The sequence below is a fragment of the Aeromonas sp. QDB34 genome (assembly GCF_027705405.1).
In the GTDB taxonomy this organism is placed as follows: Bacteria; Pseudomonadota; Gammaproteobacteria; order Enterobacterales; family Aeromonadaceae; genus Aeromonas; species Aeromonas hydrophila.
Genome location: NZ_JAPDBT010000006.1, coordinates 112,353 through 168,999 on the forward strand (window position 1 = coordinate 112,353; position 56,647 = coordinate 168,999).

49 protein-coding genes and 1 riboswitch (2 of these 50 only partly in view) are annotated in these 56,647 nt (G+C 61.2%); of the genes, 20 read left to right on the plus strand and 29 right to left on the minus strand.

The annotated features are described in order from the left end of the window. Nucleotides 1–74, plus strand: the 3' portion of a protein-coding gene (locus OKC29_RS10690) for a 3-phenylpropionate MFS transporter (protein WP_073349044.1). The gene continues 1,066 nt to the left of window position 1, outside the view; only the last 74 of its 1,140 coding nucleotides appear in the window; its start codon lies beyond the left edge, outside the window; its stop codon occupies nucleotides 72–74. Between the two features lie 84 nt (nucleotides 75–158). Here OKC29_RS10690 and OKC29_RS10695 read toward each other — a convergent pair whose 3' ends face one another. Both OKC29_RS10695 and OKC29_RS10700 read right to left on the minus strand, forming a co-directional pair. Next, the gene (locus OKC29_RS10695) at nucleotides 159–368 is read right to left on the minus strand and encodes a helix-turn-helix domain-containing protein (RefSeq protein WP_011704909.1); all 210 of its coding nucleotides are present in this window, start codon (nucleotides 366–368) and stop codon (nucleotides 159–161) included. Nucleotides 369–375: 7 nt separating this feature from the next. Beyond that, nucleotides 376–987, minus strand: a complete 612-nt coding sequence (locus OKC29_RS10700; RefSeq protein WP_073349046.1) for a DUF2975 domain-containing protein — start codon at nucleotides 985–987, stop codon at nucleotides 376–378. A gap of 219 nt (nucleotides 988–1,206) precedes the next feature. On the opposite strand from OKC29_RS10700, the gene OKC29_RS10705 reads away from it, so the two are divergent. The 4 genes from OKC29_RS10705 (at nucleotide 1,207) to OKC29_RS10720 (ending at nucleotide 12,146) form a co-directional block, all read left to right on the plus strand. Continuing rightward, entirely contained in the window at nucleotides 1,207–4,707 is a 3,501-nt protein-coding gene (locus tag OKC29_RS10705) for a hybrid sensor histidine kinase/response regulator (RefSeq protein ID WP_073349047.1), read from the plus strand. A gap of 174 nt (nucleotides 4,708–4,881) precedes the next feature. Next, nucleotides 4,882–4,969, plus strand: a riboswitch (cyclic di-GMP riboswitch). A gap of 110 nt (nucleotides 4,970–5,079) precedes the next feature. Then, a complete protein-coding gene (locus OKC29_RS10710; protein WP_029303808.1) occupies nucleotides 5,080–7,689 on the plus strand; it encodes a glycosyl hydrolase family 18 protein in 2,610 nt (869 codons plus the stop codon). 72 nt (nucleotides 7,690–7,761) lie between these two features. Then, nucleotides 7,762–10,140: a M66 family metalloprotease gene (locus OKC29_RS10715; protein ID WP_073349049.1), complete on the plus strand. Its 2,379-nt coding sequence runs from the start codon at nucleotides 7,762–7,764 to the stop codon at nucleotides 10,138–10,140. Between the two features lie 83 nt (nucleotides 10,141–10,223). After that, nucleotides 10,224–12,146, plus strand: a complete 1,923-nt coding sequence (locus OKC29_RS10720; RefSeq protein WP_278254829.1) for a glycoside hydrolase family 19 protein — start codon at nucleotides 10,224–10,226, stop codon at nucleotides 12,144–12,146. A gap of 59 nt (nucleotides 12,147–12,205) precedes the next feature. Here the strand turns inward: OKC29_RS10720 and OKC29_RS10725 are convergent, their stop codons facing one another. After that, nucleotides 12,206–13,006: a putative RNA methyltransferase gene (locus OKC29_RS10725; protein WP_073349053.1), complete on the minus strand. Its 801-nt coding sequence runs from the start codon at nucleotides 13,004–13,006 to the stop codon at nucleotides 12,206–12,208. Nucleotides 13,007–13,131: 125 nt separating this feature from the next. After that, the gene (gene crp / locus OKC29_RS10730) at nucleotides 13,132–13,770 is read right to left on the minus strand and encodes a cAMP-activated global transcriptional regulator CRP (protein WP_011704916.1); all 639 of its coding nucleotides are present in this window, start codon (nucleotides 13,768–13,770) and stop codon (nucleotides 13,132–13,134) included. A 311-nt stretch (nucleotides 13,771–14,081) separates the two neighbouring features. On the opposite strand from crp, the gene OKC29_RS10735 reads away from it, so the two are divergent. After that, on the plus strand, nucleotides 14,082–14,486 hold the full coding sequence (locus OKC29_RS10735; protein WP_162275621.1) for an OsmC family protein: 405 nt from the start codon (nucleotides 14,082–14,084) through the stop codon (nucleotides 14,484–14,486). Between the two features lie 49 nt (nucleotides 14,487–14,535). Then, on the plus strand, nucleotides 14,536–14,832 hold the full coding sequence (locus OKC29_RS10740) for an MliC family protein (protein ID WP_011704918.1): 297 nt from the start codon (nucleotides 14,536–14,538) through the stop codon (nucleotides 14,830–14,832). Nucleotides 14,833–14,889: 57 nt separating this feature from the next. On the opposite strand, the gene OKC29_RS10745 is transcribed toward OKC29_RS10740, so the two are convergent. From OKC29_RS10745 to arnB, 9 genes are all read right to left on the minus strand, one after another. Next, a complete protein-coding gene (locus OKC29_RS10745; RefSeq protein WP_011704919.1) occupies nucleotides 14,890–15,420 on the minus strand; it encodes a DUF4136 domain-containing protein in 531 nt (176 codons plus the stop codon). A gap of 15 nt (nucleotides 15,421–15,435) precedes the next feature. Further along, nucleotides 15,436–16,305: a phosphoribulokinase gene (locus OKC29_RS10750; protein ID WP_073349057.1), complete on the minus strand. Its 870-nt coding sequence runs from the start codon at nucleotides 16,303–16,305 to the stop codon at nucleotides 15,436–15,438. A gap of 175 nt (nucleotides 16,306–16,480) precedes the next feature. Next, nucleotides 16,481–16,927, minus strand: a complete 447-nt coding sequence (arnF, locus tag OKC29_RS10755) for a 4-amino-4-deoxy-L-arabinose-phosphoundecaprenol flippase subunit ArnF (protein ID WP_073349059.1) — start codon at nucleotides 16,925–16,927, stop codon at nucleotides 16,481–16,483. After that, nucleotides 16,924–17,268: an EamA family transporter gene (locus OKC29_RS10760; protein WP_041218461.1), complete on the minus strand. Its 345-nt coding sequence runs from the start codon at nucleotides 17,266–17,268 to the stop codon at nucleotides 16,924–16,926. Before OKC29_RS10760 ends, arnF begins: the two co-directional genes overlap by 4 nt. After that, nucleotides 17,268–18,911 carry a lipid IV(A) 4-amino-4-deoxy-L-arabinosyltransferase gene (arnT, locus tag OKC29_RS10765; RefSeq protein ID WP_073349061.1) on the minus strand — a complete coding sequence of 548 codons (1,644 nt, stop codon included), beginning with the start codon at nucleotides 18,909–18,911 and terminating at the stop codon, nucleotides 17,268–17,270. The genes OKC29_RS10760 and arnT overlap by 1 nt, the downstream gene beginning before the upstream one ends. 69 nt (nucleotides 18,912–18,980) lie before the next feature. After that, nucleotides 18,981–19,880 (minus strand): 4-deoxy-4-formamido-L-arabinose-phosphoundecaprenol deformylase, encoded by a 900-nt coding sequence (arnD, locus tag OKC29_RS10770; RefSeq protein ID WP_073349063.1) that lies wholly within the window; start codon nucleotides 19,878–19,880, stop codon nucleotides 18,981–18,983. Next, nucleotides 19,873–21,864, minus strand: coding sequence for a bifunctional UDP-4-amino-4-deoxy-L-arabinose formyltransferase/UDP-glucuronic acid oxidase ArnA (arnA, locus tag OKC29_RS10775; RefSeq protein ID WP_073349065.1), 1,992 nt, complete (start codon nucleotides 21,862–21,864; stop codon nucleotides 19,873–19,875). Before arnA ends, arnD begins: the two co-directional genes overlap by 8 nt. After that, nucleotides 21,861–22,841 carry an undecaprenyl-phosphate 4-deoxy-4-formamido-L-arabinose transferase gene (arnC, locus tag OKC29_RS10780; RefSeq protein WP_065476009.1) on the minus strand — a complete coding sequence of 327 codons (981 nt, stop codon included), beginning with the start codon at nucleotides 22,839–22,841 and terminating at the stop codon, nucleotides 21,861–21,863. Before arnC ends, arnA begins: the two co-directional genes overlap by 4 nt. A 6-nt stretch (nucleotides 22,842–22,847) precedes the next feature. Next, the gene (gene arnB, locus OKC29_RS10785) at nucleotides 22,848–23,984 is read right to left on the minus strand and encodes a UDP-4-amino-4-deoxy-L-arabinose aminotransferase (protein ID WP_073349067.1); all 1,137 of its coding nucleotides are present in this window, start codon (nucleotides 23,982–23,984) and stop codon (nucleotides 22,848–22,850) included. Between the two features lie 220 nt (nucleotides 23,985–24,204). Between arnB and OKC29_RS10790 the strand changes: the two genes are divergently transcribed. Beyond that, nucleotides 24,205–25,551, plus strand: a complete 1,347-nt coding sequence (locus tag OKC29_RS10790; RefSeq protein WP_073349069.1) for a UDP-glucose dehydrogenase family protein — start codon at nucleotides 24,205–24,207, stop codon at nucleotides 25,549–25,551. Nucleotides 25,552–25,983: 432 nt separating this feature from the next. Here OKC29_RS10790 and OKC29_RS10795 read toward each other — a convergent pair whose 3' ends face one another. Then, nucleotides 25,984–26,223, minus strand: a complete 240-nt coding sequence (locus tag OKC29_RS10795) for a YheU family protein (protein ID WP_043165088.1) — start codon at nucleotides 26,221–26,223, stop codon at nucleotides 25,984–25,986. 83 nt (nucleotides 26,224–26,306) lie between these two features. Here OKC29_RS10795 and OKC29_RS10800 point away from each other — a divergent pair, with 83 nt between their 5' ends. After that, entirely contained in the window at nucleotides 26,307–27,467 is a 1,161-nt protein-coding gene (locus tag OKC29_RS10800) for a sensor domain-containing diguanylate cyclase (protein WP_162275622.1), read from the plus strand. Here the strand turns inward: OKC29_RS10800 and OKC29_RS10805 are convergent. From OKC29_RS10805 to OKC29_RS10815, 3 genes are all read right to left on the minus strand, one after another. Continuing rightward, nucleotides 27,449–28,432, minus strand: coding sequence for a hydrolase (locus tag OKC29_RS10805; RefSeq protein ID WP_162275623.1), 984 nt, complete (start codon nucleotides 28,430–28,432; stop codon nucleotides 27,449–27,451). The genes OKC29_RS10800 and OKC29_RS10805 overlap by 19 nt on opposite strands. Before the next feature lie 67 nt (nucleotides 28,433–28,499). Next, the gene (locus OKC29_RS10810) at nucleotides 28,500–29,399 is read right to left on the minus strand and encodes a chemotaxis protein (RefSeq protein ID WP_011704932.1); all 900 of its coding nucleotides are present in this window, start codon (nucleotides 29,397–29,399) and stop codon (nucleotides 28,500–28,502) included. A gap of 181 nt (nucleotides 29,400–29,580) precedes the next feature. Further along, complete coding sequence (locus OKC29_RS10815; protein WP_123785004.1) at nucleotides 29,581–30,267, minus strand: hypothetical protein; 687 nt, start codon at nucleotides 30,265–30,267, stop codon at nucleotides 29,581–29,583. A gap of 39 nt (nucleotides 30,268–30,306) precedes the next feature. On the opposite strand from OKC29_RS10815, the gene OKC29_RS10820 reads away from it, so the two are divergent. Next, the gene (locus OKC29_RS10820) at nucleotides 30,307–30,513 is read left to right on the plus strand and encodes a YheV family putative zinc ribbon protein (protein ID WP_011704934.1); all 207 of its coding nucleotides are present in this window, start codon (nucleotides 30,307–30,309) and stop codon (nucleotides 30,511–30,513) included. A gap of 146 nt (nucleotides 30,514–30,659) precedes the next feature. Beyond that, complete coding sequence (locus OKC29_RS10825; RefSeq protein ID WP_011704935.1) at nucleotides 30,660–31,298, plus strand: FKBP-type peptidyl-prolyl cis-trans isomerase; 639 nt, start codon at nucleotides 30,660–30,662, stop codon at nucleotides 31,296–31,298. Nucleotides 31,299–31,362: 64 nt separating this feature from the next. Here the strand turns inward: OKC29_RS10825 and OKC29_RS10830 are convergent, their stop codons facing one another. After that, on the minus strand, nucleotides 31,363–31,578 hold the full coding sequence (locus tag OKC29_RS10830; RefSeq protein WP_011704936.1) for a SlyX family protein: 216 nt from the start codon (nucleotides 31,576–31,578) through the stop codon (nucleotides 31,363–31,365). Between the two features lie 14 nt (nucleotides 31,579–31,592). Further along, on the minus strand, nucleotides 31,593–32,561 hold the full coding sequence (locus OKC29_RS10835; RefSeq protein WP_073349073.1) for a WD40 repeat domain-containing protein: 969 nt from the start codon (nucleotides 32,559–32,561) through the stop codon (nucleotides 31,593–31,595). 119 nt (nucleotides 32,562–32,680) lie between these two features. Between OKC29_RS10835 and fkpA the strand changes: the two genes are divergently transcribed. Together fkpA and OKC29_RS10845 are read left to right on the plus strand one after the other, a co-directional pair. Beyond that, on the plus strand, nucleotides 32,681–33,490 hold the full coding sequence (gene fkpA, locus OKC29_RS10840) for an FKBP-type peptidyl-prolyl cis-trans isomerase (protein WP_073349075.1): 810 nt from the start codon (nucleotides 32,681–32,683) through the stop codon (nucleotides 33,488–33,490). Nucleotides 33,491–33,641: 151 nt separating this feature from the next. Beyond that, a complete protein-coding gene (locus tag OKC29_RS10845) occupies nucleotides 33,642–35,048 on the plus strand; it encodes a sigma-54-dependent transcriptional regulator (protein WP_073349077.1) in 1,407 nt (468 codons plus the stop codon). Nucleotides 35,049–35,136: 88 nt separating this feature from the next. Here the strand turns inward: OKC29_RS10845 and OKC29_RS10850 are convergent, their stop codons facing one another. From OKC29_RS10850 to OKC29_RS10875, 6 genes are all read right to left on the minus strand, one after another. Then, nucleotides 35,137–36,006 carry a tetratricopeptide repeat protein gene (locus OKC29_RS10850; protein ID WP_073349079.1) on the minus strand — a complete coding sequence of 290 codons (870 nt, stop codon included), beginning with the start codon at nucleotides 36,004–36,006 and terminating at the stop codon, nucleotides 35,137–35,139. Between the two features lie 113 nt (nucleotides 36,007–36,119). Beyond that, on the minus strand, nucleotides 36,120–36,455 hold the full coding sequence (locus tag OKC29_RS10855; protein WP_005303968.1) for a hypothetical protein: 336 nt from the start codon (nucleotides 36,453–36,455) through the stop codon (nucleotides 36,120–36,122). A gap of 126 nt (nucleotides 36,456–36,581) precedes the next feature. Beyond that, nucleotides 36,582–36,923: a DUF2956 domain-containing protein gene (locus OKC29_RS10860; protein WP_073349081.1), complete on the minus strand. Its 342-nt coding sequence runs from the start codon at nucleotides 36,921–36,923 to the stop codon at nucleotides 36,582–36,584. Nucleotides 36,924–37,009: 86 nt separating this feature from the next. After that, entirely contained in the window at nucleotides 37,010–38,848 is a 1,839-nt protein-coding gene (locus OKC29_RS10865; RefSeq protein WP_042065251.1) for a bifunctional metallophosphatase/5'-nucleotidase, read from the minus strand. A gap of 232 nt (nucleotides 38,849–39,080) precedes the next feature. After that, nucleotides 39,081–40,622: an EAL domain-containing protein gene (locus OKC29_RS10870; protein WP_073349083.1), complete on the minus strand. Its 1,542-nt coding sequence runs from the start codon at nucleotides 40,620–40,622 to the stop codon at nucleotides 39,081–39,083. 178 nt (nucleotides 40,623–40,800) lie between these two features. Next, nucleotides 40,801–41,655, minus strand: coding sequence for a Tim44 domain-containing protein (locus OKC29_RS10875; RefSeq protein ID WP_073349085.1), 855 nt, complete (start codon nucleotides 41,653–41,655; stop codon nucleotides 40,801–40,803). Between the two features lie 432 nt (nucleotides 41,656–42,087). Here OKC29_RS10875 and dnaB point away from each other — a divergent pair, with 432 nt between their 5' ends. Next, nucleotides 42,088–43,482 (plus strand): replicative DNA helicase, encoded by a 1,395-nt coding sequence (gene dnaB, locus OKC29_RS10880; RefSeq protein ID WP_073349089.1) that lies wholly within the window; start codon nucleotides 42,088–42,090, stop codon nucleotides 43,480–43,482. Between the two features lie 150 nt (nucleotides 43,483–43,632). Then, on the plus strand, nucleotides 43,633–44,706 hold the full coding sequence (gene alr / locus OKC29_RS10885; protein WP_270669273.1) for an alanine racemase: 1,074 nt from the start codon (nucleotides 43,633–43,635) through the stop codon (nucleotides 44,704–44,706). Nucleotides 44,707–44,895: 189 nt separating this feature from the next. Here the strand turns inward: alr and OKC29_RS10895 are convergent, their stop codons facing one another. The 3 genes from OKC29_RS10895 to OKC29_RS10905 all read right to left on the minus strand — a co-directional run bounded on the left by OKC29_RS10895 (nucleotide 44,896) and on the right by OKC29_RS10905 (nucleotide 47,478). Next, the gene (locus OKC29_RS10895) at nucleotides 44,896–45,144 is read right to left on the minus strand and encodes a YfhL family 4Fe-4S dicluster ferredoxin (protein WP_005334896.1); all 249 of its coding nucleotides are present in this window, start codon (nucleotides 45,142–45,144) and stop codon (nucleotides 44,896–44,898) included. A gap of 1 nt (nucleotide 45,145) precedes the next feature. Beyond that, nucleotides 45,146–46,507: a prephenate-dependent tRNA uridine(34) hydroxylase TrhP gene (trhP, locus tag OKC29_RS10900; protein ID WP_017408769.1), complete on the minus strand. Its 1,362-nt coding sequence runs from the start codon at nucleotides 46,505–46,507 to the stop codon at nucleotides 45,146–45,148. 233 nt (nucleotides 46,508–46,740) lie between these two features. Beyond that, nucleotides 46,741–47,478, minus strand: coding sequence for an EAL domain-containing protein (locus OKC29_RS10905; RefSeq protein ID WP_044799335.1), 738 nt, complete (start codon nucleotides 47,476–47,478; stop codon nucleotides 46,741–46,743). A gap of 254 nt (nucleotides 47,479–47,732) precedes the next feature. Between OKC29_RS10905 and OKC29_RS10910 the strand changes: the two genes are divergently transcribed. The 4 genes from OKC29_RS10910 to OKC29_RS10925 all read left to right on the plus strand — a co-directional run bounded on the left by OKC29_RS10910 (nucleotide 47,733) and on the right by OKC29_RS10925 (nucleotide 52,663). Then, the gene (locus tag OKC29_RS10910; RefSeq protein WP_073349093.1) at nucleotides 47,733–48,455 is read left to right on the plus strand and encodes a hypothetical protein; all 723 of its coding nucleotides are present in this window, start codon (nucleotides 47,733–47,735) and stop codon (nucleotides 48,453–48,455) included. A 29-nt stretch (nucleotides 48,456–48,484) separates the two neighbouring features. Beyond that, nucleotides 48,485–48,973 carry a CS1 type fimbrial major subunit gene (locus OKC29_RS10915; protein WP_049047762.1) on the plus strand — a complete coding sequence of 163 codons (489 nt, stop codon included), beginning with the start codon at nucleotides 48,485–48,487 and terminating at the stop codon, nucleotides 48,971–48,973. A 68-nt stretch (nucleotides 48,974–49,041) separates the two neighbouring features. Continuing rightward, nucleotides 49,042–51,480 carry a fimbrial biogenesis outer membrane usher protein gene (locus OKC29_RS10920; protein WP_073349095.1) on the plus strand — a complete coding sequence of 813 codons (2,439 nt, stop codon included), beginning with the start codon at nucleotides 49,042–49,044 and terminating at the stop codon, nucleotides 51,478–51,480. A gap of 19 nt (nucleotides 51,481–51,499) precedes the next feature. Next, on the plus strand, nucleotides 51,500–52,663 hold the full coding sequence (locus tag OKC29_RS10925) for a hypothetical protein (RefSeq protein WP_073349097.1): 1,164 nt from the start codon (nucleotides 51,500–51,502) through the stop codon (nucleotides 52,661–52,663). Nucleotides 52,664–52,687: 24 nt separating this feature from the next. Here OKC29_RS10925 and OKC29_RS10930 read toward each other — a convergent pair whose 3' ends face one another. Then, a complete protein-coding gene (locus OKC29_RS10930; RefSeq protein ID WP_045790493.1) occupies nucleotides 52,688–53,326 on the minus strand; it encodes a response regulator in 639 nt (212 codons plus the stop codon). A 135-nt stretch (nucleotides 53,327–53,461) separates the two neighbouring features. Between OKC29_RS10930 and OKC29_RS10935 the strand changes: the two genes are divergently transcribed. Next, nucleotides 53,462–56,647, plus strand: the 5' portion of a protein-coding gene (locus OKC29_RS10935) for a transporter substrate-binding domain-containing protein (protein WP_226031133.1). It continues 228 nt past the right edge of the window; the window shows 3,186 of its 3,414 coding nt (coding positions 1–3,186); its start codon is at nucleotides 53,462–53,464; its stop codon lies beyond the right edge, outside the window.

Below are 56,647 nucleotides of genomic sequence, written 5' to 3' on the forward strand. Positions count from 1 at the left end.
TCTTCCTGATGGTGCTGGTGGTGCTGCCGGTGTTCGTGCTGCGCCTGCGGGAGGGCGAGCTGAAGGCCGTCTGAGTGGCCCTATCCGGTTCGCAACCACATTGATCAGCAACGAAAAAGGGGAGCCTCGGCTCCCCTTGTTGCATGGTGATGGCTGGCTCAGGACTCCTGCTCAAAGGCCAGCAGATCCCCGGGCTGGCAGCCCAGTTCGCGGCAGATCGCCTCCAGGGTGGAGAAGCGAACCGCCTTGGCATGGCCGTTTTTCAGGATGGAGAGGTTGGCCTCGGTGATGTTGACCCGCAGGGCCAGCTCGCGGGCAGTCATTTTGCGTTCGGCCAGCAGGGCATCGAGTCGGATGATGATGGGCATGGGTTCCTCACACCGTCAGTTGTTGTTCATCGGCCAGCCGCTTGGCCTCGCGCATCACCAGCGCCAGCGCCGATACGATCAGCCCGGCCAGCAGCAACTGGAAGTCCGATGAACCTATGTTGATCTGGCCGTGCAGCTCGGGGCCCGGCAGGGTGAGCACTAGGTCCAGCAGCGGGGTGGTGATGATTTTGGTGACGAAACTGACACAGAGCAGCAGGCCGATCAACTGGTAGCGGCGGATCTGGCTGAAGGTGAACAGCATGGCCTGCCGATAGCCGCGAAACAGCTGGAGCAGCTGCCACAGCATCAGCATGAACACCAGATCCGGCAGCAGCATCACCAGGGTGCCCAGCAGACGGGTGCCCAGGCTGAGGGGGTAGTCGGCAATCGAGGGAGCCGTGCTGGCCAGCGCCGGCTGTGCCATGGTCAGGGGGACATGGTTGAGCACCGAACTGTCTTGCACCGCCAGTGCGTCGATCAGCTCCTGCTGCAGGTAGTCTCTGCCGCCGAGCAGCTGGGACCAGACTCCCATGACCGTCATGAGCGGGGTGGCCAGCAGGGCGAACAGCAGGATCCATTCGATCAGATTGCTCATGCGTTCGAGCTTGTTGTGTTTCATCGCTTACCTCTTGGAGTGAAAGGGTGGGCCACGCGCAGCACCGAATTATTGTTTATCAATAAACACAGCTAGATGTTTATCGTTTTTCGATATTTATTCAACCGTTTTTTATTGAAAAACGATAAATTCTTGCTGCAATAAGAGGATGACATTTTTCGGGCGGCTCTCTAGACTGGCTGCTGCTGCGCTTGAATCTTCAACACGGACAAGAGGTTACAGATGCACCAGGGATGGTTGCTGATCGGATTGTCGCTCTCCTATCTGGGGCTGCTGTTTTTGATCGCCTACGTGGCGGACAAGAACAAACGTCGCCGTTTAAAGGGGCAGCCCCTGCTCTACAGCCTGTCGCTGGCGGTCTATTGCACCTCCTGGACCTTCTTCGGTACGGTGGGCCAGGCCAGCGAGTCGCCCTGGTCACCGGTGCCCATCTATCTGGGGCCCATGCTGGTGTTCCTGTTCGGGTGGCGCTTGCTGGCCCGCCTCATCCTGGTGGCCAAGCGCGAGCACATCACCTCCATCGCCGACTTCATCGCCGCCCGTTACGGCAAGTCCCAGCGCCTGGCCATGGTGATCGCGCTGATCGCCATCATGGGCATACTGCCGTACCTGGTGTTGCAGCTGAAAGCCATCGTCACAGGGCTGGATCTGCTGATGGCCAACTCTGTGCCTGCCGGCCCCACCGGCAATACCGCCGGGCTGGCCCTCGGCGTGGCCCTGCTGCTGGCCCTGTTCAGCATCCTGTTCGGCACCCGCCATCTGGACGCCACCGAGCACCACCGCGGCATGGTGGTGGCCATCGCCTTCGAATCCGTGGTCAAGCTGCTCGCCTTCATGGCGGTGGGGGGCTTTGCGCTCTGGCTTATCCTCAGCAAGCCGAGCCAGGCTCGCACCCTGGTGGCCAGCGACTTTCTCGATGCGGTGGTGGCGGTGACGCCGGGCAGCCTGCTGGAGCTCGCCATCTACACCCTGGTCGCCATGTGCGCCGTCATCTGCCTGCCGCGCCAGTTTCACGTGACCGTGGTGGAGAACAACCAGGGCCAGGATCTGCACTGGGCGCGCTGGCTGTTTCCGCTCTACCTGTTCGTGATGGGGCTGTTCATCTGGCCGCTGGCGCTGGCGGGCAAGCAGTGGGTAGGGGCCGGCATGGCTTCGGATACCTATGTGATCAGCCTGCCCATGTCGCTCGGTTTCGACGGCATGGCGCTGCTGGCGTTTCTTGGCGGCACCTCGGCGGCCACCGGCATGGTGATCGTCTGCACGATAGCGCTGGCCATCATGGTCAGCAACGATCTGGTGCTGCCGGTGCTGCTGCGCCGCTTCTGGCAGCAGGGGCGGGACGAGCGGCTGGTGCGCCTGCTGCTGCAGGTGCGCCGCGGCGCTATCCTGCTGATCCTGCTGGCAGCCTGGGGGCTCTACCTCTGGCTCGGAGATCTCACCAGCCTGTCGCGCATCGGCTACCTGTCGTTCGGTGCCGTGGCCCAGTTCGCCCCGGCGCTGCTGCTCGGCCTCTATTGGCGGCACGGCAATCGCAAGGGGGTCTACCTCGGTCTCGCCCTCGGGGTCAGCCTCTGGTTCGCCACCCTGCTGGCGGAGAGCGGCCTGCTGGCCGGCTCGCCGCTGGCGGCCCTGCTGGCGCCGCCCGACTGGCCCGCGTTTCGCGATCTCAGTCTGGGGGCCTGGTGTATCTTCCTGAGCCTGCTGCTCAACCTCATCGGCTATGTGGCGGGCTCCCTGCTGTCGCAGGCGGCGGTGAGCGAGCGGCTGCAGGCGGCCAACTTCGTCGGCAAGCCGAGCCGCGACACCACGGCGCTCTATCAGGCGCGGGTCTCGGTCAAGGAGCTGGAGATGCTGGCGGCCCGCTTCGTCGGCTCGAGCCGGGTCAAGCGGGCCTTCGGTCGCTTCGCCGGCGAGCGGGGCGGCACCCTGGCGCCCCAGATGCAGGCCTCCGCCGAGCTGATTGCCCACACCGAGCGGCTGCTGGCCGGGGTGTTCGGCACCTCGTCCGCCCGCCTGGTGCTGGCCTCGGCCCTGCAGGGGCGCAACATGCAGCTCGAAGAGATCGCCACCATAGTGGACGAGGCCTCCGACGTGTTTCGCTTCAACCGTGGCCTGCTGCAGGGGGCCATCGAACACATGGGGCAGGGGATCTCGGTGGTGGACCGGGAGCTCAAGCTGGTGGCCTGGAACCGGCGCTACATCGAGCTGTTCCACTATCCGCCCGGCCTCATCCAGGTGGGGCGCCCCATCGAGGAGATCATCCGCTACAACGCCGAGCAGGGGCTGTGCGGCCCGGGCGATGTCGAGGCTCACGTGGCGCGGCGGGTCGCCTTCATGCAGCGCGGCAGCCAGCATATCTCGGCCCGTGAGCGCCCCGATGGCCGGGTGATCGAGATGCAGGGCAACCCCATGCCGGCGGGCGGTTTCGTGATGACCTTTACCGACATCACCCCGTTTCGCGATGCCGAGCGGGTGCTGCGCGAGGCCAACGAACACCTGGAGGCGCGGGTGGCCGAGCGCACCCACGAGCTCTCCGAGCTCAACCGCCAGCTGCTGCTGGTGAACCAGCAGGTGGAGCGGGCCAACCACTCCAAGAGCCGCTTCCTGGCGGCGGTGAGCCACGACCTGACCCAGCCCCTCAACGCCGCCAAGCTGTTTACCTCCTCCCTGCTGGAGATGCTGCCGCCGGCGGACGAGCCGGCCCGCATCGCCCGCCACATCGATGACGCGCTGGGGGCGACCGAGGATCTCATCACCGATCTGCTCGACATCTCGCGGCTCGAAGCGGGCAAGTTCAAGGCCAAGAAGCTGGATTTCGCCCTGCGCGACGTGTTCGACAACCTCAAGGCGGAGTTCGGCGTGCTGGCGCAGGCGGGGGGGATCCAGTTCTCGGTGGTGGAGAGCGGTGTGGCGGTCTACAGCGACGTGCGCCTGCTGCGGCGGGTGCTGCAAAACTTCCTCACCAACGCCTTTCGCTACAACCCGGGCGGGCGGGTGCTGCTCGGCTGCCGCCGGCTTGGCGACAAGGTGCGCATCGAGGTGTGGGACAACGGCCCCGGCATTCCGGCCGACAAGCAGGAGGCGATCTTCGACGAGTTCTCCCGCCTCGATCACTCCCGCACCGCGCGGGAGCAGGGGTTGGGGCTCGGCCTTGCCATCGCCCGCGGCATTGCCCTGGTGCTCGGCCACAACCTGACCCTGCGCAGCTGGCCGGGGGCGGGCTCGGTGTTTGCCATCACCCTCAATCTGGCGACCCGTCCTGTCGCAACGACGCAGGTGGCGGCCCCCACCCAGCGCGACAGCCAGCTGGAGGGGAGCCGGGTGCTCTGCATCGACAACGAGAGCGACATCCTGATCGCCATGCACTCCCTGCTGGGACGCTGGGGCTGCGAGGTGGTCTGTGCCCAGAGCCTGGCCCAGGCGGAGGATCTCATCGCCGGCGGCTTCCTGCCGCAGCTGGTGCTGTCCGATTACCATCTGGACGACGGCAAGACCGGGCTGCAGGCGCTGCACATGCTGCGCCTGGCCCACGGCAACGACATCGGCGGCATCATCATCAGTGCGGATCGCAAGAGCGAGCTGCAGGCGCAGATCCGCGAACACGGCTACGGCTACATCAGCAAACCGGTCAAGCCGCTCAAGCTGCGGGCGCTGATGAACAGCATCTTGCGGCCGGCCAAACTTGATGATGATCACGAAACCGGGAATTCGTCCGAATTTTAATCGACGACCCCCAGCCAGCAAGATCGGCACTTTCTGACACAAAAAAGCGCCTTTTCTTCTCGTTTGAGGCTCATTTTCGATAAAAAGTGGTTTATTAATAACCGTTCGGGGGTTTGCCCTCCCTCCTTTGACTCCCTTATAGTCAGGTCGCGATTATTTTTGTCGCAAATCAAGTTGTGCAAAAGGCAAACCGGATGAAAGTCCGGGACGCAAAGCTTCCGGTCTAAGGGTCAGCAGTACCTAAGATAGCGGGGCCACCACAGGTTGTTTCGTCCATGGGCCAAGCCATGGTGCGATGTTGTCTGCGTTACCTGTCAGGTTGCGTTGCCTTTTTCGTTATCTATTCCAAGAACGAAATAAGGATATTCAACTATGTTAAGTCCAAAACCCTCCGTACTGGCGTTGTTGGTCGGGGGTCTGTGTGCCTCCTCCGCCTTCGCTGCCGCCCCCGGCAAACCCACCATCGGCTGGGGGGAAACCAAGTTCGCCATCGTCGAAGTGGATCAAGCTGCCACCTCCTACAACAAGCTGGTCAAGGTGCACGCCGATGGCGCGCCGGTCAGCGTGAGCTGGAACCTCTGGTCCGGTGATGTCGGCCAGACCGCCAAGGTACTGCTCGACGGCAAGGAGGTGTGGTCCGGCGCCGCGTCCGCCTCCGGCACCGCCAACTTCAAGGTCACCAAGGGGGGCCGCTACCAGATGCAGGTGGCGCTGTGCAACGCCGACGGCTGCACCCTCTCCGACAAGAAAGAGATCCTGGTGGCCGACACCGACGGCAGCCATCTGCTGCCGCTCAAGGCGCCGCTCAAGGAGAACAACAAGCCCTATGTCAACAAGACCGGCAAGGTGATGGGGGCCTACTACGTGGAGTGGGGGGTCTATGGTCGCAAGTTCACCGTGGACAAGATCCCGGCCCAGAACCTGACCCACATCCTCTACGGCTTCACCCCGATCTGCGGTGGCAACGGCATCAACGACAGCCTGAAAGAGATCTCCGGCAGCTTCGAGGCGCTGCAGCGCTCCTGTGCCGGCCGCGAGGACTTCAAGGTATCCATCCATGATCCCTGGGCCGCCATCCAGATGGGGCAGGGCAATCTCACCGCCTATGACGAACCCTACAAGGGCAACTTCGGCAACCTGATGGCGCTCAAGAAGGCCTATCCGGACCTGAAGATCCTCCCCTCCATCGGTGGCTGGACCCTCTCCGACCCCTTCTTCTTCTTCGGTGACAAGACCAAGCGCGACACTTTCGTCGCCTCGGTGAAGGAGTATCTGCAGACCTGGAAATTCTTCGACGGGGTGGATATCGACTGGGAATTCCCGGGCGGCCTCGGGGCCAACCCCAACCTCGGCAGCCCCTCCGACGGCGAGACCTATGTGCTGCTGATGAAGGAGCTGCGCGCCATGCTCGACGAGCTGAGCGCAGAGACGGGCCGCACCTATGAGCTCACCTCCGCCATCAGCGCCGGCGGTGACAAGATTGCCAAGGTGGACTATCGCGCCGCCCAGCAATACATGAATCACATCTTCCTGATGAGCTACGACTTCAACGGCGCCTGGACCAACACCGGGCTGGGTCACCAGACCGCGCTCTACGAGTCGAGCTGGGATCCCAACACCAAGTACACCACCGACAAGGGGGTCAAGGCGCTGCTGGGGCAGGGCGTAGAGCCGGGCAAGGTGGTGGTGGGTGCCGCCATGTATGGTCGCGGCTGGACCGGCGTCAGCGGGTATCAGGGCAACAACCCCTTCACCGGCACCGCCACCGGCCCGATTGCGGGAACCGAAGCGGAAGGGATCTGGGAGAAGGGGGTCATCGACTACCGCGGCATCGCCAAGGGCAAGATGGCCGGCGACTGGCAGTACAGCTATGACGAAGTGGCCGAGGCACCGTCCGTGTTCAAGGCTTCCACCGGCGAGCTCATCACCTTCGATGACGAGCGCTCGGTCAAGGCCAAGGGGCAGTACGTGCTGGCCAACCAGCTCGGCGGCATGTTCGCCTGGGAAATCGACGCCGACAACGGCGACATTCTCAACGCCATGCACGAGGGGCTGGGCCACGGCGATAGCACACCGCCGGTCAACAAGCCGCCGGTGGCCAACGCCGGCACCGATCTCGCGGTGACCGGGCCGGCCCAGCTGGTGCTGGACGGTTCCTCCTCCCGCGATCCGGAAGGGGCGGTGCTGAGCTACAGCTGGGCCCAGATATCCGGTCCCAAGGCGACCCTGAGCGATGCCACCCAGGCCAAGGCCAAGGTGAGCGTCGATGCGGTGAGCCAGGACGTCAATCTGGTGTTCGAGCTGACCGTGACCGATGACCACAATCTCAGCGCCAAGGATCAGGTGGTGGTGACCAACAAGGCACCGCAACCCAACCTGCCGCCGGTCGTCACGGTGCAGGACAAGGTCTCGGTGCAGGCCGGCAAGCAGGTGAGCATCACCGCCAGCGCCACCGACCCCAACGGCGACACCCTGAGCTATCAGTGGAGCGTGCCGGCCGGGCTCACCGCCAGCGGTCAGAACAGCAAGACCCTGGTGGTGACGGGCCCCAGCGTCACCGTGGAGACCGGTTATGACCTCACCGTCACCGTGACCGACGGCGCCCTGGATGCCCAGGGCAAGACCCGCCTCACCGTGACCCCGGTCAGCGGTGGCGGCGACTGCAACGCCACCGATCCGGATGCCGCCAACTGGCCGGCCTGGAAGGCCTCGACCACCTACAACGGTGGCGAGAAGGTGAGCCACAACCAGCTGGTGTGGCAGGCCAAATACTGGACTCAGGGCAATGAACCGAGCCGCACCGCCGATCAGTGGAAGCTGATAAGCCAGGTGCAGCTGGGCTGGGATGCCAGCGTTGCCTACAACGCCGGAGACGTGACCACCCACAACGGTCGCCAGTGGAAGGCCCAGTACTGGACCCGCGGCAACGAGCCCGGCAAGCACGACGTCTGGCAGGACATCGGCGCCGCCAGCTGCAAATAACCTCACCGTAAAACCCATCGGGGCATGCCAGGCATGCCCCCTTTTTTCCCCATAACAACAAAGAGCACCACCATGACCACATGCACTACACGTCTTGCCTGCCTGATCGGCGCAGCCCTGGCAAGCGGCCCGCTGCTGGCCGCCGTTCAGCCACCCGCTCCGCTGGTCTTTGACGCCACCCGTCCGCAGAACGATCTGCAGGGGTCGCTGCTGGCCAGCATCCAGTTTGCCCAGAGCCAGATCCTGCCCGCCCACCCGCGGGAGGGGGACAACCAGCCCCGCCTCACCGCCCTGCGCAAGAGCCTGCTGCTGGTACGCCCGCTGCAGGCCGGCAACCAGGCGCCGCTGGCGCTCGAGGCCCGCGACGGCGCCGGCAAGCTGCTCGGCAGCCTCACGCTGGATCCCCCCTCCCGCCTGCCCAAGACCGCCTACTACCTGGAAGGAACGCCGGAGGAGGGGGTCGACTTCACCCCGGGTCCCGGCACCAGTGCCGTCATCAACAGCAGCAGCGAGCTGGCCAGGTTGAGCGATCCAAGCGGCGCCTTCCTGCTCGGCAAGTTGCAGCCCCATGCCCTGGTCACCATCCAGACCGCCGATGGCCGCTGGGTGCGCGACATCCACCTGCCGCGCGACGCGAGCCTGGAGGGCAAGATGGTGCGCCTCGCCTCCAATGCCGGCTACAACTCCACCGTCTACTTCAGTGGCGGCCAGGTAACAATCTCCCGCGGCCAGAGCCAGCAGTTCAAATTCGTGCGCGGCCAGTGGATCCGCGATGGCGAGCTGGAAAACAACGGCATCACCTATGCCAGCGATGCCTGGAGCGCCGTGCTGCCGGCCGAGTGGATCATGCCCGGCCTCACCCTGCGACTGAGCCAGGGGGATCTGAGCGGCGAGCTGAGCGACCTCAAGGTAGGGGCGCCGGGGGAGCTGCTGATCCACACCATCGACATCGGCATGCTGACCAGCCCGCGCGACCAGTTCGCCTTTGCCAAAGATAAAGAAGCCCAGCGGGAGTACTTCCAGACCATTCCCGCCAGCCGACTCATCGTCAGCCAGTATGCGCCGCTGTCGCTGCCGGAAGTGATGCTGCCGGATGGCACCCTGCTCACCGACTTTGATCCGAGCGAGGGGGGCTGGCACAGCGGCACCATGCGCCAGCGCATCGGCAAGGAGCTCATCTCCCTTGGCATCGACAATGCCAACTACGGCATCAACAGCACCGCCGGGGAGGGGGAGAACAGCCATCCCTACGTGGTGGCCCAGCTGGCGGCCCACAACAGCCGCGGCAAGTACGCCAACGGGGTGCAGGTGCACGGCGGCTCCGGCGGGGGCGGCATCGTCACCCTTGACGCCTCCCTTGGCAACGAGTTCAGCCACGAGGTGGGCCACAACTACGGTCTCGGCCACTACGTGGGCGGCTTTGCCGGCTCGGTGCACCGCAGCGCCGATCAGATCAATGCCACCTGGGGCTGGGATGGCGACAAGAACCGCTTCATCCCCAACTTCTTTGCGAGCCGCAGCGGCCAGAGCGCCTGCCTCGATGGTCAGTGCCAGGCCCCGTTTGATGGCCGCAAGTTCGGCTTCGATGCCATGGCCGGCGGCGAGCCGCTCTCCGGCTTCAACCGCTTCACCCTCTACACCCCAAATTCGGCCGCCATCATCCAGCGTTTCCTCGAGAGCAAGGCGGTGTTCGACGCAGCATCCCCCACCGGTTTCAGCAAGTGGAACGAAAGCCAGGCCAGGATGGAGCCCTACCGCCACCGGGTCGATCTCGCCGAGCAGATCACCGCGCCGGTGAGCGATCTGGGAGAGGTCAAGCTGGCCGCCCTGCTGGCCGAGTACGATCTGGTCAAGGTGGCCATGTGGGATGGCAACTGGACCCGCAACATCCAGCTGCCGACCGCCTCGGCGGTCAATCGCGGCCGCATCGTCAGCATCGACCACAACGCCGGCTACAACAGCACCCTCTTCATCAACGGCCAGCAGATCACCGTCTCGCGCGGCTTCAAGAAGAGCTACCGCTCCGACGGCAGCCGCTGGAACGAGGGGGCGCCGACGGATCTGGCGGCTGATCGCAAGCCCGCCGCCTTCGGGGTGCCGGTGACCACCCTGGTCGGTTACTACGACCCGCAGGGTCAGTTGCCGAGCTACCTCTATCCGACCCTGCACGGCGCCTACGGCTTTGCCTATGGCGATGACGGCGAGCGGCTCGGCAACAGTGACTGCCAGTTGCAGGTGGAGACCCGCGACGGCCTGCTGCGCTTCAAGCTGGCCAATCACCGGCTGAGCGCCAGCGTGATGAACAAGTTCCACGTCAACGTGCCGAGCGCGAGCGAGCCGCGCAGCGCCAGCGTGCTGTGCCGCAACCAGTCACAGGCCGATGCCCAGCTTGCCCCGGCCCCGGCCGGGCTCGGCTACACGGTCAACGGCATGCCGCTGGCGGCGCGCTGAGTGTTTTTCTCCTTTCTCCTCGCGCAATGCGAGGTGCCACTGGCGGGGGCCAAGCCCCGCCTTTCATCAAGCAAGAGGTAAATATGATGACAAGAAAGTCCTCTGTGGCCACCCTGCTGGCCGGGCTCTGTCTGAGCGGTCAGCTGTGGGCCGCCAGCGCCTATGACATCAATCAGGGCTATGGCGGCGGCAGCCAGGTCAGTTTCAACGGCCAGATCTACGAGGCCAAATGGTATGCCAATCCGGGCCAGAGCCCGGGCGTGCAGGTCGCCAACGAGTGGGATTCTCCGTGGGCCCTGCTGGGGGCGGGGGAAGCGACGCCACCGGGTGACGGGGAGGGCATTGCTCCGCCTACGCAGGGAGGCAGCGGCGCCGCTGACGGCAGCACCGTCTACCTGAGCCAGAGCGAGCTGGATGCCAGGGAGCATGCGCTCACCGACTTCCCGGCCATGACGGCGGTCAAGGCCTCCATCGCCACCCGTGACAACGCCGTGGTCGAGGCGGTGGCCCCCGGCCTGCCGCTCAACCCCGCCAACGTCAAACGGGTGGAGGGGCTGCTCAGCGAGTCGCAGTTCAACTTCCTGTTCCCGCTGCGGGCGCCGGAGTACACCTATCGCGGCTTCCTGCAGGCGGTGGCCAAGTTCCCGGCCTTCTGCGGCGACTACAGCGACGGGCGCAACGCCGAGGCCATCTGCCGCAAGTCGCTGGCCACCATGTTCGCCCACTTCGCCCAGGAGACCGGCGGCCACGAGAGCTGGCGCCCCGAGCCCGAGTGGCGTCAGGGCCTGGTGTGGGTGCGGGAGATGGGCTGGACCGAGCAGATGCGCGGAGGCTACAACGCCGAGTGCCGGCCGGATGTGTGGCAGGGTCAGCAGTGGCCGTGCGGCAAATTCGACAACGGCGAATTCAAGAGCTACTTCGGTCGTGGCGCCAAGCAGCTGTCGTACAACTACAACTACGGCCCCTTCTCCGAGGCCATGTTCGGCACTGTGCGCACCCTGCTGGACAACCCGGAGAAAGTGGCAGACACCTGGCTCAACCTGGCCAGCGCCGTGTTCTTCTTCGTCTATCCACAGCCGCCCAAGCCCTCCATGCTGCACGTGATCGACGGCACCTGGCAGCCCAACGCCCACGACCGGCAGAACGGCCTGGTGCCGGGCTTCGGGGTGACCACCCAGATCATCAACGGCGGGGTGGAGTGCGGCGGTGCGGCCGAGCATGCCCAGTCCCAGAACCGGATCACCTACTACCAGGCCCAGGCCCAGTATCTGGGCGTGCCGGTGCCTGCCGACGAGGTGCTCGGTTGCAAGAACATGAAGGTCTTTGACGAGGCCGGCGCCGGCGCCCTGCCCATCTACTGGGAGAACGACTGGAGCTATGTGCCGGGCAACCCCAACGGTGGCAAGAGCTACGCCTGCAAGCTGGTGGGCTACCAGACCCGCTTCAGCGCGTTCAAGGAACGTGACTACAGCCGCTGTGTGCAGCACTTCTTCCCCGAGGTGGTGATCGAGGACAACGGCGGTGGCACCAACCTGCCGCCGGTGGCCAGCATCAGCGGCCCGAGCGAGGCGCTGGGCGGCGCTACCGTGCTGCTCTCCGGCCAGGGCTCGAGCGATCCGGAAGGCAAGCCCCTCAGCTACGCCTGGACCCTGCCTGCCGGGGCCAGCGCCTCGGATCTGACGCAGTCCACCCTGAGCGCCATCCTGCCGCCGACCCCGACCAGCGACACCCGCTACGGCTTCGTGCTCAAGGTGACCGACGACAAGGGGCTGAGCCGCAGCGCCACCCACGAGATCCTGATCAAGGGCAGTGGCGGTACCACGCCGCCGGATGGCAACCCGCCCTACAAGGAGGGCACCTCCTACAAGGCCGGTGACAAGGTGAGCAACCTGGGCGGCAACTACCAGTGCAAGCCCCATCCCTACACCGGCTGGTGTGCCGGCGCAGCCTGGGCCTATGAGCCCGGCAAGGGCACGGCCTGGAGCGATGCCTGGATCAAGCTGTAACGGCATCTCCGCGCAATAAAAAAGGCCCGTCAGGGCCTTTTTTCATGAAGTGAGTTCGCTCACAGCGGCTTTTGCCACAGGCTCAGCAGCAGATCCTGCTCCAGCTCGTCCGGTCCCTGATGGCTGAAGGCGTGGCGCTGTTCACCGCTGGCGCGCCAGCCGAGGCGGCTGGTCTCCAGGATGAAGCTGCGCAGCCCCTGGTCCATCTGCATGCTGAACTGGCAGCGCAGCTGACCCATGGGGTTGAGGCCGGCCAGGCTCGGCCAGCTCAGCGGGTGCTCCATGCTGACCGGGTTGAGGCTGACCCTCAGTTGCCACTGGTGGCGGGGGCCGGGTTGCAGGTAGAGCAGGTAGCCGCCCGGTGCCAGCCAGCTGACCAGCTGCTCGGTCTTGACCTTGAGATCGTTGACCAGCAGCAGCTGGGCCGTGCCCGGCAGGATCGGCGCGCGGGCCGGATCGGCGATGACGAACTGAGCGTCCGGCTGCGCCTTGTTGGCGGCAAAGATGGTGTTCTTGGCGATGTCGACGCCGGCAAATTGCCAGCCCGGCAGGCGCTCGGCCAGGGTCCGGCAGTAGTAACCCTCACCACAGCCCAGGTGGATCAGCTCGCGCGGTTCGAGGGGGGCAAGCAGGCTGGCTATCGCCTCGACCAGCGGCAACTGGTGGCCCTGCTCGAGGAAGTGGCGCTTGGCGCGCATCAGAGCGCGGCTGTCGCTGTCCTTGGGATTCTTCTTGCCGGGGATGAGATCCAGATAGCCTTCCGGCGCGGGATCGAAGTGGTGCTTGTTGGCGCAGTAGACCCCGCGGGAGGCTTCATGAAGTTGCAGCGGGCTGCGACAGATAGGGCATTGCAGGTGCATAGGATTTCTCTTGGCGAAGGCCATGACGACAGGGGCGTTCGGGATTATAGGGGAGACGATCAGAAAAGGCTGCCGTAGCAGCCTTTTTTATCCGGTGACCCAGTGCGGGGCCGCCAGTCGCGGGATCAGCGAGTGCCGAACACCACTATGGTCTTGCCGTGGGCGGAGATCAGCTCCTGCTCTTCGAGCATCTTGAGGATCCGGCCGACGGTTTCACGGGAGCAGCCGACGATCTGGCCTATCTCCTGACGGGTGATCTTGATCTGCATGCCATCCGGGTGGGTCATGGCATCCGGCTGCTTGGCCAGGTTCAGCAGGGTCTGGGCGATCCGGCCGGTCACGTCCAGGAAGGCGAGGTTGCCGACTTTCTGGCTGGTGTGCTGCAGGCGGGCCGCCATCTGGCCGGAGAGGCGCATCAGGATTTCCGGGTTGACCTGGATCAGCTGGCGGAACTTCTTGTAGGAGATCTCGGCCACTTCACAGGAACCTTTGGCACGCACCCAGGCGGAACGCTCCGGGTTTTCGCTCTCCTCGAACATCCCCATCTCGCCCAGGAAGTCGCCCTGGTTCAGATAGGAGAGGATCATCTCCTTGCCTTCATCGTCCTTGATCAAGACGGCCACAGTGCCCTTGACGATGTAGTAGAGGGTTTCCGCTTTCTCACCCGCGTGGATCAGGGTGCTCTTGGCGGGATACTTATGAATGTGGCAGTGCGACAAGAACCATTCCAGGGTGGGATCGCTTTGCGGTTTGCCAATGACCATGAGAATTCCTCTGTAGTGTCTTTTTATGGACTCGTGCGTCCGGGCAAGCTGCCAACCTTGCCATTCCTTGTATTAGTCGCAGTAGGATAAGAGCCTTTGTCTGTGCTGACAAGGCTTTGAGGGCTTTTGCCAGCTCCCCTTGCAACCCCTGCTGCGTTCCGTTCGCCATTGTAGGGAAGATGGGGGCATCAGATGTTGATTTTGATCTAGTTAGTCAGGAAGTTCGTGAAAATGGCGGATATGTGCCGCTGTCGCGTCGTCTGCGGTATGCTATGTCAGTCAGATCTGTCGTCATCAAGAGGAAATGTGAAATGAAAGCCAAGGTCAGCTGGGTGGAAGGCATGCAGTTTGTGGGCGAGAGTGAGTCCGGTCACAAGGTGACCCTGGACGGTGCCAACCCCGGCGAAGGTGCCAGCCCGATGGAGATGATCCTGCTGGCGGTGGGCGGTTGCAGCTCGATCGACGTGGTCTCCATCCTGGAGAAGGCGCGTCAATCCGTGACCGCCTGCCATGTGGAGCTGGCCGGAGAGCGGGCTGACTCGGTGCCGCGGGTATTCGAGAAGATCCACCTCCACTTCGTGGTGACCGGCAAGGGGCTGGCCGAAAAGCAGGTGGCCCGTGCGGTGGATCTGTCGATGGAAAAATATTGTTCAGTTTCCCTGATGTTGGAAAAAGCGGTAGAAATTACCCATAGTTATCAAATTCTTGAAGCCTGATAGCAGTGGCTCTTCCGATCGAATAACACCATGACATAAGGAAAGTGCAATGAAAAAGATGATAGCGTTACTCCCCCTGCTGGGGCTGGCAGCCTGCAGCATGCCGCAACCGACCCAGTACCAGTACAGCCAGTATCAGTGCGGTGAGGAGTTGCTGGCCGTGACCTATGATGCCCAGGCCGACATGGTGCAGTTCCCCTATGCCGGGGTCTATCACAAGCTGGGCCGGGTCGAGGCGGAGTCCGGTGCCAAGTATTCCGACGGTGTGACCACCTTCTGGAATCAGGAGAAGCAGGCCATCCTCAGCCAGAAAGGGGTAACCCTGCTGACTTGCCAGCGCAAGTGATCGTCATGGTGTGATGACAACGGCCTGCTCAATGCAGGCCGTTTTGCATATTGGGGGTCAGTGCGGCAGGGCGTTGAGCATCTTGGCGGCCAGTTGCTGGCTCAGTTGCTGACGCTCCCCTTCGGCGATGGCCACGTCGCTGGCCAGGGAGATGGCGCTGCTCCACACCGCCTGCTGGGTGCGCCGGTCGAGCAGCACGATGGCCAGGGTACCCTTGCGGGCATCGGCCTTGGCCTGCAGCCCAGGGGTCATGCCGAGGCGGGCGAAGATCTCGCCATCGCTCAGATCCTTGCTGCCGGCCACCCCGATGGCGACCCACACATCGGCCTCGTCGAGGGGCACGCTCTGCCAGCCCTTGCGCCCCAGCTCCTGATTGACCGCCTGTTGCACCGGCTCCAGCCAGCCTTCGGCGCTGTCGCCGGCATACTGGAACTGCTCGGCCAGCGCATAGCGCGGCGTCGCCCCGAAAGGCCAGCTGGCCGCCGGGCGCACCACCATGGTGCCCGCTTCCAGGGTCGGCGCGGCCGGGCCGCTGCTGCAGCCACCCAGCAGGGCGGCCAATCCCACAGAGATAAACGCTAACCGCATCATCAGCTCCTTGGCTCAGGTGATCTTGCCGGTTTCAATCAGTTGCTGGATCAACGGGCGCAGGATCAGCTCCATCGCGAAGCCCATCTTGCCGCCCGGCACTACGATGGTGTTCATCCGTGACATGAAGGATCCGTCGATCATCGACAGCAGGTAGGGGAAATCCACCTGCTTGATGCCGCGAAACCGTATCACCAGCATACTCTCGTCCAGACTCGGGATCACCTTGGCGCTGAAGGGGTTGGAGGTATCCACCGTCGGCACCCGCTGGAAGTTGATGTGGGTGCGGGAGAACTGGGGGGTGATGAAGTTGATGTAGTCGTCCATGGAGCGGACGATGGAGTCGGTCACCGCCTCGCGGGAATGGCCGCGCTCCGAGGTATCGCGAATGAGCTTCTGGATCCACTCCAGGTTGACGATGGGCACCACCCCGATGAGGAAGTCCACGTGGCGGGCCACGTTGTGCTCATCGGTGACCACGCCGCCGTGCAGCCCTTCATAGAACAGCAGATCGGTGTCGCTTGGCAGGTTCTGCCAGGGGGTGAAGGTGCCCGGCATCTGGTTGAAGGGTACCGCCTCGTCGAAGCTGTGCAGGTAGCGACGATACTGACCGCTGCCGTTCTGGCCGTACTCCTGAAAGAAGCTCTCCAGCAGGCTGAAGTCGTTGGCCTCGGGGCCGAAATAGCTGATGTGGCGCCCCTGTTCGCGCGCCTTGCGGATCGCCACGTCCATTTCCGGGCGGGTGTAGCGATGAAAACTGTCCCCTTCCACCACGGCCGCCTGATAACCGAGCTGATGAAACATGGAGCGAAAGGCGTTGGTGGAGGTGGAGGTGCCGGCTCCGGACGAACCGGTAACCGCAATGATGGGATGCTTTGCCGACATAGAATTCTCTCTTCCTTGGGAGTTCCGTTATAAAGGCATGTTCCGAGTGCGGTCAAGTGTGCGACCTGACAGTACCATCGCGCAACTGCTTCGCTGGCGTGCCAGCGTGCCTCCATCAGCGGCAGACGCAAAAAAGGGCTGCCGTGGCAGCCCTTGCGACAAGCAAAGAGAAAAACTAGCCGGCCTGCTTGGTGCCGGCCGCAGGCTTGATCCCCACCAGCACGGCCCCTAGCAGAATGAACAGCACCCCGAGCGCCTTGCCGGGCTCCAGTGGCTCGGCGAAGAGCGGGATGTTGACCGCCAGCAGGTAGACCAGCGCATAGCTGGTGCTGAGCAGGGGGTAGGCGATGTTGAGCGGGGTGGAGTGCAGTGCCGCCAACCAGCAGAGCAGCGACAGGGCGTAGCAGCCCACCCCGGCCAGGATCACCAGCAGCGGCAGCGGATGGGCCAGCATCACGGCAAGATCCATCTGCCAGGTCGGCAGCTGGATCACCCCCCACTTCATGCCAAGCTGGGCGGCCGTCACCAGCAAGATGCTGCCGAGCACGTAGAGATACCCCTTCAGCGCCGCTCTTGCAGGGCTGGCCGGTGGTTGGCCCGCCTGCGGATGATCATCGCTCATAGCAAGCCTCCCAGCAGCAGGGCGCCCACTATGATGGCCCCCACTCCCAGCCAGTTGTGGTAGCTGATCTGCTCGTGAAAGAACAGCCTGGAACCCACCAGCACCAGCACCAGATTGATGCTGAGCATGGGGTAGGCCATGCTGAGCGGCAGCCGCTGCAGCAGGTAGATCCAGAGCAGCATGCCGCAGCCGAGTGCCGCCACGCTGGCGATGAGCCAGGGTGAGCACAGCTTCTGCCAGTGGTTGCAGGGCCGGCGCTGCCAGCTGACGACCGCCTGCTTTTGCAGCATCTGGCCGCTGCAGGTCAGCAGGCACACCAGCAACAGCAGCAGGATGTCCATCACTGGGCCCCGTGGTAGATGAGCAGGGTCAGTCGGTGACTGACGATGGTCTCGTCGGCGGGGGGCACGGGCCCGGTGTTGCCGTCGCGATCGGTCTTCATCAGCAGGGCTACCTGCCCATTCTTGCGCGCTTGTGCCAGCCAGGCCGGGAAGTCGGCGCGGGCCACGTAGCGCCCCGCCGCATCCGGGTAGCCGAGGCCGTAATGCACCTCGCCCTTGCTGTCGAACAGGTTGATCTCGCTGCGCTGGGTACCCCAGGCGAGGGAGGAGGCCAGTCCGACGTCGTTGGCCAGCAGGGTGCCCGACTTCATCAGCACGGCCTGATTGGCCTCGATGAAGCGCTCCGGCAGCTTGGAGTCGATCAGCGATTGCGGCAGCGCCCAGGGCAGGCCGATGGCCAGCACCATGGGGCAGAGCGCGCTCAGGATCCAGCGGCGGCTGACCTCCTTCAACTGGAGGAAGCCGAGCAGACTCCAGCCGGCGAAGATGACCATGGCCACCGCCAGCGCACCGTGATCCTCCTCGCCATAGACGGCGTGGCTGGGGGAGAACGCCAGCACGGCCAGCACCACCAGGCAGATGAGGCCGAACAGGCCGTTCAACCAGGCATTGACCCGCAAGGCCCGCTCTTTCCCTTCCTTGAGCAGGTCGACGGCGCTGGCGGCCATCAGCATGGCGAGCGGGGCGAAGCAGGGCAGGATGTAGGTGAGCAGCTTGCCCTTGGCAATGCTGAAGAACAGCAGTGGCAGGATCACCCAGGCCAGCAGGTAGAGGGTTTCCGGGTTTATCTTGCGCTCCTGCCAGCCCTTGCGCAGGGCGCCTGGCAGCAGGCCGAGCCAGGGCAGGGTGCCGAGCAGCCCCATGGGCAGGTAGTACCAGAACGGCGCCTTGTGCTGGGCGTTGTCGGCGGCGAAGCGCTGGATGTGTTCAACCCAGAAGAAGTAGTGCCAGTAGTCCGGTTCGCGCAGGTGCACGGCGATGGCCCAGGGGGCGGCCAGCAGGACCGCGCTCAGGATGGCCAGCGGCCCGAAGCGCACCAGCTCGAGCAGGCGGCGCTGATAGATGACGTAGGGCACGATGACCACCACGGGCACCGCCAGGGCGATGAAGCCCTTGGTGAGAAAGCCCATGCCGCAGGCGAGGCCGAACAGCAGATAGCCACCGACCCGGCTGCCAAGGGAGCCCTCCTTGCGAATGATGTAGAAGCTCACCATGGCGGCGTTGAGCCAGAGGGTCACCATGGCGTCCAGCACGCTGTAGGTGCCGATGCCGTAGACGATCAGCAGCGACAGATAGATGAGCCCGGTCAGGAAGGCCTTGCGCCGGCACTGCCACAGCTGCAGGGCAAACCAGCAGATCAGCAGGGCGCTCAGGCCGGTGGCGGCGGCAGAGGCGAAGCGCACGGCGAAGTTGGTGTCACCGAACAGCTGCTGGCTGATGCTGTTGAACCAGTAACCGGCGATGGGTTTCTCGAAGTAGCGCAAGCCCAGGAAGTGGGGCACGACCCAGTCTCCGGTGCTCACCATCTCCCGGCTGATCTCGGCGTAGCGGTTTTCGTCCGGGCTCCATAGCGGCCGCTGGTCGAGCGGCAGCAGGTAAAAGAAGAGAAAGAACAGGGGCAGGGCCCACTTGGTCAACGTCATGACATCCTCTGTTGCATGGTGTGATTAGCGCGATGGTTAGTCCTGCCACCCGAGGTGGCGTCATTCATCTCAGGCTTCGGCCTTGCAGCCGAGCCAGCCCTCCCGTCCGGGCAGGGTGCCGCGGACCAGCCGGCCGGTCGGCAGCGTGATCGGGTCGGATGGTAACAGATCCCCGAGCGGCACGAAGCGGATGCCGCGCGCCCTGGCTTCGCCGAGCAGGGCATCGAACTGCTCGGCCATCACTATCCCTTCCACTTCGGCGTGGATGGTGTAGACGTGCGGGCCCTGCGCCGGCGGGGTCGCCAGCTGATCCAGCAGGAAACGGTTGAAACCGTCGACCGTTACCTGATGGCCCACCACCTCGTCGAAGGTGGGCAGGTTGACCGGGATCTGCGGGGTGCCTGGGCGGCCATCCTGCAGCAGGGGCCGAAACAGGCCGCTGCCGCGACAGTCGCTGTTGTAGCGAAAGCCGAACTGCTCCTTGGCCTGGGTAGTGAGCGGGTCGGCTCGCCAGCCGGCGGCGGCGGAGCAATCCACTTCGCGCCCCAGGATCTGGTTGAGCGCATCCACCCCGAGCCGGGTCTGACGAGTGAGCTCGGCTTCGTCCCAGCGCCCGGTGTTGGCCTGCCAGCCGTGGTGATCCCAGGCGTGCAGCCCCACCTCGTGACGGGCGCTGTCGGTGTCGCGCATCAGGGAGCCGAGCTGCTTGCCGATGGACTTGCCGGGCCAGGCGGTGCCCGCCAGCAGGATGTCCAGCCCATAGAGGGATGCTGCGTTGGAGCGCAGCATCTTGAGCAGAAAGCGGGGTTTTAGCAGGCGCCACAAGTGGCGCCCCATGTTGTCCGGTCCGACCGAGAAGAAGAAGCTCCCCTTGACCTGATGCTTGTCGAGCAGTTGCAGCAGGCGGGGCACCCCGTCACGGGTCCCCCTGAAGGTATCGACGTCGATCCGCAGACCTACCTCAGTCATGCTCGACTCCCGTGGTGACCGCCCCTTGCAGGAAGAAGTCCAGGGTGTTGCCGATGGTCTCTTCCATCTCGATGGTCGGTTCCCAGTCCAGCAGGCGGCGGGCATTGGCGATGCTCGGCCGGCGGTGGGAGACGTCCTGATAGCCGTCACCGTAGAAGGATTTGCTCTCCACCAGCTTGAAGCCGGCAAACGGCGGGAAGTGGTCGCGCAGCGGGTGAGCCTCGAACTTGGCGAGCAGGATCTCGGCCATCTGCTGGATGCTGGCCTCGTTGTCCGGGTTGCCGATGTTGATGATCTGGCCGTCGCAGCGGTTCTCCTTGTTCTCGATGATGCGGAACAGGGCCTCAATGCCGTCCTCGATGTCGGTGAAGCAGCGCTTCTGGGCGCCACCGTCTACCAGCTGGATCGGGGTGCCGTCCACCAGGTTGAGGATCAGCTGGGTGATGGCGCGGGAGCTGCCGATGCGGGCGGAGTCCAGGCTGTCCAGACGCGGCCCCATCCAGTTGAAGGGACGGAACAGTGTGAAGTTGAGCCCCTCTTTCTTGCCGTAGGCCCAGATGACCCGATCCAGCAACTGCTTGGAGACCGAGTAGATCCAGCGCTGCTTGTTGATGGGGCCGACGATGAGGCGGGAGCTGTCTTCATCGAAGCTGTGATCGTCGCACATCCCGTACACCTCGGAGGTGGAGGGGAAGATGATGCGCTTGTGGTACTTCACGCAGTAGCGGACGATCTTGAGGTTCTCCTCGAAGTCGAGCTCGAACACGCGCAGCGGGTTGCGGGTGTACTCGATGGGGGTGGCGATGGCCACCAGCGGCAGGATCACGTCGCACTTCTTGATGTGATACTCGATCCACTCGGTGTGGATGCTGATGTCCCCCTCCACGAAGTGGAAGTTGGGGTGACCGATGAAGCGGTCCACCGCGCTGGAGCCGATGTCGAGGCCATACACCTCGTAGCCGCCATCCTGGAGCAGGCGCTCGGTCAGGTGGTTGCCGATGAAGCCGTTGACGCCGAGGATCAGCACCCGGGTCAGCCGCGCCTTGCGCAGGGCATTGCTCGCCTTGGCGCCAATCTTCATCCCTTCGACCAGCCCCAGTTCGCGGGCCAGCTGGGCGCCGCGCACATAGAGTCCGCCTTCGGCCTGACCGGCCACGATCTCCAGCACCCCTTCACCGCAGGCGATGCGCAGCGGCTCCTGGCTCAGGATGGTGCCCGGCTGCTTGTCGCTCTGCTGGGTCAGCCAGTGGCTCTTCCACACCGTCAGCTTGCGATCGCCGGCGAAGCTGAAGGCGCCCGGGTAGGGCTGGGTGACGGCGCGCACCAGGTTGTGCAGTTCGCGGGCCGGGCGGTGCCAGTGCAATTCGCCATCGGCCGGGGTGCGGCGGCCATAGTAGCTGGCCTTGCTCTCATCCTGCGGGGTGAGGCGGATGTCGCCGGCGCGCAGCCTGGGCAGCTCCTGCTCCAGCAGCGCCCGGGCGGCGAGGCGCACCTTGCCGTGCAGGGTCAGCGCGGTGTCGTCGTCGGCAATGGCCACCGCCTGCTGGGCGACGATGGCGCCTGCGTCGGGCTTGGCGGTCATCTGGTGCAGGGTGATGCCGGTCTCGCTTTCACCGTTGACCAGGCACCAGTTGATGGGGGCACGACCGCGATAAGCTGGCAGCAGGGAGCCGTGCAGGTTGAAGGCGCCGACGGTCGGGATGTCGAGGATCGCCTGCTTGAGCATGTTGCGGTAGTAGAAGGAGAAGAGGGCCTGGGGCGCCAGCTCGCGAATGCGCTCAATCCAGAGCGGGTGGTTCACGTCCTCGGGGGAGTAGACCGGCAGGTTGTGCTCTGCGCAGAGCTGGGCGACCGAGCCGAAGAAGCGGTTCTCGCCCGGATCATCGGCGTGGGTGAAGACGGCCTGGATCTCGTAGCCTGCCTCAAGCAGGGCCTCGATACCGGTGCAACCGATATCGTGATAAGCAAAGACGACGACTTTCATTGTTCAGCTTCCTGTTGCGAAGGGGTGGTGGCGCTGCGCACGATCTGGTGGATGAAGTAGCGGGGACGGGCACGCACGTCGGTGTACATGCGGCCTATGTATTCTCCCAGCAGCCCCATGCCCAGCAGCTGCACGCCGACAAAGGTGAAGAGAATGGCAAAGAGGGTGAAGACGCCATCGGCGGCCCAGTCGGCGCCCAGAATGAGGCGCATCAGGATCAGCAGGATGGAGAAGGTAAAGCCGATGCCCGCCACCACGCTGCCGACGATGCTGAGCAGACGCAGCGGGGTGGTGGTCATGCAGGTGACCAGGTCATACATCAGGTTGATGAGGTGCATCAGCCCGTATTTGGACTCGCCGTGGGCCCGCTCGGCGTGGCCCACTTCCAGCTCTATGGTGCGGCGAGCGAAGCTGTTGGCCAGGATGGGGATGAAGGTGCTGCGCTCCTGGCAGCAGAGCATGGCGTCGATGATGTGACGGCGATAGGCGCGCAGCATGCAGCCGTAGTCGCTCATGTGCACGCCGGTGGCCTTTTGCACCGACTTGTTGATGAGTTTGGAGGCAGTCTTGCGAAACCAGGAGTCCTGCCGGTTGCGGCGCATGGTGCCCACCACGTCGTAGCCCTGCATGGCGGCTTCCACCAGGCGAGGGATCTCCTCCGGCGGGTTCTGCAGATCCGCATCCAGGGTGATCACCAGATCCCCCTTGGCGGTCTCGAAGCCGGCCATGATGGCGGCGTGCTGACCGTAGTTGCGGTTGAGCAGCACCCCGACCAGCTTGCTGCCCTCAACGGCGGCGGCGTCTCTGATGAGCTCGGTGGAGCCGTCGTGGCTGCCGTCATCGATCAGGATCACCTCGTAATCCTGTGACAGCAGATCGCAGGCGGCGGTGACCCGGCTCAGCAGCGCGGGCAGGCTGGCCTCCTCGTTGTAGACGGGGATGACCACCGAAACCAGCTTGATGTCAGTGTTGTTCACGTTGCATTACTCCAAAATGTCGATAAGGGCCGCGACCACGCGGTCGACGTCGGCCAGCGTCATGTCCGGGAAGAGTGGCAGGGTGCACAGGCGCGACGAGTTCCACTCGGTATGAGGCAGGCTGAGGGTCGGGTAGCGTTCGCGGTAGTATTTCTGGGTGTGGGCCGCCCGAAAGTGAAGACCGGTGCCGATGCCGCGCTCCTGCAGTGCCTGCATCAGCTGATCCCGGTCGAGCCCGCAGCGTTCCGGGTCGACCCGCACCATGAACAGGTGCCAGGCGTGCAGGTGGGGGTAGCCCGGCACGGTGAGCGGCGCCAGCGGCAGACCGGCCAGTCGCTCCTGGTAGCGGGCCACCAGTTCGGCCCGCTTGGCGTTGAGTTCGGGCAGGCGCGCCAGCTGCACCAGGGCGATGGCGGCGTTGATGTCGGCCAGGTTGTATTTGAAGCCCGGGATGATCACCTCCGCCTGCGGCTTGCGGCCCAGGCTCATGCGATCAAAGGCATCCACCCCCAGGCCGTGGAATTTGAGCATCCGAACCTTGTCCGCCAGCGCCTTGTTGTCGGTCACCAGCATGCCCCCTTCGGCGCAGGTCAGGTTCTTGATGGCGTGGAAGGAGAAGATGGCGGTGCCGCTGGCGCCGATCCAGCGTTCCCGATAGCGGGTGCCGACCGCGTGGGCCGCATCTTCGATGACGGGGATGCCGTGCTGGCGTGCCAGGTCGAGGATAGGGTCCAGATCGACCGGGGCACCGGCGTAGTGGACCGGGATGATGGCTTTGGTCTTGGACGTGATGAGCGGCGTGATCAGCTCGGCGCTGGTCATCAGGGTATCCGGGTCCACGTCGACGAAGACCGGCTCGGCCCCCAGCAGGGTGATGATGTTGATGGTGGAGACCCAGGTCTGGGAGGGGGTGATCACCTCATCTCCCGGGCCTATGCCCAGCGCCAGCAGGGTGACGTGCATGCCGGCGGTGGCGGAGCAGAGCGCGACCGCGTGCTGGCAGCCGAATGTGTCGCAGAATTGCTGTTCCAGTTCATGATTCTTCGGGCCCGTGGTGATCCAGCCCGATTTCAATACGTCACAGACAGCACTTATCTCGGCATCACCGATGGCGGGCCTCGAAAATGGCAGAAAATCTTGCATAAGAGATCCAACGAAGAATATTAATCAGCGCCCATTAAATTGGGCTCCCCCAAACTGTTTTACTCAACATACGGATATAAAAGCGGGCCTGCAATGGTCCAGAAACAGCTGGTAACAATTAACTGGTGCGGTCATCTTAGGTAATGTGATAAATATTTATAACCCCCCCAACTCTTGTTTTTCCAAATTACATCTTCTCTGACATTTTGGTTGTATCAATATGAACATTACTGTATTTGGAAGTGGCTACGTGGGCCTGGTTCAGGCCACCGTACTGGCCGATGTCGGTCATCAGGTGATCTGTGTCGATGTCGATGAACAGAAGGTGGCAGCCCTGATGGATGGCCAGGTGCCCATCTATGAACCCGGTCTCGAATCCCTGCTGCAGCGCAACATCAAGAGCGGCGCCCTGGTGTTCACCACGGATGCCGTGCTGGCCGTCAAACACGGCGATGTGCAGTTTCTGGCGGTAGGCACGCCACCGGGGGAAGATGGTTCCGCCGATCTGAGCCACGTGCTGACGGTGGCCGAGACCATAGCCCTGCATCGCGATCGGCCCGTCATCATCGTCAACAAGTCGACCGTGCCGGTGGGCACCGCCGACAAGGTGACTGCCAGGGTCAACGCCATCCTGCAGCAGCGGGATCAGTCGTTCGCCTTCGACGTGGTCTCCAACCCCGAATTTCTGAAAGAGGGCTCCGCCATCCAGGATTGCCTGCGGCCGGATCGCATCGTGGTGGGCACCGCCAACGAGGCTTCCCGCCAGCTGATGCGCGAGCTCTACGAGCCGTTCAACCGCAACCACGACCGCATTCTGTTCATGGATGTGCGCAGCGCCGAGCTGACCAAGTACGCCGCCAACTGCATGCTGGCCACCAAGATAAGCTTCATCAACGAGATGGCAGGGCTGGCCGAGCGAGTCGGTGCCGACATCGAGATGGTGCGCCAGGGAATAGGCTCGGATCAGCGCATCGGCTATCAGTTCATCTACCCGGGTTGCGGCTATGGCGGCTCCTGTTTTCCCAAGGATGTCAAAGCCTTGCTGGCCACGGCCCAGGAGCTGGAGTACGACACGCCGCTGATCCGGGCGGTGGAGCGAGTCAACGAATTGCAAAAATCGCGGCTGTTTGAGCTGCTGTCCGCGTTCTTTTGCGCCGAAGGGGAGAGCCTGGCCGGCAAGACCATCGCCCTGTGGGGGCTGGCGTTCAAGCCCAACACCGACGACATGCGCGAGGCGCCGAGCCGGGCCTTGATGGAGGCGTTGTGGCAGGCCGGTGCGACCGTGCAGGCCTACGATCCCGAGGCGATGCAGGAGGCCCAGCAAATCTACGGCAACTGTGACAAGCTGCGGCTGATGGGCACCAAGGAAGCGGCGCTGTTTGGTGCGGATGCCCTGGTGATCTGCACCGAGTGGAACCACTTCAAGGCCCCCAATTTTGCCGCCATCAAGCAGGCGTTGCGTTATCCGCTGATCGTCGATGGCCGCAACCTGTTTGATCCGGGCCGGATGAAAGATCATGGTTTTCATTACTACGCCATTGGGCGGGGCGAATCGGTAATGAAATAAAAAGACCATGCCACGCTGCCGCCATGTTTCAGTGCCATGGCAGTGCGGCATCTCTTCACGCTGAACAAGACTATTTTCGTCACTATTGTCGGTGAGCGTCGTTGTCATATTTATTTAATATTGTGAGCTGATTCACTTTATTAATTTTATATTGCCGCTATGGCCAGGTTCTCTGCATGGCTCGCCACTATTAATTAAACCGGTATTGATATGGCCTATTTCCCCGCAGCATATTGCCGCGGGGCACCAATCAATGCACAACATCCGGCAGAGCTCACTCTGCTCACAATAAAAATGGCCCTCCGCCAGTGCGGAGGGCCATTTTTATTTTCTGAAAAGGACGCGCCAGCCCGGCGGGAACTGTCGGGTTGGTGCCGCCATCGTGTCGGCCCGGCTGGCAAGACCCAGATCGGGATGGCAATGGGCCGGCTATTACGGTATATCGTCCACCTGAGCCCGGTCGAGGGTCGCCTTGGGCACTATGTTCACGCTTTCGTGCAGCTCGCTGTAAACGATCACGGCCAGCCCCTGCTGCAGCTGTGTCCTGACATCGGCGACCTTGTCGGCCAGACTGACATCATGTTCGCCGTACTCGGTGCCCTCTTGCAGCACGAAGTGCTCGAGCAGGTTGTTGAGGGTGTCTGCATCCAGCTCTTGCCAGGGGATAATCATGGTTTCATCTTCCGTTACCAGAGAGCGGGTATTGTCTATCTGTCGGCAGCAAGCGCAAGGGATTTATATGGCAGCAAGCAGGTATGAACATGCTCTCTGATGAACAACGTCGTCTCTCCAGCCACCTCGCTCACCATCTGTATGAGTCTCGTCGCCACGCCCTGAGCAAGGGGTTGCGCTGGTTCTGGGCCGTCAACCAGCTGGCGATCCTGTTCCTGCTGGCGCGCTTCTATGTCTATCAGGACGCCCATCTGGTGGTGGCCCGGGTACTGCCCTGGAGCTACGAGGTGCAGCTGGTGCTGATGACGCTGGCCTGCCTGTCGTTTCCGCTGTTCTGGCACTGGCTCTCCCGCCAGCCCCCCACCATCTGGCAACCCTGCCTGCGTGCCGGTGCCCTGCTGTGGGGGATCGGTTGGGCGCTGCTCGGCTACGCCATCGCCCTGGTGGAGCTGAGAGGCGGTTTCAGCCTGGCGTTCGATCTCATCGGCATGTTGCTGATGACGGCGCTGGTGGCGCTCTATTGCGAAGTGCGGCTGTTCTACTGCTTCAGCACCCCGCCGCTGCTGTTTCTGCTGCTGGAGGCGCTGCTGGTCAAGGTGCCGTTTCCTGCGGTGCACTGGATGGCGGTGGGTTGCCTCATCATCATGCTGGAGACGGGCAGGCGCATGCTCAACGGCTGGTTCGAACTGGCGGTGTCCCGTGAGCACGAGAACCTGACCCTGGCCCGCCAGCTCGATGCCATGGCCAAGCGGGACCCGCTGACCGGGCTGGCCAACCGGCGCCACTTCGACAACGTCGGCGAGCAGATCCTGCAGGAGGCGAGAGAGCAGCACGGCGAGTTTGCCATCCTGCTGCTGGACGTGGACTTCTTCAAACGCTTCAACGATCACTACGGCCATCTGCAGGGGGACAACTGCCTGATCGCGGTGGCCGACTGCCTGCGCGAGGCCATTCGCCAGCCGGCCGACGTAGTGGCCCGCTATGGCGGGGAGGAGTTCGTACTGTTATTGCCCGGTGCCGATGCGCTGGCCGCCAGCGCCATCGCCAAACGCATTGCTGCCGCGTTGGCCGGGCGAGGCATCCTTCATGCGCTGTCAGAAGTGTCGGATCGGGTCACCGTGAGTCAGGGTATCGCCCTGTGGCACGGGGGGCAGGATGGCATCGCCGACATGCTGGTGCGTGCCGACGAGGCGCTCTATCAGGTCAAGGAGGCTGGCCGCAACGGCTATCGACTCGCCCCCTGAGTCTGCTCCTGCAACCACTGGCTGATCCGCTCCTCCAGCCAAAACCGCGGTCGCCAGGGCGTACCGTGCAGAAAGCCCACATGACCGCCCTGGTGGCTCAGCTCGTAGCGCACCATGGGGGAGAGCTGCTCCGCCTGCGGGATCACCGCCTCGGTCATGAAGGGATCGTCGGCGGCGTGGATCACCAGGGTGGGGATGGGGATCTGTGCCAGCATGCCCAGGCCCGAGCAGCGCTGATAGTAGTGATCGGCACTGTCAAAACCGTGCAGTGGCGCTGTGACCTGCTCATCGAAGTCGCGCAGGGTGGCGATGGCGCGCACCTGCTGCGGCTGCCAGCGGGAGCCGGCCGCCGCCTGCCGCTGGATCTTCTGCTGCAGGTTGTGGCGCATGGTGCGCAGCAGATAGCTCTGATAGACCCGTGAGAAGCCCTGATTGACCCGATCGGCGCAGCTGTCCAGCCGCAGCGGCGCCGAGATCACTACCGCCGCCTTAAGCTCGCTCGGGCAGGCGCGCGCCAGCAGATTGACCAGCATGTTGCCCCCCAGCGAATAGCCGATGGCGATGAGCGGTTTGCCGGGAAAGCGGCGGCCCAGCTCGGCGATCAGCGCCTGGGCATCCTCGATGGCGCCGGAGTGATAAGCCCGCAGCAACCGGTTCGGCTCGCCGCTGCAGCCGCGAAAGTGCATCAGCACCGCCTCGTTGCCCTGGCGTTGCAGGTGGGCGAACAGTCCCTTGGCATAGTGGGAGTGAATGCTCCCCTCCAGCCCGTGAAACAGCACGATGAGCGGCCGCTCATCCAGGCTGATCGCGCCGCTCCAGGCGAGATCGACGAAGTCGCCGTCCGCCAGCTCGAAGCGCTCCGCCACGAAACGGGCCGGTTGCCGGCGCAGCCACTTGGGCAAAATGGTTTGCAGATGGGGATTGCGCGCCCACCAGGGGGCGTGGAAGTGGCTTTCGATCAGCATGCTGGGTCCGCGGGGTGACAGGGACAGAAAAGGCAACGGCGAGAAGCCGGGCTGCTCGCCGTCGGGATCAGGCCGGCAGGCTGTCGTGGTGCTCGGCACCGCGCAGCATGGCCTGGATCAGTTCGTTGGCTTCAAACTTGGTCAGCGCCTCGTGAGCGCCCACCTGATGGGCTCGCTCTACGCTTATCTCGCTGGAGAGCGAGGTGTGCAGGATGATGTAGGCGCCCGCCAGTTTGGCATCGCTCTGCACCTCGAAGGCCAGCTCGTAGCCGTCGAGCCCCGGCATCTCGATGTCGCTCACCAGGATGTCGATGGGGGTCTTCTGGCTGGCGCGGGTCTGCATCAGGGTCAGCGCATCCTTGCCGTTGGTGCACACCTCGTAGGGGATGTTGATGTAGTCCAGCGCCGCCATCAGCTGACGACGGGCGACCGAGGAGTCATCCACCAGCAGGATCCGCATCGGCTTGATCCGCTCCCGCTGCACGTCGGTCAGCACCGGGTAGAGGTGGCTGGGATCGTCCGGATAGACCCGGGAGAGGATCAGCTCCACGTCCAGCAGCTGGATCAGCTGGTCATTGACCCGGGTCACGCCGGTGACGAACACGTTGTGGCCGAGGGTGGCGGGCGGCGGCTCGATGTCGCGCCAGTTGCACTCGGTGATCTTGTCGATGCCGCGCACCAGAAAGCCCACCAGGGTACGGCGGCAGTCGGTGATGATGATGAAGCAGTGCGGCATCTCTTCCTTGCTGATCGGGCGATAACCCACCGCCATGGCCATGTCGATCACCGGGATGGTGGTGCCACGCATGCTGGCGGCGCCGAGCACGGTTGGGTGCGAGTGCGGCATGGCCGTCAGCTGGGTGTAGGGCACTATCTCTTTCACCTTGAGGGTGCCTATAGCGAAGGATTGCTTGGCCGAGAGATGAAACAGCAACATGCCCTGGGATTGGTTGGCCTTGCTTTTCATGGCAGATGTCCTGTGAGTCAAAACGGTATCAGTCAATTCAGGCCCCTAGCATAAAGGATTATAGAAGAAATGGCCTTGTGGTTATTAACGACCATTGGCCGCAAAACTGGACTCATTTCATCCATTTATTGCCGCAATCCGCACCTGTGCGCACTGCCTGGGGCCCTCATGGGCGGGGAGTTCAGCGCGCCTGCAACGCCTCCAGCGGGGTGCCGAGCCACTGCTGGCAGGCGTGGGCGAGCGCGGCTTCATCTCCATAACCCAGCTTGCTCACCACCTGGGCGCGTTGGCTGCCGCTTTTGAGCAGACGCACCGCCTGCAGCAGCTGCCACTGGGCGCGCAGCGCATCGCCCGCCAGCGCGGGGTCGCTGAGGCCACGCTGCGCCAGACATTGCTGCCATGCCGCATCGCTGCCCTCCTGACCGTTTGCCAGCGCCTGCCAGGCGGCCTGCAGGGCATTGTCTGGCTGGGGGGCAATGGGGCAGGCCGGCAGCTCGTCGAGAATTACCTGCAAGCGGTGGCCATAGGCACCTTGCCAGTCGCGGGGGCGCTGCCACTGGGCCAGGCCGTCGAGCAGCGCCGCCAGCAGCGGGGTGGGCTGCAGCCAGCCCGCCCGCTCTGGCTGCTCCACGCGTACCGAGCAGGTCAGCAGATCATGCTGGCAGCCCACCAGCGGAGTGAATGCGGCCAGGGCATCGGCACAGAGCCAGAAGTGGCTGCCCGTCGGCATCAGCCACTCATGGGCGCCGAGGCGCAGCAGCGCCGCGCCCCGGGTGATCCGCAGCAGCTGGCCCACCGGCACGCGCTTGCGGGCACCGACTTGCAGATGCGAAGTGGAAAAATGCTGATATTCGATGGCGTGATGCATGTAAAAACCCTGATATGATGCTGCCTGGAGGTAACGAAAATGGAAACCAGACGTAAAAAACGCTTCATTGCCGGTGCGGTCTGCCCGGCGTGCGGCAAAATGGACACCATGATGCTGTATATGGAGCATGGAGTCGAGAAGGTGACCTGTGTCGAGTGCGGGGATACCCAGGTACAGACCCAGGCCGAGGTGGACAAGGTGACCCGGGAGACGGAACAGGTAATCGGCGTGTTTCGTCCCGAGTGAGTGCCAGCCATCAAGGTGATGGCACGCCGGTCGGGCTGGTGGCTGTTGATTGCTTTTTCATCATGCTGAAGCCGGACCGACCATATGCTTGTCTGCCTTTTTGAGGTATTCTGGGCCCGTTTTTTTCTATCCGCAGGATCCCTGACATGAAAGTAGCTCCCCTGAGCGTGGTTACGCTGGAATACACGGTCACCGACGAACACGGTGAAGTCATCGACACCACTGTCGGTAAAGAGCCTCTGGTGTATCTGCACGGTACCCGTTATCTGGTCTCCGGCCTCGAAGCCGAGCTGGAAGGTCGCAGCGTGGGCGAGGCGTTCGACGTCACCCTGACGCCGGAGCAGGCCTATGGCCAGTACGACGAGAACCTGGTGCAGGAAGTGCCCGGCGAGCTGTTCGACGGCATGGAAGTGTCTGAAGGGGATACTTTTGTGGCCGAGACCGACGACGGCCACCGCCCGGTGACCGTGATCGAAGTGTCCGAAGAGTTCGTCAAGGTGGATGGCAACCATCCGTTGGCTGGCGTGACCCTGGGCTTCAAGGTCGAGATCAAGGACGTGCGCGCCGCCACTGCCGAAGAGCTGGCCCACGGCCACGTTCACGGTGCCGGTGGTTGCGGTCACGATCATGGCCACGACCATGATCACGACCACGGTCATGAGCACGGCGGTTGCTGCGGTGGTGGCCATCACGGCCACGATCACGGTCATGACCACGGCGACGACCACGGTCACGGCGGCTGCTGCGGTGGCGGCGGTTGCGGTGGCAAGGGCCATCAGCACTGATCACGGCATTGCCGATGATAAAAAAACCCGCGCCTGGCGCGGGTTTTTTTATGGCTGGCACTCATCAGTAGTGCGGCGGCGGGGTCTCTTCGGCCATGCTGGCGATCTGGCTCGGCTGCACGCTCTGCAGCTTGTCCACCAGCAGCTGGATCTGATGCTTGAGGCGATCCAGCTCGCGGCCCTGGGTGGTGACCTCGTCGTTGAGCTGCTCCACCGTGTATTCGGCGAAGGCGAGGCGGCTTTCCAGGGTTTCGAGGCGATCGTTTAATTGCTGACTCATGGGCCTTTTGGTCCTTACTTGATAGTCCAGATTTCGGCCAGGCCGCTGGAGCTGGCGCTGACAAGGTGGCTATTGTCGCGCAAAGCCACGCCGTAGACCACTGCGCTCGGCGGTTTCACCCTGGGATGGGGCGAGACGCGCCAGCTCTGCAGCAGGCTGCCGTCGCTCACCTGCCACAGGGAGAGCTGGCGGGAGGGGGCGCCGGTGATGAGCCACTTGCCGTCGTTGGCAAAACGCGCCGCGGTGTAGACCTCGAAGCGGTGATCGAACTGCAACCGGCTCAGCTCCTTGCCGGTTGTCAGGTCCCAGATGCTGGCCTGGCGGCTGTCGGCAGTGAAGGCGAGCCGTCCGCTCGGGTCGAGCCGGGCCAGCACCACCCGACCGGCGTGGTTGAAGCGCCATACCACCTGGCCTGAGCGGGTATCCCACAGGTAGGCGCTGTAGTCGTTGCCGCCAGTGAGGGCGTAACGGCCATTGGGGGAGAGATCCACCGTGTTGACCTGCTCGGTGTGGCCGAGAAACTGCAGCCGGCGGCCGCTGCGGGTATCCACCACTTCCGCCTTGCCGTCTTCCCGGCCGATCAGCACCTGGCGACCGTCGGCCGACAGGGCGATGTCCCTCAGCCTGGATTCAGGAAGCGAATAGTAGCCTTGCGACTGGCCATCCTGCAGGCGCCAGATCCCGAAGCTGTCGGGGGTGGCCGTCACGGCGTGGCTGTCGTCCGCCGAGAAACGGGTGATGATGATGAAGTTGTCCGGATTGTCGGACTGGCGCCAGCGCCAGCGCTCCTTGCCCTGTTCCAGGTCCCACACCACAGTGCCCTGGCTCAGGCTGGAGACGATGGCCTGCTTGCCGTCGCTGGCCAGATCGGCGCTCAGCAGCCCCTGGTTGGCGAGGGTCAGTTGTCGGTCCGGCGATGAGCTCTGTTCGCAGCCTGTCAGTATCAGGCAAATCGCGACGAGATAAATGGCACTTTTTATCATTTTTCCTGTCTCATGCTTTCGTTACCTGCGATCACGGCGTTAGTATAAGGCGCTTATCACGATAAACCTCTCATTTCACGAAGGAACCGAGAGCGGTATTTAGAGTTTTGGAGAAACTGATGAACAATTTTCTGAAGGTGTCCCTGTTGGCCGCGGCAGTTGCCGTGAGTCTGACTGCTTGCCAAAAAGATGAGAAACCTGCTGCGACCAACACCGCAGAGGTCAAGGCAGAAGCCAGCAAGCCGGCAGAGGCTCCCAAGGCTGAAGCCAAGAGCTTTGAAGAGCAATCCGGCTATGCAATTGGCCTCTCCATGGGTCGTTATATCGCCAATACCCTGGAACGTCAGCAGGAACTCGGCATCAAGCTGGACAACAGCGTCATCCTCAAGGGTGTGACCGACGGTCTGGGCAAAGAAGCCAAGATGACCGACGAGGAGATCCAGAAGGTTCTGCAGCAGTACGACGCCAAGATCAACGAGTTGACCAAGGCCAAGGCTGACAAGGATGCCGTGGAAAACCAGAAGAAGGGTGAAGAGTACCTGGCTGCCAACGCCAAGAAAGAGGGCGTGAAGAGCACCGAATCCGGCCTGCAATACCAGGTCGAGAAGATGGGTACCGGCGCCAAGCCGAAGGCCACCGACATCGTCAAGGTCCACTACACCGGTACCCTGACCGACGGCACCAAGTTCGACAGCTCCGTCGATCGCGGCGAGCCGGCCACCTTCCCGCTCAACCAGGTGATCCCGGGCTGGACCGAAGGCGTGCAGCTGATGCCGGTCGGTTCCAAGTTCAAGTTCTTCTTGCCGTCCAAGCTGGCCTACGGCGAACACGGTGCGGGTTCCATCCCGGCCAATGCCGTGCTGGTATTCGACGTTGAGCTGCTGGCTATCGAGAAGCCGGCTGCCGATGGCGACAACGCCAAGAAGTAAGCGGAAAACGTTGAAAAAACGGCTCCTTAGGGAGCCGTTTTTACTTGTAACGCCGCCCGAATGGCGGGATAAAAGAGAGTATCGCCAACTGTGCTAACATGGCGAACGACACCCGAAATAGACAACAAAATCAATTGCAAGGATGGCTCCCGTGGCTGAAAGCAAACCTCGAGTCCTGTTGGTGGAAGATACCCGCAGTCTGGCGGTGGTCTATGAACAGTATCTGGCCCAGGATGGCTACGAGGTGCTGCGGGCCGATTGCGGCCAGCAGGCATTGGCGCAGCTGCTGAGCAGCCCGCCACCGGTGGTGCTGCTGGATCTTGAGCTGCCCGACATGTCCGGCATGGACATCCTGCAGCAGATCACCGAGCAGCAGCTGCCCTGCTCGGTGGTGGTGATCACCGCCCACGGCTCGGTGGACGTGGCGGTGGAAGCGATGCGGCTTGGCGCTTTCGACTTCCTGACCAAGCCATTCGACGGCAAGCGGCTGTGCGCCACCGCACGCAATGCCCTCAAGCACCAGCAGCTCAGCTCGCTGGTGGCCCAGTACCGGGAGAACTTCGAGCGCAGCTCGTTTGCCGGCTTCATCGGTGCCTCCATGCCGATGCAGGCGGTCTATCGCATCATCGAGAGCGCGGCACCGAGCAAGGCGACCGTGTTCATCACCGGCGAGAGCGGCACCGGCAAGGAGGTGTGCGCCGAGGCCATCCACCAGTGCAGCCCTCGTCGCGAGCAGCCCTTCATCGCCCTCAACTGCGCCGCCATTCCCCACGACCTGATGGAGAGCGAGATCTTCGGTCACGTGAAGGGGTCGTTCACCGGTGCGCAGGGGGATCGCAAGGGGGCGGCCAGCCTGGCGGACGGCGGCACCCTGTTTCTCGACGAGATCTGCGAGATGGATCTGGACCTGCAGAGCAAGCTGCTGCGCTTCATCCAGACCGGTACTCTGCAGCGGGTCGGCAGCGGCAAGCTGGAGACGGTCGACGTGCGCTTCGTCTGCGCCACCAACCGGGATCCCCTGCTGGAGGTGAAGGCGGGGCGTTTTCGCGAGGATCTCTACTACCGGCTGCACGTCATCCCCCTCAGCCTGCCGCCGCTGCGCGAGCGGGGCGAGGACATACTGCTGCTGGCGCGAACCCTGCTGCAGAGCTATGCCAAGGAAGAGAACAAGCGCTTCAAGGATTTCGATGCCGAGGCGGCGCGGGTGCTACTCGATTACCCCTGGCCCGGCAACGTGCGCGAGCTGCAGAACGTGGTGCGTAACATAGTGGTGCTCAACGATCGCGAGCTGGTGAGCCCTGACATCTTGCCGCCTCCGCTTAACGGCAGCCGTGGCAGCCTGCTGGCGGCGATCCCCGCTGCAGCGGCGACCGGCAGCGGTGCCGTGGTGGTGGCCAATGCCCCGATCCGCCCGCTCTGGCTGGTGGAAAAAGAGACCATAGAGCAGGCCATCGCCAGCTGTGACGGCAACATCCCCAAGGCGGCGGCGCTGCTGGAGATAAGTCCTTCCACCATCTATCGCAAGAAACAGGGCTGGGAAGAGGCGAGTCTGGCGTGAGGCCGGTGTCGGGAGGAGTCACCCTCCCGAGGGATAAATGTGCGGGGCGGCCCATTGGCCGCCCCGCTGCGTTTGTTGTGGTCGCTTGCTAGAGCTTGGCGAGGAGCTTGAGGCGGGCCAGCCGCTCTGCCTCGTTGGCCTTGAGCCAGCGATCCTGCGAGAGCAGGAACCAGGCGCGGGAGAAGTATTCGGCCGCAGCCGGTTCATCCAGTACCAGCGCATTCTCCCCCAGCTCCTCGAACAGATAGCCATCCTCCGCCACCCCGGCGGCCGCCATATCACCCTTCAGCAGCATCAGATCGGCCAGCGCCTGTTCGTGCTGCCCCTGGGCCCGCAGCAGGCGGGCCAGACTCCAGCGGGCGATAAACGCCTTGGCCTGGTTGTTGTGCTGCTCGTGCCAGGCCAGACATTTTTGCTGGAAGCCTCTGGCCTCATCGAAACGACCCAGCTCGAACAGGGTCCAGCCCTGGTTGTTGTAGAGGGTGGCGAGCCAGCCGCGCACCTTTTGATCGGTACTGCGCTCGGCCAGCTCCATCGCCAGCTGATGCCAGCGGCTCTGCTCTTCCAGCGGTGCGGCGATGGCGATCATGTGGGCGGCATCGATGGCGAGATAGAGCTCCTTGTGCTTGAGCCCCAGCTGCCAGGCCTGCTCAAACAGCGTCTTGGCGCTGGCTTTGTCGCCGGCGGAGTTGAAGGTGCGGCCGCGCTCCAGCAGGGCGCGCAGGCGGGCTCGCGGGGTGGCGTCGGTGAGGCGGGGTTCTATCTCGTCGAGCAGCTGATGCGCCTCGGCAAACTGGCGTTGCAGTGAATGGGTGCGGGCTATCTGGGTGAGCAGTTCCAGCTCGTACTGCAGATCGGCGGCGGCGCGCGCCTCGGGCAACAGGGCATGAAAACGCAGGGCGCTGGCGGCGGGATCCCGATAATCCCACTGCGCCATGAAATCGGGCGGATTGTCCATTTGGCCTCCTTGCTGGCTATCCTCCCCCCAAGATGCCTGCAGGCCATTGTTTGTACAAGGGGCCCCCGTCACAGAGTGCCCCTTGAGTCATGTTCATATCAGTGGCGAGCCGGTCAGTAGACCATGGCCAGGCTCATCAACATCAGGCCGAGGGCGGCGAAGGCTCCCTCCTTGATGGCGAGCCGTGGTACCAGCGCCTTGGGCAGGGCCGGGAACAGGCTGAGGGCGAAGCCGAGCCCCGGCATCAGCCAGTGAAAGGCCGGGTTGCGCAGGCTCGGGTCTGCCGCACCATTGATGATGATGAGCAGGATGAAGAGGGTGAAGGCCGGCAGAATAAACCAGCGAGCGCTGCCGGCCGCAACGGCGCGCAGCGGCGAGATGCGATAGAGCAGCAGGGTCACGATAAACAGCACCAGGGGTGCCAGCAGGTAGAGTGGAGCCGGGTTCATAACGGGTATCCTGAAAAAAGGCGTGAGCAGCAGTGGCGGGATTTAATCAGCCCGAGGCGGGGATGACCAGCCACAAGGGCCCGGGCTGTGAAGCAGATCCCGGGCAAAGGTTTGTCGGCCTGGGCTTCAGCGCAGCCAGAACCAGGCGGCAAAGCCCAGCCAGCTGATGGCCAGCAGCAGCCAGGGCAGCGGATGCTGGCGAGAAACCTCGACCAGCTCGACGATGTCGTCCGGTTCCTCATCCTGCGGCGCTGCGTGGGACTGTTTGGCCTTGGCCTGCAGTTTTTTCTGACGGCTGGCCTCGCGGGCCCGCACCTTCATCTGTTTCTTGTATTCGTCTATGCCTTTCTGGATCCCCTGCGCGATCCGCTGGGTCTGCTCCTTGGTCTGCCCCGGCTTCTGGTTGGCACGGGCAATTTTCATCGCCTCCTGCTGGGTCTCGGGGGAAATCTTGTCGTACTTCGCCATCAAAGGGTCTCCTCGGCATCGATTGGCGGGGAGTATGCCATAAAAACGGCGCCCTCAGGCGCCGTTGCAACAGCTTGTGAACCGGATCAGGGCTTGTAGTAGGTCACGGTCGCGTAGGGTAGCGGGTTGAGGGTGCCCTGGGACTCGGCATACTCCATGAACATCTCGTTCTCACCGACGCCGGAGTCGACGTAGTCACCCTTGTTGGGCAGCTCTTCACGCTTGAGCAGGCCGTTGTAGCCATCCTTGCCGGAAGCGATGTAGGTGTTGGCACCGACCCGGTACACCTTCTCGTCATCCAGCGGCTGCCACTGACCGTTGGCATCCAGCAGTTCCAGCTTGGTGATGCGGGAGCCCTTGGCCAGCTTGCCGTCGTAGGTGTAGCTCAGGTGGCCTACGTAAGGGAAGGCACCGCTGGAGGCGGCGATCCCGGTCTCCAGACCGATGGAGTAGTCAACGGCGTACTCCAGAGTGGCCCGAACGTCCTTGCCCTTGAGGTTGAAGGCGGCGATCTTGTTGCCAAACGGCAGCAGGGTACCCATCACGTAACCGACCGAGAGCGGGCCCGCGTTCACGTCGGCGCGCACACCACCGGCGTTCTGGATGGTGAAGTCGACCTTGGTGTTGAGCTTGTTGAGCTTCCAGTAGAGCGACTCGGCCACCAGGGGATCGATGAGGCCGGCGCCGTCCGGAGTGGTCGGCACGCGCACGTGGGTCAGCTTGGTCGGCACGTCGGCGATGATCTTGGCTTCGAGCTCGGCCACGGCTGGCTTGTACTCGGTGTCGATCACATCGCGCATGGCGGTGTCTTCCGGCACGATCTCGATGACCGGGGACTTGTTGATGAAGTCGACCACGTTGGTCTGCTCGGTGCCGCTGAGCGGCACTTTCTTCTTGGCCACTTCCTTGGTGAAGTCGTCGCCGGTCATCAGGGTGTTGCGGCCCTCACACTTGGTGAGCTGGCCTTCCTTGCTGAGGGAGACGTTGACCAGGCCGTAGCCCTTGGCCCATTCGCCGGCCTGCACGATACAGGTCTTGCCGCCGTCCGGGTTGCTGACGATCTGGGCATAGGTGTTGTCGTCGGCCGGGTTCTGGTTGTGGGCGGTGTAGCCGATGCTGTTGAGCTCGGTGATGTCGCCGAGGAAGGTCTGGGAGTGACCGCCGACGATCAGGTCGATGCCGTTGACGGCCTTGGCGACCGCCTGGTCATTTTGCAGGCCGATATGGGTGACCATGATGATCTTGTTGGCGCCCTTGGATTTGAGGGTGTCGACCATTTTCTGGGCGGTCTCAATCATCGGCAGGAATTTGGTGTCGGTATCCGGTGAGGAGATGTCATGCATATTTTCCAGCACCAGCCCGAAAATACCCACGCTCTCGCCATTGACTTCCTTAATGACATATTCGTGAATATTTTCACTGTCCTTCAGGGTGGCGCTACTGGATTTCACCATATTGGAAGCCAATACCGGGAAATTCACCCGTGAGACAAAGTCTTTAATAGCCTGGTTGCCCAGATCGAATTCGTGGTTGCCGAGCACCATGGCATCGATACCCATGTCGGAGAGCAGCCGGGACTCCTCTTCACCCTTGAACTGGGTGAAATAGAGGGTGCCCTGGAAGGCGTCGCCACCGTTGAGCACCATGAAGTTGCGGCCCTCGTTGGCAGCCTGGCTGCGCAGCTCGTCCAGCTTGAACTTCAGGCGCGGATAGCCGCCCAGCTTGGCGTTGAACTTGAACAGCTCCTGGCCGGTGGGCTGGATCGCCAGCGCATTTTCGGTCGGGTCGAGGTGGGCGTGGGTATCATTGATGTGGGCAATGGTCAGATCCAGCGGAATATGTTCCTTGCTGCTGTTTTCTGAATTGCAGGCGGTCAGCCCGAACAGGGTAATAGAGACGGTGACGGCCAGTAGCGTCTTCTTCATCGGTAATATTCCTCTTGTTGTTATAGTCCTGTATATCGTTCCTGCATGACAGGAGTGTGGCGATTCTAGGCAAAAAGTAATAATTGGAAATAAACAGAGCTGATTCCTTTGAGCTACTGCACATTAATAAAGCAAATAAACGTTTGCTCTATTTGGCAGAGCAGGGGAAGGCGCGGCGGGGATTTTCCGCCAGCATGGGTGTCAATGCAACCCCATTGGTATCAGGGGGGCTTCAAGGCGCAGGCGTGGGGCTCAGCTGCTGCAGAAATTGCTGCGGGGTGAGCGGGCGGCCATACAGGTAGCCCTGCAGGTAATCGACCTGCCGCTCGACCAGAAAGTCGGCCTGTTCCTGGGTCTCGACCCCTTCGGCGATGGTTTGCAGCCCCAGCCGGGTCGCCAGGCTGATAGTGCTGTCAAGAATATGACGGGAGAGGGCATTGGTGCCAATCATGGCGACGAAGCTCTGATCGATCTTGAGATAGTCCACGTGAAACTGCTGCAGATAGGCGAGGCTGGAGTGGCCGGTACCAAAGTCGTCCAGCCCGATCCTGACCCCCATCTGCCGCAACTCCTCAAACAGCCGCTCGGTGAGGTGGTTGGGGGTGATGAGCTCGCGCTCGGTCAGCTCCAGCACCAGGGTGATCGGGTTGGCGGTGAAGGCGGCGAGAAAGCTGCGGCAGTCATCCAGCAGGCTCAGCTGCTGGCAGTGGCGGGCACAGATGTTGAAGCTGAAGTGAAAGCGGGGCGGCAGCGCCGCCGCGTGGGGGGCAAACTGCAGCCGCACCTGCTGCATCAGGGTCTGGGTCATCAGGATGATGAGGCCGCTCTCCTCCGCCAGCGGAATGAAGAGATCCGGCCGGATCAGTCCCTGGCGGTGGTGCTGCCAGCGCATCAATACCTCGCAGCCATGCAGCTGGCCGTTCTGGCTGACGACGATGGGCTGCAGATAGGGCACGAACTCCTGCTTGATGATGGCGCGCCTGAGCTCCTGGGTCGGGGTCGAGATATGGCTCCACCAGCGGTAGGTGGCAAGGCCGGCCAGCCCCCCGAGGGCCAGGATCAGCAGCACCATGCTGCCCTGTTTTTGCAGGGTCATGGCCAGCACGGCACTCAGCGGGAACCCCTGGTTGAGGCTGTAGCCGAACGTAGCCGAGTCGAGCCGGTAGTTGAAGCCCCTCAGCCTGGGCGGTTGGCCATCGTGTACCTTGCCCTGCAGGTCGAGCCACTGCTCACCGATTTGCACCCAGCTGTGGGGGCCGGCGAGGTGCCACTGCAACGGCTTGCTCAGATGATAGGGGTTGATGGCGACCACCACTGCATGATCCCCTTCGCTCAGGTGGTAGAACAGCAGCGACGGTTTGCGTCCGAGCTGGGTGACCGCCTCCAATCTGAGCAGCTCGTGCTGGCTGTTCTGCAGCCGGTCTTTGAGATCGATCTCGTCGAAGATGGAGGAGCAGTAGAGGCGACCGTTGCGGGATAGATTGACCGAGCGCACATAGGGGGAGGTGGCGACCAGCACCCGCAGCTCGCGGGCCACCTCGCGGCAGGGACGGCTGGCCAGCGGCAGCGCCGCCTTGGCCGCCAGGGTCGAGTGGTGCAGCGCGCTGTCGATCTGGGTCATGGCGCGTTCGGCGGCGGTCTGGGCCTGCTGGCGCGTCATCGACCAGGTCTGCCAGTAGAGGGTGACGAGGGAGATGAGGATCAGGGTGGCGCAGCACAGCAGGCTGGCCAGGAGACGAGGCATGTTGCTGCGACGCAGAAAGGGAAGAGCCATGGGCCACGCCTCGATGAAGAGTCAATTGAACAAAAAAAGGTCGGTCATACTACACAATCACACCTCAATCTCATAGCCGGGACAAGAGGTGGCATGGGCGGGTGCAGGGAGCTGGAAATGCTAAAAAGCAAAGACGGCCCGCAGGCCGCCTTTGTTTGTCATCGCAGGGAAAGCGCGTTTACAGCTGCTCGATGCCGACGATATGCCAGGGGGCATTGTCCTTGGCGAGGTTGCGCTCGAGGTGCCACACCTCCTTGATGTCCTCCTCGACCTGCTCCTGGCGATCCATGTAGCGGCCGCTGAAGCGCACGCTGACCTGGGCCCAGTCGCTGCCGTAGTCGGCGCGCACCAGCTGGGTGTCCACATACATCACTTCGGTATGCTGCTCACCGGTGAGCTCGGCACGCTCGGCCTTGAGCTGTTCAAACAGCTCAGGACTCACGTACTCGCGTACCTTTTCCAGATCGTTTTTGTTCCAGGCTTCCTGCAGGGTGCGGTAGTGATCGCGAGCCCCGGCCAGGAAACCGTTCATGTCAAAACCTGGCGGCAGGCGGAACGGCACGTCGCTGTCGGCAAAACCGGTGGCCTGCGGGGCGCTGTGGTTCTGCTCGAACTGCTGGGGCGCCGTACTCTGGGGCGGCTGATAGCCGGCATAGGCCGTCTGCTGCTGTGGCGCCGCCATCTTGCCCTTGCGCAGGGTGCGGATCAGGAACACGGCTCCCAGTGCCAGCAGGGCGATCAGCAGGAAGTCCATCCCTTGCAGACCTTCGAAGGCGCCGCTGCCCAGCAGGTAGGCGAACAGACCACCGGCCAGCAGGCCGCCGAGCAGGCCGCCCATCATGCCGCCCTTCTTGGGTGCCTGGGCGCCCACGGTGGGATTCTTGGTGTCGACGGGTTTGGCGGCCGGTTGGGCCGGAGCCGTTTTATAGCTCTTGCCAAAGGATTTGCCGCCGCCAAATTTCTTGGCCTCGGCAATGGGTGCCCCCAGGCCAATGGCCAGGATCACGGCAAACAGGGTCAGCATCTTTTTCATTTTGACTCTTTTCACTCTCATCAGTGGGTGGGGCATGCTCTGCTTTGGCAAGCTCAGCGAGGCGCATGGCAGGCTGCCTGTCCCTCGTTGTATTGCAGCTTGCGACTATGATTAACATGATTGGCATGAATTATTCATGAACAGATTGCCCCGATCGGGGGCGTTGCGAGGAGACAGGCCATGAAAAGTCGACGACCAAGCCGCAAGGAGCGCAAACTGCGCAACAAGGCGAGAGCCAAACCGCAGGATCAGACCCTGGTCTGGCCCTTCATGATGGTATGAATGCGAGACGGATTTCATCGACAGGCGGCGTCAACAACCATCAGGAGGGCGGTTGTGGCTGACAGAAGTGAATAGCGTGCATTTGCACTCGCGATGACGGGGTTTCTTTTGTAAAATTCCCGTCCCCTTCCCGCTGCGGTTTTTATGTGTATGGCAGAGCAAGTGACGGCGAAAAAAGACGCCAAGACACAACAGCTGAAAGTACCTCCCCACTCTTTTGAGGCCGAACAGTCCGTACTGGGCGGCCTGATGCTGGACAACGAGGCCTGGGATCGGGTCGCCGAGCGGGTGATCGACAAGGATTTCTACAGCCGCCCGCATAGGCTGATCTTCCAGGCCATGACCCGCCTCTCCAATGCGGGCAACCCCATCGATCTCATCACCTTGCAGGAGGAGCTGGAGCGCTCCGAACAGCTGGAAGAGGCCGGTGGCTTCGCCTATCTGGTGGAGATCGCCAAGAACACCCCGAGTGCCGCCAACATCAGTGCCTACGCCGAGATCGTGCGTGAGCGGGCGGTCGTGCGGGAGATGATCTCGGTCGCCAACGAGATAGTCGAAGCGGGCTACGAGCCGCAGGGGCGCACCTCCAATGATCTGCTGGACCTGGCCGAGAGCAAGGTGTTCCAGATCGCCGAGCAGCGCACCAGCGCCAACGAGGGCCCTCAGCCCTTGAAGCTCATTCTCGAACAGACCGTCGACAAGATTGAAGAGCTGTTCAAGACGCCCCACAACGGCGTGACCGGGGTATCGAGCGGTTACGGTGATCTCGACAAGATGACCGCCGGCCTGCAGCGCTCGGATCTGGTGATCGTCGCGGCCCGTCCCTCCATGGGCAAGACGACGTTTGCCATGAACCTGTGCGAGCACGCGGCCCTCACCGCCGACAAGCCGGTGCTGATCTTCTCCCTCGAGATGCCCTCCGAGCAGATCATCATGCGTATGCTCGCCTCGGTGGGGCGTATCGACCAGACCAAGGTGCGGACCGGTCAGCTCGACGACGAGGACTGGGCGCGGCTCTCCTCCACCATGGGGCTGCTGCTGGAGAAGGGGAAGATGTACATCGACGACTCCTCCGGCCTGACCCCGACCGAAGTGCGCTCCCGTGCCCGTCGGGTGGCGCGGGACAACGGCGGCATCAGCATGATCATGGTGGACTACCTGCAACTGATGCGGGTGCCGGCGCTGTCTGACAACCGTACTCTGGAAATCGGTGAAATCTCCCGCTCCCTCAAGGCGCTGGCAAAAGAGTTGCAGTGCCCGGTGGTGGCGCTCTCCCAGCTCAACCGAAGCCTGGAACAGCGGGCTGACAAGCGCCCGGTCAACTCGGATCTGCGGGAATCGGGCTCCATCGAGCAGGATGCGGACTTGATCATGTTCATCTACCGCGACGAGGTCTATCACGACGACAGCCCGGACAAGGGGATCGCCGAGATCATCATCGGCAAGCAGCGTAACGGTCCCATCGGGCGGGTGCGCCTCACTTTCCAGGGCCAGTTCTCGCGCTTTGACAACTACGCGGGTCCGGCGTTTGATGATGACTATTAAGTAAGCCGGGAGCCTGCTCCCGGTATCCAGAAACAGTTTTCCCGGTTCGACAATTCTGCCGGTCCGGCCTTAGACGATGACAATTAAGGGCTGACACCCCCCGGTGCCTGGCGCGTTCGCGCGTTATCATGCCCTCGTAAGGGAAAACAGATGAAAGCGGCTATCGCCCAAATCAATACCGCGGCCCTGCGCCACAACCTCGCCGTGGTGAAACGCCACGCCCCCCAATGCAAGATTATTGCCGTGGTCAAGGCCAACGCCTATGGCCATGGGCTGCTGCCGGTCGCCCGCACCCTGGTGGATGCGGATGCCTACGCAGTGGCCCGCATCGAAGAGGCGCTGATGCTGCGCTCCTGCGCCGTGGTCAAGCCCATCGTGCTGCTGGAGGGCTTCTTCAGCGCGGCCGACCTGCCGGTGCTGGCGGCCAACAACCTGCAGACCGCGGTGCACACCTGGGAGCAGCTCGAGGCGCTGGAACAGGCTGATCTGCCTGCCCCTGTGGTGGCCTGGCTCAAGCTCGACACCGGCATGCACCGCCTCGGCGTGCGGGCCGACGAGATGCCTGCCTTTATCGAGCGGCTCGCCAGGTGCAAGAACGTGGTTCAACCGTTCAACATCATGACCCACTTCAGCCGCTCCGATGAGCTGGAGCAGCCCACCACCCGCGAGCAGATCGACTTGTTCAGCAAGTTGACCGCACAGCTGTTGGGCGAGCGGGCCATGGCCAACTCGGCGGGCATCCTGGCCTGGCCGGATTCCCACTGCGACTGGGTGCGCCCCGGCGTCATCCTCTACGGCGTCTCCCCTTTCCCCAATACGGTGGCGGCCGATTACGACCTGCAGCCGGTGATGACCCTCAAGACACAACTGATTGCAGTGCGGGATCACAAGGCGGGCGAGCCGGTGGGCTATGGGGCCAACTGGGTGTCGGATCGCGATACCCGGCTCGGGGTGATTGCCATCGGCTATGGCGACGGCTATCCACGCATGGCCCCCAACGGCACGCCGGTGCTGGTCAACGGCCGCATCGTGCCGCTGGTGGGTAGGGTCTCCATGGACATGACCACGGTGGACTTGGGCCCCGGCGCCACCGACAAGGCCGGCGACGAGGCGGTGCTGTGGGGGGAAGGGCTACCGGTAGAGCGGGTAGCCGACCAGATCGGCACCATTCCTTACGAGCTCATCACCAAGCTCACCTCCCGCGTCTTTATGGAATACGTCTAGGTACCGTGAGTGCCAAAAGTCAAAAAGCCCCGCATGCGGGGCTTTTTTTATGTGTCGTCAGCGACCTGCGGGTTACCGAAGTTACTGCCGGTGCATCCGTACAAATTTCTCCATCAGCTGATCTTCGGTCTCCACGTGAGCGGGATCCCAGATGATGCAGTCCATGTAAAGCAGACGCTGATGCCGATGTTACTGCCGGTGCATCCGTACGAACTTTTCCATCAGCTGATCTTCGGTCTCCACGTGAGCGGGATCCCAGATGATGCAGTCGATGGGGCAGACGCTGATGCAGGTCGGCTTCTCATAGTGACCGACGCACTCGGTGCAACGACTGGGGTCGATCTCGTAGATCTCCTCACCCAGGCTAATGGCCTGGTTCGGACACTCGGGATCGCACATGTCACAGTTGATGCACTTGTCGGTGATGAGCAGTGCCATCTCAGGCGGCCGAGTGCGGCTGACGGGTATCCTGGCGCTCACCGAGGTTGCGCAGCAGGATGCCGTAGTCAACGTCCACTTCCTTCGGCACCGGCACATAGACCACGTGGCCGTTGCCCGGCGCGGTGTCGATGAGCTCGCCCTTGCGGTTCTGCATCTGCTCCAGATTGAAGCTGAGGTTGCCCTGCGGGGTCATCAGTTCCAGGCTGTTGCCCACCAGGAACTTGTTTTTCACCTCGACTTCCACCATGTCACCGTTGCGACCGGTGATCTCGCCGACGAACTGCTGGGTGTCGGAGACGGAGTAGCCGTAGTCGTAGTTCTGGTATTCGCTGTGGTTGTGACGACGCAGGAAGCCCTCGGTATAGCCGCGGTGGGCCAGATTCTCGAGGGTGCCCATCAGGCTGCGATCAAACGGCCGGCCGGCTACCGCATCATCGATGGCCTTGCGATAGACCTGGGCGGTGCGGGCGCAGTAGTAGAAGGACTTGGTGCGGCCTTCGATTTTCAGCGAGTGCACACCCATCTTGGTCAGTCGCTCGACGTGCTCGACCGCGCGCAGATCCTTGGAGTTCATGATGTAGGTGCCGTGTTCGTCTTCGAACGCGCTCATGTACTCGCCCGGGCGGTTGGACTCTTCCAGCAGCACCAGTGCATCGGTCGGTTTGCCCAGGCCCAGGGTGTTGTCCGGGCGGATGGCAATGGGCTCCTGACGGTGGACGATCTGGCCCACGTCATCTTCCTTGCCTTCGTGCACCTTGTACTCCCAGCGGCAGGAGTTGGTACAGGTGCCCTGGTTGGGGTCGCGCTTGTTGATGTAGCCGGAGAGCAGGCAGCGGCCGGAGTAGGCCATGCACAGCGCCCCGTGGACGAACACTTCCAGCTCCATCTCCGGCACCTGCATGCGGATCTCCTCGATCTCGTCCAGCGACAGTTCGCGGGAGAGGATGACCCGGGTCAGGCCCATCTGATGCCAGAATTTCACCGTGGCCCAGTTGACCGCGTTGGCCTGCACCGACAGGTGAATAGGCATGTCAGGGAAGGCTTCGCGCATCATCATGATGAGACCGGGGTCGGACATGATCAGCGCATCCGGCTTCATCTCCACCACCGGACGCATGTCGCGGATGAAGGTCTTGAGCTTGGAGTTGTGGGGCTGGATGTTGGCCACCACGTAGAACTGTTTGCCGAGGGCATGAGCTTCGTTGATGCCGAGCTGCAGGTTCTCGTGATCGAATTCGTTGTTGCGCACCCGCAGGCTGTAACGGGGCTGACCGGCATAGACGGCATCGGCGCCATAGGCGTAGGCGTAACGCATGTTCTTGAGGGAACCTGCGGGGGAGAGCAATTCTGGTTTAAACATGGCGGACTCTTCGTATCTGATTGCAAATCAGGACGGCGCCACCTGATGGCGCCGTATGGGTTGAGCTGCACCGGGAGTGGATACTCGCTCGGCGCGACCCGATAACGGCATATCCGGGCTGCAGCAGCATGCACCGGATAAACGGGGTGCGAGATTGTACTCGCCCTCACCGCATCATGCAATTTGGCAGGGGAACGTCCCCGGCGCGAGTCGGCGGCCAAAAAAGGGGCAGTTCAGGCCCAGCGAGAGAGGGGGGAGGGCATGGCGTAGGCGTAGCCTTGCTGATAGTCGCAACCGAGCCGGTTGGCTATTTCGATGTGCTGCAGGGTCTCGACCCCTTCGCACACCACCTTCATGCCGAGCCGTTGCAGGTACTCCACCAGACCGGTCAGCATGCGCAGGGCATGGGGTGTCTTGCTGGCTTGCAGCAGCAAGGAGCGATCCAGCTTGATGACCTCGTAGGGCAGCGCCAGCATGCGCTGGAAGTTGCACTCCAGGGTGCCGAAGTCATCGCAGGCGATATGGGCACCGTGGCTGCGCAGTACCTCGATCAGCGCCCTGTGCTGCCGTAGCAGCGGCGCCTGTTCCAGCACCTCGAACCAGACCTCGATCCCCAGCTTGCGCGCCTGCATCAGCACCAGCAGCAACAGGTTCTGATAGGTGGGGCTGTTCAGGGTCGGGTTGAGATTGATGGAAAGAAAATAGGGTCCGCCTTTTGCCAGGGTCGGCAGATCCCGCATGATGGCCCGCAGCATGACGATGTCCAGATGGAGGGATTGCTCCTCACTGAGAGAGGCAAAGTCGATGCCCTGATAGCTCTGCTGGGCCGGCTCCCAGCGTCTGGCCAGCACCTCATAACCCTTGACCTGATGATCCCGACCGATGATCGGCTGATAAAAGGGCACGGCAAGATCGGCCACCGCGATGCTTGCCATGTCACTTATTGGGTACTCTTCTTGAAATGCAAACACGGCACTCACCTGTTGACGGATAGGGTTGCGGATAATACAGCAGAAGAGATCGGAAAAGCCTGTAGGAATCATCTGATAATTGACGTTAATTAATGCCTGCAATATAGGACTATTCCGATTAACGCTGACTCGTTTGCGTCATAGACTGGCCCTGGAAATATACGGTGGAATGATTTTTTAAATAACCTCAACACCTCTCGCCATGTTGATGGCTTTATTCATCCTGTCCGTATAGGTAAACGCCTGGGGTAGTAATGAGAAAAGTATATTTAATCTTGTTTTTGCTGTTCAGCGGCAATGCTTCTGCATCGGCAGAAATCAGTATCGGCACTCTATATGATTATATGTCTGGCCAGCAGAGCACTTATTTGAAACGGGTTCGTAATCAAGGCGATGCAACAGCCTTTGTAAAGGTGGCGATCCACGAAATCACCTATGACAGTGAAGGCCAGCCAAAGGAGTCTCCTGAGCTGACAGAAGGTAACAGGGCGCTGGTTGCTAGCCCCTCCAGGCTCATTATTCCTGCCAATGGAGTGCAGGCAAGCCGTTTTCTGTTTATGGGAGAGCGCGATAAAGAGCGCTACTTCAGGGTACGTTTTATACCTGTCCTGCCCAAGGCCGAGGATGGTTTTGATATTGATGCTGCGACTATCCAGGAAGAGCGGGAACAGGTATCTGCTGGTGTAAATATATTGACCGGGTTTGGTTCAATTCTGTTCGTGATGCCTAGACAAAGTCACTCCGACACTCAAATTATCGAAGATGAGAAGATGACCACCATTATCAATAAAGGCAACACAACACTCATGCTGGATTTTTTTGAGGAGTGTGATGGACGGAAAAAGAATTGTTCCAGTCCGACCAAGATTCATCTGTTGCCAAATATGCAGAAGCAGTTGATGAAGAAGAGCGATCGCCTATATCGATTTGTGCTGATAGAGGGCGACAAGAGTAGAAACATGGTGATAGGTCACTGATGTTTCATATTTCAAAAAAGGAGAGAGCAATGAAAGTATGGATAGCAGCGCCCTTGGCCATGCTGATGTCAGCCAATCTGATGGCTGCCGAACGTGTCGAGCATCAGGTCACCGTGACCGCCCAGATCCCGACCGAGGCGTTCTATGTGCAGCCGACCGGTGGTGACAACTGGATTAGCACCCCGCAGAAGCTGGCCTATAACGCTTACACCAAGAAGCTGGACAAGCTGAGCAAGCAGATGGAAGCCAAGAGCACGATCGGCGCCATCACCGGTTATCTGACCAACCCGGCCGTGATGGCCAGCGGCAGCGACAACATCGCACTGAGCGTCAAGCTTGGCGGTGTCGCCTTGTCCACGACGTCTGTTGAAGTGATCAAGGCTGACGATGCCAAGACCGGCAAGCTGCTCGAGCTGGAGGTCATCCCCGCCGATGCCCCCGTCACTGGTTACAAGCCAGGTAATTACCAGGGTGTAGTGAACATGATTTTTGAATCTGAAGCACCCATGGGCGGCTAAGTCATCCGCTTCGGGCTCCCTAATGGCAGGGAGCCTTTTTGTCTGCGTCGAGAAGAGTGAGATGAACCGTGCCGTATTATCCGTTCCTGTTAGTCCTGGTGGTGTTGTGCTGGCCGGCCTGGGCCAATGGAGAGCGGCGGTCACAGCCTCTTGATCTTTTTCAGCAAGCGGAGAGCTTGCCTGATGGCTTTGCCGATCACTTCTTCGGTGTTCCGCTGGCGGTGCGCATTCTGTTGGATGGGCAGCAGCTTGGGGAAGGCGAGATTGTGCTGGGCAAAGATACCAGCGTGCAATTATTGACATTGACGGACAGCTACGAGTCCGAGTTGAGCGAGCGAGATCGCCAACACTGGAGCCAGATTTTATCCAGTCCCCATCAACTGGGGCCTTGTCAGCAAAAATGCGAGGACGGTGTTCTGGCGCTGGAATACAGCCTGGAAAACTCCCAGCTATCCGTCTTGACCGCCAACGTGGAGAAGGGACGACTGTCGACCCGCTACCATTCCCTGCCCGAGGGGGGCAGTTACGGCGCCTTGCTGCGCCATCAGTTGAACCTCAGCCAAGGAGAAGGCGAACAGCGTAGTGGTCGCTACAACTTGACGGCGCAGGGCAGTACGGGCGAGTGGAGTCCATTGCTGGAGGGCGAGTTAAGTCAATCTGGTGACGGTCAGGGGACGCTGCACCATATCCAGCAACTCTATGCCGAGCATGAGGGGGCTGGTCGTTTCTATCGATTGGGGTATTTCTCGCCTTATGCCCAGGGATTGGTTCGTCAGCCGGCACTGTTTGGTGGACGTACCCCTACCGTGCTGGGGGTGATGCTGGGTGATTCCGATACCTTGTTGATTGAGCAAGGGCAGGCTAGCGCGACTCCTATTTACGTGACGCCGAGCCGTCCCGGTATGGTTGAAATATACCGGGATGGACAGCTCATCAATTCGCAGCAAGTGATCGCCGGGTTACAGGCGCTGGATACCCGAGTGCTGCCAGCCGGTATCTACGAAGTTGAGTTACGGGTATTGGAAGATGGTCAAGTCACCGAGCGGCGACGTGAGACGATCTACAAGCCGATGAATTGGCAGAATCCGGACGAGACTTGGCGGTTTAACCTGTTTGCCGGTCAGCAGACCCGCTTGCTCAGCAATTGGGATGAGAGTGACATCAGCAGCTTGAGCAGCGGGGTCATGGTCAATCATCTGCTGGCACCTTCCGTCATCGTCGGCGCATCCAGCCAATATATCGATGAACGTTGGCAAAACGGTCTGTCAGCGGATTGGGGCCTGACTGAGCAGTGGCGACTGCTTGGCAACCTGATGACCACCCAAGGGATAGGACATGGCTTCGATCTGCAACTGCTCCATCACTATGGTTCCGGCAGTCTGGTCGTTGGCCATCAGCGGCAATATTTGAGTCAGAGCGAGGCGTCTGACAGCAATACGGCCCAAAGCACACTCTCGCTGCAGCAGCGCCTCAGTGACAGCCACTCTGCCAACCTTTATGTGTCGCATCAACCAGGCTACGGGACCGGTGCTGACCTCGGATGGCGTTATAACGGCGATTTGTTCAGCCAGAACATGAGCTGGAGCCTGACGGTGTTTGACCGACCAGGCAGCATCAGCACTGCCTATGCCCGTGATCGGGGCGGCATGCTTTCCCTGAGCATGAACCTGGGGGGTGAGCGCAGCCTGCTGGCCATCGGTGTCGGCAGCCGGACATCCCGCTCCGGTGGGCAGGAACGCAATGGCTCCCTCAGTTATCAGCAGTTGCTGGAATGGGGGGCGTTGCAAAGTGTCGGCGCCAGTTTGACGTCCGATAGCTACGGGGTTGGGACGGCTGGATATGCCCGCTTTGAAGGGGAGCAACTGAGTGGTGATGTCCACTTGCAATCCTCTTCCTATAACCAGGTTGTCAGCGGTGGGCTCAATCTGGATAGCACCATGGCGTTGGGTGACGACGGGAGTATCGCAATGACTGGGCAACCGCAAGGGTATGAAGCAGGGATGATCGTCGATGTGGAGTCTGATATGCCTGAGCTGACCCTGCGGGCTGATGATGAACAGGGGCGATACGTGCCGCTTAAACCGGGTCGCAATCTTGTCCCCGTTACCGCCTACCGCAGCAGTGCGGTGCAACTGGATCTAGCCGGGCACGATGCTCCATCGATGAACATCCGACCCAACGTGCTGCCCTATCACCTCAACAAGGGGGGGGTGGCCTACTACAAAGTCAGGGTCATGAAGACGGTGACTGTAATAGGTCGTCTGTTGGATGAAGAGGGCACTCCGCTGAAAGGGGCCATGGTGCTCAATCATGCGGGGCGCACGGTCAGTGAAGTTGATGGCTTCTTTGCTGTCGAGATGAGCGAACACAACCCACAGCTGCAGGTGGAGTACCAAGGAGCACAGCGGTGCAACCTGGCGTTGGATATGAATCGCGTGGAACGACAGCAGGAGATGTTGTTGCTGGGTGACTTGACATGCAGTGCTGTTAATTGGGTACATCAATGATGGGTGGCAGGAAAAAATGATGAGAGCGGGTGTGCAGCATGTTTTGGGAGGAATTGTATTATCTCTTCTCACCGGAATGGTTAATGCAGCGTATATCAATATTACTGCTGAGTATAATCCAGCAGTGTATGAAGCCAGTGGTGCCAAATTCATCAATACGACACCCTGTACTCAATCTCTGGTGAGCTGGTGTACTACCGCACAAACCGTAGACACTCCACAAGCGGTTGAGATTCGCCCATCGATTCAGCGTGAAGTAAAAATAAATGATGATAAAAGGTATGGCATTCATTATCTGGCATTCCCCGCAGCTAGGGATGTGGTATTGACCAGATCGGGGGGGAGGGAGGCCTTTTCTTTTAAATTCATACTGACGGATATAGGTTCGCATCGGCTGCTAGATAATAGTTTTACCAAGGTTACAGAAAAAGGCGACTGCATTAATAATTTGTTCTCGGCCAACTTCTACGCTAATTTCACATACAGCAGGATCAAAGAATCAAAGCAGCAATCAGGAGGGGTATGTTATAGTGATGAGCGTTTTTTAAGTCGAACGGTAACTGTGTCATCAGTGTACATAGGCTATAAACTTAAATCTGCAGATCCGCTGAAGATGCCCAATGGTACATACACTGGCAAGCTGATTTTCTCTGTTGGGGAGTATAAAGACTTTGACTTTGGTGGTGGTACCTACAATGACGGCCAGCTCACCATTTATTTTACTGTTAAGGTAAAGCATCAGATAAAGGTCGAGTTTCCTTCCGGTTCGAATAAGGTTGCGTTACAACCTCCAGGTGGGTGGCTTGAATGGGTGCATAGTGGCAGAGTACGCCAGCCTCCATATTTGATGGCAGAGCTTCCATATCGATTATGGGCAAGCTCTGCTTATAGTGTCTGGTTAAATTGTGGCTTTAGTGATGGCGTCAACTGTATGTTACACAACCAACAAACTGGTCATAAAGCGAAACTGTATGTGTACTATGTCGACAGGCTGAAAGAAATGCATCCTCTCAAGTTTATCACCCCAACTAGATTTGCTCTGGAAGCTAATGGTGGGCATTTTGTTGCTGAGCCGCAGAGTCTGATTTTTAAAGTCGATAAAATTACACTCAGTGACATGTTGAAGTATCCTGGAAGCCTTTATAAAGGAAATGTCACTATTATTTATGATGCAGTACTTTAATCCATTCAAGTGTCGGAAAAAGGGTTAAATCAACCCTTTTTCTTTGGCATATTGAAACAGAGCGCTGTCGCTGTGCAGGCCGAGCCGCTGCATGGCGCTCTTTTTCTGGGTGCTGATGGTCTTGATGCTGCGATTCAAGTACTCCGCAACCTGAGAGACGGACATACCGCTGGCCAGTAGACGTACCACTTCATTCTCTTTTGGTGTCAGCTGCAGCGGTTGAGTTGTGTCAGGCATACCGCTTTCTGCCAATAACAACTTTACAGAATGACCAAGATATTTTTGACCAGATAAGACATGGCGGATCGCATCAGATAGTTCACTGATGACGGCTTTTTTAAGCAGTATCCCGCTGACGCCAAGTTGCAGCAAACTTTGCAGTATTCCGGCATTTTGTATTTGTGTCAGTACGATAATGGATAGCTGTGGGTAATTCCTTTTTAAACTCTGGATCATGGCCAAGCCATCGCTACGTGAGTCACCCGGCATACTGAAGTCAGTTATTAAAAGATCGCAGTGATGTTGCTGTAATGTTTTGAATAATTCGGAAACTTGATGTGCCTCAGCAACAATTTCGCAACCAGCTTGGTGTTGTGCAATAAGGCTGCGGATCCCGGTAAGTATCAGCGGGTGATCGTCGGCAAGAATGATCTTGGAAGACATATATGAGCCCTATATGAAAGCTTGAGTAATATTTACACTAGCAAACATTTCATTTCTATACTACTTTGCACGACCATTTTTTAGTACTTAGATAATATCCACTCCTTCAGAATTGGTATAGTGAGATGTCTCCATATGAGCGTATATCGATGCATAATCGTTATAATGGTATTTAATTTATGCATATTTCCAAGGTTATCATTCGCTCATAAAGACAACTCATTACCAACAATAAAAGTCGGGTTATTGACTGGCGGCTGGGGACCATTTCAGCGGTGGGATGGACATAATGCCAGCGGCTTCAGTGTCGAGCTGATTACCATATTGGCCAAGAACCTTGACTATCGCATTGAATGGAAAGCCTATCCGGATTGGAACCAGTTATATATGGCGAGTTGTGCGGGTCAGGTTGATATTCTGCTGGATGCCTTTCGTGCAGATGAACGAGAGTGTGTTACCTACAGCCGCCCCTATTATTCTTCGCCAACAGTGGTGGTGGTGCGCCATGATGCACCTTTTTTTAGAGATGTCAGTGGTTTAAGTAAATCTCGAATGGCTATAGAGGCAGGTTTTTTAACCGAGAAGCTGGTTAGAGCCTACTATCCGGATGTATTGCGTCTGTTGTTTCGAGATACCGACATGGCTCTGCAAGCCGTTTTGGACAAGAGAGCCGATGCCTATATCGGCAATTTGCATGTCACGAATCAGTTTATTGCCCAGCATCCAGAACTGGCCGTGGTTGCTCAGGCCCCCTTGTTGATGGAGAGCCTGCACCTTGGTATCAGCAAACATAAATCCAGACTGGGAGTCCGGTTTGATACCGCGATTCAGGCGCTGACGGTGGAAGAGCGCAGTGCTCTTGAACAGAGCTGGTTAAGTGATGGCAGCTTGAGTTTTCAGGGACACAGCGGTTTTTTACTGCGCCCTGATGAGCGTGAGTGGCTCTCCCGTCTGCCTCCTCTCAGGCTGGGTTTTATTCCTGGGTGGGTGCCGTTTTCCTATGCGGATCACGAGGGTAAATTGACGGGGTTGATAGGCGATTATCTGGATGTGTTCAAGGACAAGCTGGGCTTGGCCTATCAATACCGTGTTGATCAGAGTTGGCCAGAGTTGCTGCAGGCATTGCTCCATCAAGACGCTGACATCGCAGTCATTCCTATTCGAATCAGCCAGAGGGTTGCGGGCTGGCAGGTGAGTCAACCTATTGCGTCCTTTCCCGTGGTCATCGCCATGTCTCGTGGTAGCAGTACTTTTGGGGGATTTGCAGAGCTGGCGGGCAAGCACTTGCTCGTTACCGACAGCTTGTTGATTACCGAGTTGAAGTCCCGGATCCCTGACATACAGACCACGGTTGTTTCCAGTCCAAAAGAGGGGTTGGCGATGGTGGCCTCCGGCAAGGGCGATGCCTATATGGGCAATCTGGCGGTGATATCACGGCTCATCAACGAACACTTTGATGACTCGCTGCATATTGTCGCGCCCACTCCTTTCAGAGATGAACTGGCGGTCGCGGTGAGAGAAGCCTATGCCCCGCTGCTGCCGCTTATCAACCGGGTACTCGCCAGCATGAGCGACAAGGAAAAGCGGCAGATCCGCAACAGCTGGCTGGCGGTGAACTACAACGAGGGTATTTCATGGCACAAGCTGGTCAGTACCCTGATCCCTGTCGGCACCGGTATCACCCTGTTTATTCTTTCACTCTCTATCGCTTACTTTCACCTGCGCCAGGAGATAACCCGCCGGCGTCAGGTGGAGGCCGATCTGGCTTTAGCCAAGGAGGCGGCTGAGCTGGCCGCCAGGCAGAAGGCCGACTTCCTCGCCACCATGAGCCACGAGATCCGGACCCCCATGAACGGCATCATCGGGATGGCGGAACAGCTGCGTTTTACCTCGCTCGATCCGGAGCAGCGCCAGATGGTGGGCATCATCAATCAGGGGGCGGAAGGACTGCTCCAGCTGATAGGCAATGTGCTGGATTACTCCAAGCTGGATGCCGGCAAGATGGAGTTGGCACCCACCAGCTTTCTGCTGCGTGAGCTCATCGACAGCGTGCTGACAATGACCAGTAGCGAGTTGCAGCGCAAAGGGTTGCAACTCTATCTGCGTGTTGATGATGAAGTGGGCGCCCGTTTCTATGGTGATGTGCTGAGGCTCAAGCAGGTGCTGTTCAACCTGGCCAGCAATGCGATCAAGTTCACCGATCGCGGCTTCATCGAACTGTCGATCAGATTAGAAGGAGAGACGGATGAAGAGCAGTGGCTGTTGCTTGGGGTGCAGGATACCGGCATCGGCATGAGCGAAGATGTGCAGGCCCGTGTTTTCAATGCCTTCGAGCAGGCGGATGGCGCCACGACCCGCAGCTATGGGGGGACCGGACTTGGTCTCAGTATCAGTCAGACACTGGCGACCTTGATGGGGGGGCGATTGAGGCTTGAGAGTGCCCCGGGGCTGGGTACCCATATCGGCTTGTCTATCCCCCTGGCACTGGAAGCGCGCCACGAGCTGGATACCAAGCTGGCGGGGCTGAACGTCTTCATGGCATTGCCGGATGGCAAACTGCACCACACGCTACGGTTGCATCTGCTGTCGCTGGGGCTGCGGCTGTGTGAAGCCCCACAGGGCGCGCACTTGTTGTTTGGCGACCTGAATGAGCCGGCCGCCATCCGGGTCGCGCCGCTTGGCAACGTGCTGGGTTATCAGCTTCGTGATGATGGTCATTATTGCCTCAACAGTAATCCCCTGACCTGGCAGGCCGTGAGGGATGTCTGTTATCGCCAGCTGGGCCTGGCCGAGCAACTGTCGTCCGATTTTTCGTCTGTTGGATCGGATGAACCACTGTTGCCACAGCGATTGCTGGTCGTCGAGGATCACCACCTGAATCAGGTTTTGGTGCAGCGCCAGCTCAAACAGCTCAATTTGCAGTGCGATCTGGCTGAGAATGGTCGACAGGCGCTCGCCATGCTGACTTTTCACCGCTATGACCTGATCCTGTGCGATTGCCAGATGCCGGTGATGGATGGTTATGAGTTTACCCGTCGGGTGCGGGCCACAGAGGGGCTGGCACAACTCCCCATCATTGCCATGACGGCCAATGTGTTGCCGGAGCAGGCACAGCGTTGTCTGGCGGCCGGCATGAATGATGTGCTGGGCAAGCCCGTACTCATGGACGGACTGCGCCAGATGCTGATGAAGTGGCAGATATTGCCGGTACCCAGGTTGCTCGACATCAACGTGTTACAGGCAGCATTTGGTTCTTCACTTGAGACAATGCTGGTGTCGTTTCGTCAGGAGCTGGAACAGTCCCTTGGCTTGAGCCATGAG

What these genes read in the sequence shown, in the direction of transcription:
- OKC29_RS10695 (WP_011704909.1), bottom strand. Translation starts at nt 368, where the DNA reads ATGCCCATCATCATCCGACTCGATGCCCTGCTGGCCGAACGCAAAATG.
- OKC29_RS10700 (WP_073349046.1), bottom strand. Translation starts at nt 987, where the DNA reads ATGAAACACAACAAGCTCGAACGCATGAGCAATCTGATCGAATGGATC.
- OKC29_RS10705 (WP_073349047.1), top strand. Translation starts at nt 1,207, where the DNA reads ATGCACCAGGGATGGTTGCTGATCGGATTGTCGCTCTCCTATCTGGGG.
- OKC29_RS10710 (WP_029303808.1), top strand. Translation starts at nt 5,080, where the DNA reads ATGTTAAGTCCAAAACCCTCCGTACTGGCGTTGTTGGTCGGGGGTCTG.
- OKC29_RS10715 (WP_073349049.1), top strand. Translation starts at nt 7,762, where the DNA reads ATGACCACATGCACTACACGTCTTGCCTGCCTGATCGGCGCAGCCCTG.
- OKC29_RS10720 (WP_278254829.1), top strand. Translation starts at nt 10,224, where the DNA reads ATGATGACAAGAAAGTCCTCTGTGGCCACCCTGCTGGCCGGGCTCTGT.
- OKC29_RS10725 (WP_073349053.1), bottom strand. Translation starts at nt 13,006, where the DNA reads ATGCACCTGCAATGCCCTATCTGTCGCAGCCCGCTGCAACTTCATGAA.
- crp (WP_011704916.1), bottom strand. Translation starts at nt 13,770, where the DNA reads ATGGTCATTGGCAAACCGCAAAGCGATCCCACCCTGGAATGGTTCTTG.
- OKC29_RS10735 (WP_162275621.1), top strand. Translation starts at nt 14,082, where the DNA reads ATGAAAGCCAAGGTCAGCTGGGTGGAAGGCATGCAGTTTGTGGGCGAG.
- OKC29_RS10740 (WP_011704918.1), top strand. Translation starts at nt 14,536, where the DNA reads ATGAAAAAGATGATAGCGTTACTCCCCCTGCTGGGGCTGGCAGCCTGC.
- OKC29_RS10745 (WP_011704919.1), bottom strand. Translation starts at nt 15,420, where the DNA reads ATGCGGTTAGCGTTTATCTCTGTGGGATTGGCCGCCCTGCTGGGTGGC.
- OKC29_RS10750 (WP_073349057.1), bottom strand. Translation starts at nt 16,305, where the DNA reads ATGTCGGCAAAGCATCCCATCATTGCGGTTACCGGTTCGTCCGGAGCC.
- arnF (WP_073349059.1), bottom strand. Translation starts at nt 16,927, where the DNA reads ATGAGCGATGATCATCCGCAGGCGGGCCAACCACCGGCCAGCCCTGCA.
- OKC29_RS10760 (WP_041218461.1), bottom strand. Translation starts at nt 17,268, where the DNA reads ATGGACATCCTGCTGCTGTTGCTGGTGTGCCTGCTGACCTGCAGCGGC.
- arnT (WP_073349061.1), bottom strand. Translation starts at nt 18,911, where the DNA reads ATGACGTTGACCAAGTGGGCCCTGCCCCTGTTCTTTCTCTTCTTTTAC.
- arnD (WP_073349063.1), bottom strand. Translation starts at nt 19,880, where the DNA reads ATGACTGAGGTAGGTCTGCGGATCGACGTCGATACCTTCAGGGGGACC.
- arnA (WP_073349065.1), bottom strand. Translation starts at nt 21,864, where the DNA reads ATGAAAGTCGTCGTCTTTGCTTATCACGATATCGGTTGCACCGGTATC.
- arnB (WP_073349067.1), bottom strand. Translation starts at nt 23,984, where the DNA reads ATGCAAGATTTTCTGCCATTTTCGAGGCCCGCCATCGGTGATGCCGAG.
- OKC29_RS10790 (WP_073349069.1), top strand. Translation starts at nt 24,205, where the DNA reads ATGAACATTACTGTATTTGGAAGTGGCTACGTGGGCCTGGTTCAGGCC.
- OKC29_RS10795 (WP_043165088.1), bottom strand. Translation starts at nt 26,223, where the DNA reads ATGATTATCCCCTGGCAAGAGCTGGATGCAGACACCCTCAACAACCTG.
- OKC29_RS10800 (WP_162275622.1), top strand. Translation starts at nt 26,307, where the DNA reads ATGAACATGCTCTCTGATGAACAACGTCGTCTCTCCAGCCACCTCGCT.
- OKC29_RS10805 (WP_162275623.1), bottom strand. Translation starts at nt 28,432, where the DNA reads ATGCTGATCGAAAGCCACTTCCACGCCCCCTGGTGGGCGCGCAATCCC.
- OKC29_RS10810 (WP_011704932.1), bottom strand. Translation starts at nt 29,399, where the DNA reads ATGAAAAGCAAGGCCAACCAATCCCAGGGCATGTTGCTGTTTCATCTC.
- OKC29_RS10815 (WP_123785004.1), bottom strand. Translation starts at nt 30,267, where the DNA reads ATGCATCACGCCATCGAATATCAGCATTTTTCCACTTCGCATCTGCAA.
- OKC29_RS10820 (WP_011704934.1), top strand. Translation starts at nt 30,307, where the DNA reads ATGGAAACCAGACGTAAAAAACGCTTCATTGCCGGTGCGGTCTGCCCG.
- OKC29_RS10825 (WP_011704935.1), top strand. Translation starts at nt 30,660, where the DNA reads ATGAAAGTAGCTCCCCTGAGCGTGGTTACGCTGGAATACACGGTCACC.
- OKC29_RS10830 (WP_011704936.1), bottom strand. Translation starts at nt 31,578, where the DNA reads ATGAGTCAGCAATTAAACGATCGCCTCGAAACCCTGGAAAGCCGCCTC.
- OKC29_RS10835 (WP_073349073.1), bottom strand. Translation starts at nt 32,561, where the DNA reads ATGATAAAAAGTGCCATTTATCTCGTCGCGATTTGCCTGATACTGACA.
- fkpA (WP_073349075.1), top strand. Translation starts at nt 32,681, where the DNA reads ATGAACAATTTTCTGAAGGTGTCCCTGTTGGCCGCGGCAGTTGCCGTG.
- OKC29_RS10850 (WP_073349079.1), bottom strand. Translation starts at nt 36,006, where the DNA reads ATGGACAATCCGCCCGATTTCATGGCGCAGTGGGATTATCGGGATCCC.
- OKC29_RS10855 (WP_005303968.1), bottom strand. Translation starts at nt 36,455, where the DNA reads ATGAACCCGGCTCCACTCTACCTGCTGGCACCCCTGGTGCTGTTTATC.
- OKC29_RS10860 (WP_073349081.1), bottom strand. Translation starts at nt 36,923, where the DNA reads ATGGCGAAGTACGACAAGATTTCCCCCGAGACCCAGCAGGAGGCGATG.
- OKC29_RS10865 (WP_042065251.1), bottom strand. Translation starts at nt 38,848, where the DNA reads ATGAAGAAGACGCTACTGGCCGTCACCGTCTCTATTACCCTGTTCGGG.
- OKC29_RS10870 (WP_073349083.1), bottom strand. Translation starts at nt 40,622, where the DNA reads ATGGCTCTTCCCTTTCTGCGTCGCAGCAACATGCCTCGTCTCCTGGCC.
- OKC29_RS10875 (WP_073349085.1), bottom strand. Translation starts at nt 41,655, where the DNA reads ATGAAAAAGATGCTGACCCTGTTTGCCGTGATCCTGGCCATTGGCCTG.
- dnaB (WP_073349089.1), top strand. Translation starts at nt 42,088, where the DNA reads ATGGCAGAGCAAGTGACGGCGAAAAAAGACGCCAAGACACAACAGCTG.
- alr (WP_270669273.1), top strand. Translation starts at nt 43,633, where the DNA reads ATGAAAGCGGCTATCGCCCAAATCAATACCGCGGCCCTGCGCCACAAC.
- OKC29_RS10895 (WP_005334896.1), bottom strand. Translation starts at nt 45,144, where the DNA reads ATGGCACTGCTCATCACCGACAAGTGCATCAACTGTGACATGTGCGAT.
- trhP (WP_017408769.1), bottom strand. Translation starts at nt 46,507, where the DNA reads ATGTTTAAACCAGAATTGCTCTCCCCCGCAGGTTCCCTCAAGAACATG.
- OKC29_RS10910 (WP_073349093.1), top strand. Translation starts at nt 47,733, where the DNA reads ATGAGAAAAGTATATTTAATCTTGTTTTTGCTGTTCAGCGGCAATGCT.
- OKC29_RS10915 (WP_049047762.1), top strand. Translation starts at nt 48,485, where the DNA reads ATGAAAGTATGGATAGCAGCGCCCTTGGCCATGCTGATGTCAGCCAAT.
- OKC29_RS10925 (WP_073349097.1), top strand. Translation starts at nt 51,500, where the DNA reads ATGAGAGCGGGTGTGCAGCATGTTTTGGGAGGAATTGTATTATCTCTT.
- OKC29_RS10930 (WP_045790493.1), bottom strand. Translation starts at nt 53,326, where the DNA reads ATGTCTTCCAAGATCATTCTTGCCGACGATCACCCGCTGATACTTACC.